This is a genomic window from Methanothermobacter sp. THM-1 (assembly GCF_009914355.1).
GTDB lineage: Archaea > Methanobacteriota > Methanobacteria > Methanobacteriales > Methanothermobacteraceae > Methanothermobacter > Methanothermobacter wolfei.
This window is the reverse complement of the sequence record NZ_CP044013.1, coordinates 57,672-115,124: the sequence shown is the minus strand read 5'-3', so window position 1 is coordinate 115,124 and position 57,453 is coordinate 57,672. Positions and strand designations below refer to the sequence as shown.

58 protein-coding genes, 1 tRNA gene and 1 pseudogene (2 of these 60 running past the window's edge) are annotated in these 57,453 nt (G+C 48.7%); 18 read left to right on the top strand and 42 right to left on the bottom strand.

The window, feature by feature from the left end:
• From glmM to thiC (FZP57_RS00515), 8 genes are all read right to left on the bottom strand, one after another.
• Nucleotides 1–907, bottom strand: partial view of a phosphoglucosamine mutase gene (gene glmM, locus FZP57_RS00550; RefSeq protein WP_370518352.1) — the 5' portion only. 485 nt of this gene lie to the left of the window's left edge; only the first 907 of its 1,392 coding nucleotides appear in the window; its start codon is at nucleotides 905–907; its stop codon lies off the left edge, out of view.
• A 28-nt stretch (nucleotides 908–935) separates the two neighbouring features.
• Nucleotides 936–2,036 carry a hypothetical protein gene (locus FZP57_RS00545; protein WP_238337928.1) on the bottom strand — a complete coding sequence of 367 codons (1,101 nt, stop codon included), beginning with the start codon at nucleotides 2,034–2,036 and terminating at the stop codon, nucleotides 936–938.
• Between the two features lie 743 nt (nucleotides 2,037–2,779).
• Nucleotides 2,780–3,181: an exodeoxyribonuclease VII large subunit gene (locus tag FZP57_RS00540; RefSeq protein ID WP_074358301.1), complete on the bottom strand. Its 402-nt coding sequence runs from the start codon at nucleotides 3,179–3,181 to the stop codon at nucleotides 2,780–2,782.
• 169 nt (nucleotides 3,182–3,350) lie between these two features.
• Nucleotides 3,351–5,012, bottom strand: a complete 1,662-nt coding sequence (locus FZP57_RS00535; RefSeq protein ID WP_074358300.1) for an ATP-dependent DNA ligase — start codon at nucleotides 5,010–5,012, stop codon at nucleotides 3,351–3,353.
• Nucleotides 5,013–5,765, bottom strand: coding sequence for a winged helix-turn-helix domain-containing protein (locus FZP57_RS00530; protein ID WP_074358299.1), 753 nt, complete (start codon nucleotides 5,763–5,765; stop codon nucleotides 5,013–5,015).
• A 16-nt stretch (nucleotides 5,766–5,781) separates the two neighbouring features.
• Nucleotides 5,782–6,237, bottom strand: a complete 456-nt coding sequence (locus FZP57_RS00525; RefSeq protein ID WP_074358298.1) for a ferredoxin-thioredoxin reductase catalytic domain-containing protein — start codon at nucleotides 6,235–6,237, stop codon at nucleotides 5,782–5,784.
• A gap of 9 nt (nucleotides 6,238–6,246) precedes the next feature.
• A complete protein-coding gene (locus tag FZP57_RS00520; protein WP_074358297.1) occupies nucleotides 6,247–6,525 on the bottom strand; it encodes a glutaredoxin family protein in 279 nt (92 codons plus the stop codon).
• Nucleotides 6,526–6,730: 205 nt separating this feature from the next.
• Nucleotides 6,731–8,008, bottom strand: coding sequence for a phosphomethylpyrimidine synthase (thiC, locus tag FZP57_RS00515; protein ID WP_191216317.1), 1,278 nt, complete (start codon nucleotides 8,006–8,008; stop codon nucleotides 6,731–6,733).
• Nucleotides 8,009–8,053: 45 nt separating this feature from the next.
• On the opposite strand from thiC (FZP57_RS00515), the gene FZP57_RS00510 reads away from it, so the two are divergent.
• Nucleotides 8,054–8,431, top strand: a complete 378-nt coding sequence (locus FZP57_RS00510; protein WP_074359678.1) for an HPP family protein — start codon at nucleotides 8,054–8,056, stop codon at nucleotides 8,429–8,431.
• On the opposite strand, the gene FZP57_RS00505 is transcribed toward FZP57_RS00510, so the two are convergent.
• Entirely contained in the window at nucleotides 8,428–9,252 is an 825-nt protein-coding gene (locus tag FZP57_RS00505; protein ID WP_074358295.1) for a methanogenesis marker 8 protein, read from the bottom strand. The two genes, FZP57_RS00510 and FZP57_RS00505, sit on opposite strands and share 4 nt — an antisense overlap.
• A 17-nt stretch (nucleotides 9,253–9,269) precedes the next feature.
• A complete protein-coding gene (locus FZP57_RS00500) occupies nucleotides 9,270–10,262 on the bottom strand; it encodes a hypothetical protein (RefSeq protein ID WP_074358294.1) in 993 nt (330 codons plus the stop codon).
• Between the two features lie 115 nt (nucleotides 10,263–10,377).
• Between FZP57_RS00500 and FZP57_RS00495 the strand changes: the two genes are divergently transcribed.
• The 5 genes from FZP57_RS00495 (at nucleotide 10,378) to FZP57_RS00475 (ending at nucleotide 15,055) form a co-directional block, all read left to right on the top strand.
• Nucleotides 10,378–10,486, top strand: a tRNA-Met gene (locus FZP57_RS00495).
• Between the two features lie 134 nt (nucleotides 10,487–10,620).
• The gene (locus FZP57_RS00490; RefSeq protein WP_074358293.1) at nucleotides 10,621–11,391 is read left to right on the top strand and encodes a HesA/MoeB/ThiF family protein; all 771 of its coding nucleotides are present in this window, start codon (nucleotides 10,621–10,623) and stop codon (nucleotides 11,389–11,391) included.
• Nucleotides 11,392–11,453: 62 nt separating this feature from the next.
• Nucleotides 11,454–12,782 (top strand): type I glutamate--ammonia ligase, encoded by a 1,329-nt coding sequence (gene glnA / locus FZP57_RS00485; protein WP_191216316.1) that lies wholly within the window; start codon nucleotides 11,454–11,456, stop codon nucleotides 12,780–12,782.
• A 64-nt stretch (nucleotides 12,783–12,846) separates the two neighbouring features.
• On the top strand, nucleotides 12,847–14,529 hold the full coding sequence (locus FZP57_RS00480) for a DUF128 domain-containing protein (protein ID WP_074358291.1): 1,683 nt from the start codon (nucleotides 12,847–12,849) through the stop codon (nucleotides 14,527–14,529).
• Nucleotides 14,530–14,770: 241 nt separating this feature from the next.
• On the top strand, nucleotides 14,771–15,055 hold the full coding sequence (locus FZP57_RS00475) for a DUF2097 domain-containing protein (protein WP_238337927.1): 285 nt from the start codon (nucleotides 14,771–14,773) through the stop codon (nucleotides 15,053–15,055).
• Nucleotides 15,056–15,188: 133 nt separating this feature from the next.
• Here FZP57_RS00475 and FZP57_RS00470 read toward each other — a convergent pair whose 3' ends face one another.
• The 21 genes and pseudogenes from FZP57_RS00470 to FZP57_RS00395 all read right to left on the bottom strand — a co-directional run bounded on the left by FZP57_RS00470 (nucleotide 15,189) and on the right by FZP57_RS00395 (nucleotide 30,706).
• Nucleotides 15,189–16,904: a molybdopterin-dependent oxidoreductase gene (locus FZP57_RS00470; protein ID WP_238337926.1), complete on the bottom strand. Its 1,716-nt coding sequence runs from the start codon at nucleotides 16,902–16,904 to the stop codon at nucleotides 15,189–15,191.
• On the bottom strand, nucleotides 16,832–17,131 hold the full coding sequence (locus FZP57_RS09240) for a hypothetical protein (protein WP_238337925.1): 300 nt from the start codon (nucleotides 17,129–17,131) through the stop codon (nucleotides 16,832–16,834). The genes FZP57_RS00470 and FZP57_RS09240 overlap by 73 nt, the downstream gene beginning before the upstream one ends.
• Nucleotides 17,131–17,259, bottom strand: a complete 129-nt coding sequence (locus FZP57_RS09575; protein ID WP_255477820.1) for a hypothetical protein — start codon at nucleotides 17,257–17,259, stop codon at nucleotides 17,131–17,133. Before FZP57_RS09575 ends, FZP57_RS09240 begins: the two co-directional genes overlap by 1 nt.
• A gap of 61 nt (nucleotides 17,260–17,320) precedes the next feature.
• Entirely contained in the window at nucleotides 17,321–17,455 is a 135-nt protein-coding gene (locus FZP57_RS00465; RefSeq protein WP_191216315.1) for a NifB/NifX family molybdenum-iron cluster-binding protein, read from the bottom strand.
• A gap of 1 nt (nucleotide 17,456) precedes the next feature.
• Entirely contained in the window at nucleotides 17,457–18,422 is a 966-nt protein-coding gene (locus FZP57_RS00460) for a nitrogenase component 1 (RefSeq protein WP_255477819.1), read from the bottom strand.
• Between the two features lie 41 nt (nucleotides 18,423–18,463).
• Nucleotides 18,464–18,778 (bottom strand): nitrogenase component 1, encoded by a 315-nt coding sequence (locus FZP57_RS09570; RefSeq protein ID WP_255477818.1) that lies wholly within the window; start codon nucleotides 18,776–18,778, stop codon nucleotides 18,464–18,466.
• 4 nt (nucleotides 18,779–18,782) lie between these two features.
• Nucleotides 18,783–19,931, bottom strand: a complete 1,149-nt coding sequence (nifE, locus tag FZP57_RS00455; protein WP_238337924.1) for a nitrogenase iron-molybdenum cofactor biosynthesis protein NifE — start codon at nucleotides 19,929–19,931, stop codon at nucleotides 18,783–18,785.
• Nucleotides 19,901–20,143: a hypothetical protein gene (locus FZP57_RS09235; protein ID WP_238337923.1), complete on the bottom strand. Its 243-nt coding sequence runs from the start codon at nucleotides 20,141–20,143 to the stop codon at nucleotides 19,901–19,903. Before FZP57_RS09235 ends, nifE begins: the two co-directional genes overlap by 31 nt.
• Nucleotides 20,144–20,166: 23 nt before the next feature.
• The gene (locus FZP57_RS09230) at nucleotides 20,167–20,265 is read right to left on the bottom strand and encodes a hypothetical protein (RefSeq protein ID WP_238338030.1); all 99 of its coding nucleotides are present in this window, start codon (nucleotides 20,263–20,265) and stop codon (nucleotides 20,167–20,169) included.
• Nucleotides 20,259–21,545 (bottom strand): nitrogenase component 1, encoded by a 1,287-nt coding sequence (locus tag FZP57_RS00450; protein ID WP_238337922.1) that lies wholly within the window; start codon nucleotides 21,543–21,545, stop codon nucleotides 20,259–20,261. Before FZP57_RS00450 ends, FZP57_RS09230 begins: the two co-directional genes overlap by 7 nt.
• Nucleotides 21,545–22,954 carry a nitrogenase subunit alpha gene (locus FZP57_RS00445; protein WP_191216314.1) on the bottom strand — a complete coding sequence of 470 codons (1,410 nt, stop codon included), beginning with the start codon at nucleotides 22,952–22,954 and terminating at the stop codon, nucleotides 21,545–21,547. Before FZP57_RS00445 ends, FZP57_RS00450 begins: the two co-directional genes overlap by 1 nt.
• A gap of 38 nt (nucleotides 22,955–22,992) precedes the next feature.
• Nucleotides 22,993–23,358 (bottom strand): P-II family nitrogen regulator, encoded by a 366-nt coding sequence (locus FZP57_RS00440; RefSeq protein ID WP_074358288.1) that lies wholly within the window; start codon nucleotides 23,356–23,358, stop codon nucleotides 22,993–22,995.
• Between the two features lie 8 nt (nucleotides 23,359–23,366).
• Nucleotides 23,367–23,684, bottom strand: a complete 318-nt coding sequence (locus tag FZP57_RS00435; RefSeq protein WP_074359677.1) for a P-II family nitrogen regulator — start codon at nucleotides 23,682–23,684, stop codon at nucleotides 23,367–23,369.
• Between the two features lie 11 nt (nucleotides 23,685–23,695).
• Nucleotides 23,696–24,522 (bottom strand): annotated as a pseudogene (gene nifH, locus FZP57_RS00430) (nitrogenase iron protein).
• Between the two features lie 164 nt (nucleotides 24,523–24,686).
• Entirely contained in the window at nucleotides 24,687–25,988 is a 1,302-nt protein-coding gene (locus tag FZP57_RS00425) for a formylmethanofuran dehydrogenase subunit B (RefSeq protein ID WP_255477836.1), read from the bottom strand.
• An 18-nt stretch (nucleotides 25,989–26,006) separates the two neighbouring features.
• Nucleotides 26,007–26,819 (bottom strand): tungsten-dependent formylmethanofuran dehydrogenase subunit FwdC, encoded by an 813-nt coding sequence (fwdC, locus tag FZP57_RS00420; protein ID WP_191216312.1) that lies wholly within the window; start codon nucleotides 26,817–26,819, stop codon nucleotides 26,007–26,009.
• On the bottom strand, nucleotides 26,816–28,525 hold the full coding sequence (fwdA, locus tag FZP57_RS00415) for a tungsten-dependent formylmethanofuran dehydrogenase subunit FwdA (RefSeq protein WP_191216311.1): 1,710 nt from the start codon (nucleotides 28,523–28,525) through the stop codon (nucleotides 26,816–26,818). The genes fwdC and fwdA overlap by 4 nt, the downstream gene beginning before the upstream one ends.
• Before the next feature lie 25 nt (nucleotides 28,526–28,550).
• The gene (gene fwdD, locus FZP57_RS00410; protein ID WP_074358283.1) at nucleotides 28,551–28,943 is read right to left on the bottom strand and encodes a tungsten-dependent formylmethanofuran dehydrogenase subunit FwdD; all 393 of its coding nucleotides are present in this window, start codon (nucleotides 28,941–28,943) and stop codon (nucleotides 28,551–28,553) included.
• Nucleotides 28,940–29,188, bottom strand: coding sequence for a 4Fe-4S binding protein (locus FZP57_RS00405; protein WP_010877164.1), 249 nt, complete (start codon nucleotides 29,186–29,188; stop codon nucleotides 28,940–28,942). The genes fwdD and FZP57_RS00405 overlap by 4 nt, the downstream gene beginning before the upstream one ends.
• Nucleotides 29,189–29,202: 14 nt before the next feature.
• Nucleotides 29,203–30,252 (bottom strand): tungsten-dependent formylmethanofuran dehydrogenase subunit FwdF, encoded by a 1,050-nt coding sequence (fwdF, locus tag FZP57_RS00400; protein ID WP_074358282.1) that lies wholly within the window; start codon nucleotides 30,250–30,252, stop codon nucleotides 29,203–29,205.
• Complete coding sequence (locus FZP57_RS00395) at nucleotides 30,230–30,706, bottom strand: helix-turn-helix transcriptional regulator (protein WP_074358281.1); 477 nt, start codon at nucleotides 30,704–30,706, stop codon at nucleotides 30,230–30,232. The genes fwdF and FZP57_RS00395 overlap by 23 nt, the downstream gene beginning before the upstream one ends.
• Before the next feature lie 342 nt (nucleotides 30,707–31,048).
• Here FZP57_RS00395 and mobB point away from each other — a divergent pair, with 342 nt between their 5' ends.
• The 3 genes from mobB (at nucleotide 31,049) to fdhD (ending at nucleotide 33,755) form a co-directional block, all read left to right on the top strand.
• Nucleotides 31,049–31,738 (top strand): molybdopterin-guanine dinucleotide biosynthesis protein B, encoded by a 690-nt coding sequence (gene mobB / locus FZP57_RS00390; RefSeq protein WP_191216310.1) that lies wholly within the window; start codon nucleotides 31,049–31,051, stop codon nucleotides 31,736–31,738.
• A 5-nt stretch (nucleotides 31,739–31,743) separates the two neighbouring features.
• Entirely contained in the window at nucleotides 31,744–32,670 is a 927-nt protein-coding gene (gene moaA, locus FZP57_RS00385) for a GTP 3',8-cyclase MoaA (RefSeq protein WP_191216309.1), read from the top strand.
• Between the two features lie 335 nt (nucleotides 32,671–33,005).
• The gene (gene fdhD, locus FZP57_RS00380) at nucleotides 33,006–33,755 is read left to right on the top strand and encodes a formate dehydrogenase accessory sulfurtransferase FdhD (protein WP_191216308.1); all 750 of its coding nucleotides are present in this window, start codon (nucleotides 33,006–33,008) and stop codon (nucleotides 33,753–33,755) included.
• A 199-nt stretch (nucleotides 33,756–33,954) separates the two neighbouring features.
• On the opposite strand, the gene hxlB is transcribed toward fdhD, so the two are convergent.
• Nucleotides 33,955–34,539, bottom strand: coding sequence for a 6-phospho-3-hexuloisomerase (gene hxlB, locus FZP57_RS00375; protein ID WP_074358277.1), 585 nt, complete (start codon nucleotides 34,537–34,539; stop codon nucleotides 33,955–33,957).
• 128 nt (nucleotides 34,540–34,667) lie between these two features.
• On the opposite strand from hxlB, the gene FZP57_RS00370 reads away from it, so the two are divergent.
• The 6 genes from FZP57_RS00370 (at nucleotide 34,668) to FZP57_RS00345 (ending at nucleotide 41,417) form a co-directional block, all read left to right on the top strand.
• The gene (locus FZP57_RS00370; protein ID WP_074358276.1) at nucleotides 34,668–35,516 is read left to right on the top strand and encodes a LysR family transcriptional regulator; all 849 of its coding nucleotides are present in this window, start codon (nucleotides 34,668–34,670) and stop codon (nucleotides 35,514–35,516) included.
• A gap of 183 nt (nucleotides 35,517–35,699) precedes the next feature.
• The gene (locus FZP57_RS00365; protein WP_074358275.1) at nucleotides 35,700–36,629 is read left to right on the top strand and encodes a carbohydrate kinase family protein; all 930 of its coding nucleotides are present in this window, start codon (nucleotides 35,700–35,702) and stop codon (nucleotides 36,627–36,629) included.
• A gap of 206 nt (nucleotides 36,630–36,835) precedes the next feature.
• Nucleotides 36,836–38,137, top strand: coding sequence for a phosphomethylpyrimidine synthase (gene thiC, locus FZP57_RS00360; RefSeq protein WP_191216559.1), 1,302 nt, complete (start codon nucleotides 36,836–36,838; stop codon nucleotides 38,135–38,137).
• A 73-nt stretch (nucleotides 38,138–38,210) separates the two neighbouring features.
• The gene (gene lysS, locus FZP57_RS00355) at nucleotides 38,211–39,785 is read left to right on the top strand and encodes a lysine--tRNA ligase (RefSeq protein WP_191216307.1); all 1,575 of its coding nucleotides are present in this window, start codon (nucleotides 38,211–38,213) and stop codon (nucleotides 39,783–39,785) included.
• A gap of 13 nt (nucleotides 39,786–39,798) precedes the next feature.
• Nucleotides 39,799–40,308, top strand: coding sequence for a UGSC family (seleno)protein (locus tag FZP57_RS00350; RefSeq protein ID WP_191216306.1), 510 nt, complete (start codon nucleotides 39,799–39,801; stop codon nucleotides 40,306–40,308).
• Nucleotides 40,309–40,313: 5 nt separating this feature from the next.
• A complete protein-coding gene (locus FZP57_RS00345; protein ID WP_191216305.1) occupies nucleotides 40,314–41,417 on the top strand; it encodes a hypothetical protein in 1,104 nt (367 codons plus the stop codon).
• Nucleotides 41,418–41,579: 162 nt separating this feature from the next.
• Here FZP57_RS00345 and nrdD read toward each other — a convergent pair whose 3' ends face one another.
• The 4 genes from nrdD to FZP57_RS00325 all read right to left on the bottom strand — a co-directional run bounded on the left by nrdD (nucleotide 41,580) and on the right by FZP57_RS00325 (nucleotide 46,669).
• Nucleotides 41,580–43,895, bottom strand: a complete 2,316-nt coding sequence (gene nrdD, locus FZP57_RS00340) for an anaerobic ribonucleoside-triphosphate reductase (protein WP_370518324.1) — start codon at nucleotides 43,893–43,895, stop codon at nucleotides 41,580–41,582.
• Between the two features lie 230 nt (nucleotides 43,896–44,125).
• Nucleotides 44,126–45,028, bottom strand: coding sequence for a hypothetical protein (locus tag FZP57_RS00335; RefSeq protein ID WP_191216304.1), 903 nt, complete (start codon nucleotides 45,026–45,028; stop codon nucleotides 44,126–44,128).
• A 97-nt stretch (nucleotides 45,029–45,125) separates the two neighbouring features.
• Nucleotides 45,126–46,496: an adenylosuccinate lyase gene (gene purB / locus FZP57_RS00330; protein ID WP_074358271.1), complete on the bottom strand. Its 1,371-nt coding sequence runs from the start codon at nucleotides 46,494–46,496 to the stop codon at nucleotides 45,126–45,128.
• A 14-nt stretch (nucleotides 46,497–46,510) separates the two neighbouring features.
• Nucleotides 46,511–46,669 carry a preprotein translocase subunit Sec61beta gene (locus FZP57_RS00325; protein ID WP_191216303.1) on the bottom strand — a complete coding sequence of 53 codons (159 nt, stop codon included), beginning with the start codon at nucleotides 46,667–46,669 and terminating at the stop codon, nucleotides 46,511–46,513.
• A gap of 178 nt (nucleotides 46,670–46,847) precedes the next feature.
• On the opposite strand from FZP57_RS00325, the gene polC reads away from it, so the two are divergent.
• Nucleotides 46,848–50,123, top strand: a complete 3,276-nt coding sequence (polC, locus tag FZP57_RS00320; protein ID WP_074359671.1) for a DNA polymerase II large subunit — start codon at nucleotides 46,848–46,850, stop codon at nucleotides 50,121–50,123.
• Here the strand turns inward: polC and FZP57_RS00315 are convergent.
• Together FZP57_RS00315 and FZP57_RS00310 are read right to left on the bottom strand one after the other, a co-directional pair.
• Nucleotides 50,103–52,520, bottom strand: a complete 2,418-nt coding sequence (locus FZP57_RS00315) for a heavy metal translocating P-type ATPase (protein WP_370518323.1) — start codon at nucleotides 52,518–52,520, stop codon at nucleotides 50,103–50,105. The two genes, polC and FZP57_RS00315, sit on opposite strands and share 21 nt — an antisense overlap.
• Nucleotides 52,504–53,724: an amidohydrolase family protein gene (locus FZP57_RS00310; RefSeq protein ID WP_145924501.1), complete on the bottom strand. Its 1,221-nt coding sequence runs from the start codon at nucleotides 53,722–53,724 to the stop codon at nucleotides 52,504–52,506. Before FZP57_RS00310 ends, FZP57_RS00315 begins: the two co-directional genes overlap by 17 nt.
• A 68-nt stretch (nucleotides 53,725–53,792) precedes the next feature.
• On the opposite strand from FZP57_RS00310, the gene FZP57_RS00305 reads away from it, so the two are divergent.
• Nucleotides 53,793–54,026 (top strand): class III signal peptide-containing protein, encoded by a 234-nt coding sequence (locus FZP57_RS00305; protein WP_315901938.1) that lies wholly within the window; start codon nucleotides 53,793–53,795, stop codon nucleotides 54,024–54,026.
• 42 nt (nucleotides 54,027–54,068) lie between these two features.
• On the opposite strand, the gene FZP57_RS00300 is transcribed toward FZP57_RS00305, so the two are convergent.
• Nucleotides 54,069–54,632 carry a hypothetical protein gene (locus tag FZP57_RS00300; RefSeq protein WP_074358270.1) on the bottom strand — a complete coding sequence of 188 codons (564 nt, stop codon included), beginning with the start codon at nucleotides 54,630–54,632 and terminating at the stop codon, nucleotides 54,069–54,071.
• A gap of 149 nt (nucleotides 54,633–54,781) precedes the next feature.
• Between FZP57_RS00300 and FZP57_RS00295 the strand changes: the two genes are divergently transcribed.
• A complete protein-coding gene (locus FZP57_RS00295; RefSeq protein WP_074359667.1) occupies nucleotides 54,782–55,153 on the top strand; it encodes a DUF5518 domain-containing protein in 372 nt (123 codons plus the stop codon).
• Here FZP57_RS00295 and FZP57_RS00290 read toward each other — a convergent pair.
• The 3 genes from FZP57_RS00290 to ftsA all read right to left on the bottom strand — a co-directional run.
• Nucleotides 55,148–55,570 (bottom strand): DUF126 domain-containing protein, encoded by a 423-nt coding sequence (locus tag FZP57_RS00290; RefSeq protein WP_370518322.1) that lies wholly within the window; start codon nucleotides 55,568–55,570, stop codon nucleotides 55,148–55,150. The two genes, FZP57_RS00295 and FZP57_RS00290, sit on opposite strands and share 6 nt — an antisense overlap.
• A gap of 4 nt (nucleotides 55,571–55,574) precedes the next feature.
• On the bottom strand, nucleotides 55,575–56,822 hold the full coding sequence (truD, locus tag FZP57_RS00285) for a tRNA pseudouridine(13) synthase TruD (protein WP_191216302.1): 1,248 nt from the start codon (nucleotides 56,820–56,822) through the stop codon (nucleotides 55,575–55,577).
• Nucleotides 56,823–56,896: 74 nt separating this feature from the next.
• Nucleotides 56,897–57,453, bottom strand: the final stretch of a protein-coding gene (ftsA, locus tag FZP57_RS00280; protein ID WP_074358268.1) for a coenzyme F390 synthetase. Its footprint extends 793 nt past the window's final position; 557 of the gene's 1,350 nt are visible here — the last part of the coding sequence; its start codon lies off the right edge, out of view; its stop codon occupies nucleotides 56,897–56,899.

Genomic DNA, 57,453 nt, shown 5'->3' with positions numbered 1-57,453 from the left:
CACCATTGTTCAGGGAGGCCACGTCGTATATTGCAGATGATGTTGCGACTGTTGTGACGATTATTCCTCCACCCTTCTCCTGAAGCATCCTCTTCTCAACGAGGGCGAAGGTTTTATCTCCAAGAACGAAGTCTCCATTTTCATCTATGCAGATTGTCCTGTCAGCGTCGCCGTCATGGGCGATTCCAAGATCTGCCCCTGTGGATTTAACAGTCTCCATGAGCTCAGAGAGGTTCTCAGGGACCGGTTCAGGGTCACGACCTGGGAAGAACCCGTCAGGCTGGGAGTTAAGGGTTATGATACTGCAGCCAAGTTTTCTGAGGATGTATGGCATGGTGTATGACGCGGCCCCGCATCCGCAGTCAACAACCACCCTGAATTTTCTTTTCCTTATTGCCTCTGCATCAACCCTTTTTATGACCTCCTCCTGGTATTCATCCACTACACCCTGATTTGAGGTGACTTCACCAATCCTGTTCCATGCAACCCTCTTGAAGCCTTCAGTGAAGAAGATGTCCTCTATCTTCTCCTCCATGTTTTCAGGGATTCCTATGCCATCGGCGTCAACAAATTTTATCCCGTTGTATTCAGGTGGATTGTGGGATGCTGTTACAATAACTCCGCCGTCATAGTAATTCCTGACCGCATACTGGACTGCCGGTGTCGGGAGTATTCCAAGGTCCACCACGTCACAGCCAGTGGACAGAAGTCCTGAGATAACCGCGTTTTTTATCATAACCGTGGATGTCCTTGTATCCCCCCCAACAGCAATCTGTCCATCGACAAGTGAACCATAGGCAGCTGCAAGTTTTGATGCAAATTCCGGTGTGAGAACCTCATTTGCAAGTCTTCTAACTCCAAATGTGCCGAAGAGTCTCTTCATCTTTATCAACCTCATCTGCGTAATCCTGACCTTTTTAGGATTTAAATGAGAATCATGTACCTGAGATCAATACACGGTAAACCACAAAATCCCTGTTCCTGTACACCATCCGTGAGTAGGGTGGCGTTCGGGTGTCATGGGCAAGGATTATGTATCCAACCCTGTCCCTCTTTATATCTTCCCCTGTGTAATTAAATGTGCCGATGTACTTGTTCACATTTATAGTTCTCCCCGATCCTGGGGCGTATCCTCCTGCAGATACTGGTTGACGTGAAACTGCAACTATGGCCGGCTGTATATGGTAATCGGAGGCAACGACGGTGACATGATCCCCATTGTATTTGAACCATCTGGAAACATCCAGTTCAGTTTCAGAAACCATTGGTTTTGCTGAAGCAGCGACTTTATATCCACCGGATAAAAAGAAAAATGTGAGTAGGAAGACCATCAGATAAACAAGCCACCTCTTATTCCTTATTTTCATTGAATTGAAGACTGTACCCGCCATGGTGGCTACAGGGAACAGTGCAAAGTACAGTATCCTGTTTGAAAGAACCTTCAGACCCAGCAGATATCCGAAGCTCAGAAGAAGTACAAATAGGGCCCATACCAGCATTATGATATCCCTCTTATCCCTTCTTGTAATGGCAAATGCAAATCCAGTTGCCGCAAGGACCGTGAGCAGTGAACCGAAATACGCTGGATAATCCTTAAGGTTAAGGGGGACTGAGTCTGGTGATCTGAATATAAATCCATATTTGATTATAAGGGGCAGATACCATGCTGCAGAGAGAAGGAATCCGGTTCCCATGATAATAATTACGTTTCTGCCATTTATTCCGCGCCCAGAAACCCATAGCACTCCTGTTGAGATCAGAATAACCGCAAGGGTGATGCTTGCAGATAATGGATGTGTGAGCATCATAAGACCGAGGAAAAATCCTGTTATGATGGGGAAAGCGCCTGAATCAGGGTCCATGGATCTACAGTACCCGTATACTGTGAGGGGTAAGATTATAACGGCAAGTGATTCAGGAATGGGGTAGAGCATCCTTAAAAAGAAGAGGCTTGAAATTGAAAACACTCCTGTTAAGAATCCTGTCAGGCCCCCATAAAGCCTTTCCGCGACATATGAAAAGGATAGTATTATCATGAAGGCCATCACGGGCTGTATGAACCTTGAAACTGTAAATAAACTGATCCCTGTTATCTTAACAATGAGGAGGAGCAGCATGTGGAATAATGGAGGGTAATAGATTGGCCTCCATGGGGGGCGCAGGTAATTGGATCCCAGAATACAGTGCCATGGTCCATGTAAATCATTGCATTGTGAATATGGTAATAAATGTCCCATGGTAATGGGATACTGTATTTCAGTGAGGGTACGAGTGCAAAAAGAAATGCGAATACCGCCGGTAGAACTACTAAAAGCCTTTCATAATTCCTTTCCATGATGGATCCTATCCCTTTTATCTTCAAGAGGTCCATGAACTCAGCACCTTCACTAATTGGTCAGGATTAACTCCCTCGGGCAGCAATAATATTTTTACAGATTGCAAAGGTTAGTTAAGTTTTATTTTTTATCAGTATAAATTTACACCGCATGGTTTTCTGAAATAATGGATATCCTTCAAAGTTAAGTTAGGGATTCTTAAAAAAGGTAAGATGGATTCAGAACCATTCCAGACTATTCAGATAGTTGCCTGTATGAGCTGATGGTCTTTCCTGAGGAATAATACAGGTGAGGTTTTGGATAATTTCCAGAATCCAGAACATTTCACCTCCAGATGCTGATACAAATCCCTGAAAAGTGAAGGATTCCGTGAAGGAGATAATTATGCTCTGCTGACAGCGGACATTCCTGAAGGATGGTCAAGGACTATAAACCAGCTATTCTCATGCAGGATTCTGCAGAACCTTTATCCCTGAAGGTTCATCAATCACTATTTCAGGAGCCCCCCGGTAATATGTCACCCTACCCGTAATCCTCACCCTGTTTCCCACAAGTATGGAGAGGTTCAGACCATTTTTTCTGATCTCATTTGCTGCTGACTCAAATATAACCGCGTTTATGGTCCCGGTTCCATCGCTTATCTTTAAAAAAAATGTTTCCGAGTTCTCTGATCTCCTGACCTCAAGGAGAATCCCATCCAGAGTAACCTCCCTGTCCATCATGCCACGGTCTATCATGGATACCTTAACCTTAGATGGCATCACCGTCCCTGCAGAGATTATCATCCCTGTGAAACCTGCAAGTCCCATGATGAGTGATAGTATCATGAGCTTCCGGTCATCCATTAAAACCACATGATAATTATATCACCAAAACCATTTAAATATTACTATCTGGTTTGAAAGTACTACCACGTTATGGTGGGTTCCCTGTCCTCCGAGAAGGTGGAATACTCATTCAGACAGAGATGGCACTAAAAATAACTACCCCTCCAGCAGATAGAAGATGAAATACTCATTCAGACTCCCCAAAAATTGACCTGATACGGGAGACCGTATCAACGTCCTCAGGGCTCAGATCATCCCTTATACGCTTCACTACAGGGAACCTCAGTGAATATCCGCTCTCATATTCAGGGCTCTTTACGATCTCACTGTAGGCAACCTCCAGTACTATCTCCGGTTTAACCCACAGCTTCCGGCCCTTCCTCTCAATTATCAGCTCCTCCATCCTGTCTGAAAGCTCCTGAAGGGTCTGATCATCAAGGCCGGTTGCAACATGTGCCACGGTCATTAGCTCCCCGGTATCCTCATCCCTTGCTGCCAGGAGATACGAACCCACAAGGTGAGCCCTTTTACCGCGCCCATAGGTGCCTCCAACCACAACAAGGTCCAGGGTCTCGGGTTCCGCCTTAAATTTCAGCATTTTTTTGCCGCGTATACCCGGTATGTAGGGTGCCATAACGTCCTTTATCATTATACCCTCATGGCCCTCCCTTATTGACTCATTGAAGAGATTAACCGCGTCTTCAACATTATCAGGCCCCACATCAACCATGTGGCTTGCCTCAACCTTTCCGGGGATTTCAGAGATAACAGACTCCAGTATACTCCTCCTCTTTATCAGGGGCTCATCGATGAGGGGTCTTTCATGGTATAGGACGTCAAATACGTACAGTGAGAGTGGAACCTCAACCTTCAGCCTGTCTATATCATACTTACGGCGGACCCTCTGAAGTATGTACTGGAAGGATGCAGGTCTGCCGTCAATTTTCACTATTATCTCACCCTCAAAGATGTAATCAGTGTCTGGCAGTGCCTCCTCAACCATCTCAACAATGTCAGGGACCGCCAGGGTGATATTCTCAAGTCTCCTTGTGAATATAAGTATTTCGCCTGATTTTCTGTGTATCTGTACCCTCACACCATCATATTTTGTTTCACAGAAGGCCCTTCCAAGTTCCTGGACCGCTGATTCAATGCTATCTGCAAGCTGTGCAAGCATGGGTTTAACAGGTCTCCCTGGCTCCAGGTTAAGTTTCTTAAGGCCCTCCTCTCCTTCATCCCTTGCAACCAGGGCAACCATTCCAAGGTCATTGGTGAGCATATGGGCCCTTTCCACCAGGGCAGGGTCAACACCGAAAGCCCCTGATATGGCATCCCTTATTATTCCCTCTGCAACTCCAACCCTCAGTTCCTCAAGAACAGTCCTTGTAATGTACTTTGCCTCAAGGGGCTTTGCCTGTGAGAGTATCTCAAGGAGTATGTCTATCTTCCTTGACTGCGCCCTCTCACCGGATATGGATGCGAGGGCCCTCAGTTTACTGTAGACCAGTTCAACCGTTAGTGGCTTTGAAAAAAATGTTGTCTGGGCCTTTCTTGAAAAGAGTTTTTCACTTGCAAGGCCTATGTCTCCCTGTTCCCTTATTTCATCCTCGATCTCCTCAACTGAAACACCCACAACAGTGGAGATTGCCTTCATGAGGAGCTTTATGCCTACACCGAGCTCTTCAGAGCTCCATGTCGGGAAAACCCTCCCCAGCATGAGGATGGTTACTGCAGGTAAAAGTTCTCCTTCAACACTCCTGAAGAGTTCCGCGAGGATCTCTGTCTTCTCAAGGCGCTTTGTTGTTGATTCCAGGGCTTTATAAACCCTTGCAAGGTCCATGTAGAGCATTTATTCATCTCCTGTTCCTGTGAAGTGTTTGAACAGCCTCCATGCCCAGTCGATGGCATCCTCATCCTCTGAGAAGATGAACCTTCCATGGTCATAGAGGCCGTCTGACATGAAGAGGCCCAGGGCCATGGAATCATCCGTTATTATGAGGCTGAAATTTAAGTCCCTGCTGATGGCTCTGATTTTCACCGAATCAGACGCATCAGATTCCACCGAGTCAGCTATATCCTCTGATAGTATTATTTCAGCCGGTATTCCCATCTTTATGATGTCCTCATAGAAGGGGTAGCATACACCCGAGAGTATCCATACCCTTTCTGAATTCAGAACCTTCTCCCTAATCCTGTCATATGGTGCTGTGAGGTCTTCAAGCCTTGCCTTAAGCAGTGAAGCTCCGTGGATGGAGTCAATATTCCCCAGGAGGGAGTCGGGTATTGAGTGGATGTCATGATCAAGGAAGAACTCGGAGAATCTGCTGATAACAGATAACGTCCTTATAACCCCGAGTATCTTCAGTGAAACTATCCTTCCTGTTGATGATAGCTCATAGCTCCTGTTAATCCTTGATACAAGGTTTTTCTCCTCAAGCTGGTATATGGCGTGAAGTATTGTTGATGAACTTGACTTTATGATTGATCTGAGCTCTGATAACTCCATCGGTCCATTGATAAGGGCCAGTAACACCTTAAGCCTTACATCGGAGCCGAAGAGGAACTTAATGTACGTCCTGAACTCATTGTACTCATCCAGCAACCGGATACCCCTCTACCTATTTCATGAAAACCTCAAATTTTCCTCCAACACCACAGATGGGGCACTCTTCAGGTGGCAGGGCCCTTGCACACAGGTAACCGCAGACCCTGCACCTTAGAACCGGCAGACCCAGACCCTCATTCCTTATTCTGCCCCTTCTTCCCGGTTTTCTCCTCTCAGGGATGGGGTGGAATTCTTCATTTTCATCCCTGACGTAGAGTCCGCAGTAGCATGTTCCATGTTCATTGATGTCATCATCACGATAATCGCATGGACACACTATGTCCCTGTCCTCCTCAGGGTCCCCTGATGCCAGCCTGCAGGGGCAGGAGTCGTATCCATATCTTTCACGGTTAACAAGCATTCCCTCAAGGAGATCAAAAACAAATTCCCTGTCAGGATTGATCTTATAGCCCGACTTTTCTGCGGACTCTTTTATCTCCCTGTATAGCCTTTCAATATCCTCTTTCATTGTATTTCCTCATTTAAGGGCTGTTTTTATTGAAAGGGAATCGAAGCCGACCACAACATCCTTATCATCTATTACAAGTGTGGGGAATGAAAGGGATGGGTTCCACCTTTTGAGTTCATCAAGGGCCTCTGTCCTTTCATCACCCTCAAGGAGATCCACGTATATATAATCATATGCGATTCCAAGTTCTTCGAGGAGCTTCCGTGTCTTTTTACACCAGCCACATGTGCTGAGTGCAAAGAGTTTTACCGATGCCCTCCTTTCACCATCAACATGCTGGAATTCCATTTAATCACCGTATAATTATATGGAGATGGGGGCTATTAATGGTTTCACAGGAAACATTCAAGATCCTCCGCTAAGATATAAAGTAGAGGATATTAATGTTTCCCCGGGAACACTGGAACAGTCGCGGCTAAGACAGCTGGGAGTCCATGAGAAGGGTCTGTTAATAGTTTAACCGGATCAGAAACATTATGACTCCTTTTCTGTATCATTCATCACTGTCCCTCAGGATGCGGAGGGCGCAGTATTCACCGCACATTGAACACATGTCCCGGTCCTCAACAGGACACTGCATCTTGTAATCGGCAGGTTTCCTGTGGTCAAATGCCAGGCTGAACTGTTTATCCCAGTCAAAGGATTTTCTGGCGTTTGCCATTTTAATTTCAGATTTCCATACTCCAGGGATTTTCTTTGCAGCGTCAGCTGCCTGTGCAGCTATCCTTGATGCCACAACCCCCTCGATGACATCCTCAACAGATGGGATTGAGAGGTGCTCCGCTGGTGTGACATAGCAGAGGAAGTCCGCCCCGTTCATGGCGGCCACAGCCCCTCCGATGGCTGAACTTATATGGTCATAGCCAGGGGCCATGTCCGTAACTATGGGGCCCAGGACATAGAAGGGCGCTCCCCTGCAGACGGATTTCTGTATCTTCATGTTGGCTGCTATCTGATCCAGCGGCATGTGCCCCGGACCCTCAACCATGCACTGGACATCCATTTCCCTTGCCCTCTCCACAAGCTCCGCCAGTGTCAGGAGCTCCTGTAGCTGGGGTATGTCAGATGCGTCTGCAAGGCAACCGGGCCTTAAACCATCGCCCAGGCTGAGGGTGACATCGTATTCATAGGCTATCTCCAGAAGGTATTCGTAGTTGCTGTGGAGGGGGTTTTCCTGCTGGTTGTGCATCATCCACGAGGCCAGGAACGCTCCTCCCCTGCTGACTATCCCCATGATCCTCCCTGACTTCCTGACCTTTTCAATGACATCAAGGGTTATTCCCGAGTGGATGGTCATGAAGTCAACGCCTTCCCTTGCCTGTTTCTCTATGGCCCTGAACATGTCATCCTCATCCATGTCCACAACCGAACCTGTGGATGCGAAGGATCCTACCCCTGCCTCATATATGGGTACGGTGCCCACTGGGACGTCAACTGCCCTGAGGATTTCCTTCCTGACTTCGGCAAGGAGTGGACCTGTGCTCAGATCCATAACCGCATCTGCACCGTACTCAACAGCAGCCATTGCCTTCTCAACTTCCTGTTCTATGTCCTCCATCCTTGATGATGAACCCACATTCGCGTTTATCTTTGTTGAAAGGTTCTCACCGATACCGCATGGGGATGATTTTCTGTTAACGTTGGATGGTATCACAATTCTCCCATCTGCAACGCACCTTATGAGCATCTGAATATCCACATTTTCCCTGCGGGCAATCTCCTCCATTTCAGGGGTTATATTGCCCTTTCTTGCTTCTTCCATCTGAGTCACTTTGATCCCTCAACTTAATATATGAACAGCCATACAAATAATTTCATGATCGGAAAACTCCGTGCAAGGGACATAATGCTCCGCGATGTCATTGTTGCGGAACCAGATGACCTGGTCGCGGCAGCCAACCTTAAAATGGTCCGTGCAAATGTTGGTGGGGTCCCTGTAGTGGAGGGTGAAAGGCTTGTTGGACTCATAACCCACCGGGACATACTCCTTGCCGGTGGAGAGGCCCTGAAGCTCCGCGTAAGGGACATTATGAGCAAGGAGCTTGTTGTTGTTGATGAGGATACCCCTATAGGAAGGATCAGCAGGATAATGGCTGATACTGGTTATCAGAGGATACCCGTTGTTGAGGATGGGAAGCTTGTGGGGCTCATAACCCAGAGCTGCATCATAAAGGCCCTTGCTGACCACATCTAAATTAGGGGTCTGGGTGATGTTTTCTCCTTTTCCCCTGCTTTATCCAGGGTCCTGCCTGTTCTATTCATTCTGAGTTCAATGAACCCTTTACCCTTCTTTGTGCATGCGTATATAGGTATCGCCGAGCCCACCTTAAGGAGCGCCCTCCTGTCCGCTATCCTCCTTATGTACCTTGATGCGCAGGAGGTTACAACATCTGAAGTGTTGATTATCTTCTCAGCCCCCCTGTAGTCCAGCCCTGTCAAGTGCACAGCAAAGATGTAAATCTCGCCATCAAGTTCCCTTAATCGTTCCGCATCCTCAGGGTCGGTAACGGTAACAGCAACTCTATTGTAACCCATCTTAATTGCCTTCTGAACCCCTTCAACCTGATTTATGGTTGCCTTTTCAGGTTCAAGGACATTTTCGGGTCCAATTGATTCTATGACCCTTTCTTCAGGCGAGGTGCTTAGGAACCCTGATATCCTTCCCCCTATCCCCTGGGCAAGTTCTGGTTCGGTGACTATGACCGTCCCTGCACCGTCACATACCATGACCGCGGCGTCAACCTCACCCTCCTCAAGGAGTGTTGAGATTATCTCCGAGATGCCAAATGATAGAAAATCCCTCATTCTTAATTCACGATCCCCGGTGCACATGCCAAAATCTTTAATGCGAAATTCAATATTCTCACGAACAGCCTCGGATGTGATTTTTTCAATGCCTCGATACTTATGGAACAGTGGACAGTACTCGATTAGTGGCTGGGAAACCTCAACCACCCTTCCATCCCTGACCCTGACACGGGTCTTTCCCAGGGCCTCCATCACATGTTCACCCAAACAGAACACCTCAACACCTATGGGTACGGGAACCCCTCAGCAGGACCCGGCTTTAAAATGAGGGAAGCATCGGACCTGAGGAATGCGTTCACCGTTGCACTCAATGAGCATAGCGTCCCTATGCCACATGCAACCCTATCATCACCAGATATGATATCAACAGTTATATAATCTTCCATCCTCACGGTCTCCCTGACACCTGCACGCCCCATCCTCTCCAGTATCCTGTTTCCAAGTGCACCCATTGGCTTCTCAAGCCAGAAGTGTTTCAGGGGGCACATGTCACAGTAATTCCTGAAAAGAATGTTCCATTTCCTGCTTCCAAAACCTGCATCAATCTCTGCCCTGACAGTCGCATATGCTATGCAGCAGCCCCAGTTCCTGCCGATTACGGCCCCATCCTCAATGAGTTCTGCATGAATCCTCCTCCGCTTCCAGGACACCCTGTTTATAATCCCCCTCTCATACTTCTCCATCCCCGTGTTCCTGGATCTGCTACTGGAAATCCTCTTCCGGATTGCTGGGACCCTTGAGGCTGCTATGTTAATGGCACATACAGGACAGAACCCTGATGCCGCCGATACAATCTTATCACCCTTATCCGAGTAGAAAACAACCTTTATCCCCGGACCTTGCCTTAAAATCTCAATGAAGCCCCCCTCTGACCACAGATGTGTGATAACGGCGGAGGCTGTGTTAACCACCCTCCCGTAGCCTGACATCTCTGCAACCTTTCTCCGGTCGGTTCCTGAAGTGAGGAAGGGTCTGAGTTTATCTGCAGTATCATCATCCATAAGGCCGGCGTCAATCTGGGCGTCCAGGATCGCCGGAGCCCATGTTATATCCATACCCTCACCCATGGTCCTGCCGGACCTGTCAGATATCAGCGCCCTCACCCCTTCAGGGCACTCCATGGTTTTGGCTTCAAGGCCTGTTTCTGTGAGTTCCTTGAGGACAGCATGACATATTCCACAGGCACCCTCCGAGAAGTCCGGACCCCTGATCTTCATAAACTCACCGGATAATTATATGTTGCATCTCAATTAATAAGGTGCGCACAGGACCATGGATTTATATACAACAGAAAAGTTTAAATTTGATGAAAACTGACTTTCTATAAGTCAGGCCGGGGTGGCTCAGCTGGTTAGAGCGCACGGCTCATAGGGTATTAAGCAGTGCTCTGACTTTTTCCTGGGATACCGTGAGGCCGCGGGTTCGAATCCCGCCCCCGGCATCTTAAATCTGCTTTTAATGGAGTTTATTCTATTCAGAACTCTTTCTGATAATTTATCTTATTCTAATGCCAAGCCAGCACAGATATAAATCCGGCGCTACATAACCCCTATAAAATGATTGAAGAGGGTTTAGATGCCAAGAAGATATGAGGGTATGGCCTACTGGGAGATGGTAAGCAGACACATGGGTCTGCTTTCAAAGGTTGATCAAGTGAAACTCAGGGATTCAACCGTCACGGTTATCGGCTGCGGGGGTATAGGCGGTGCGGTTATAGAGATGCTGGCACGTATGGGTATAGGCGGCCTCAGAATAGTTGATGGCGACGTCTTCGACATATCCAACATTAACCGACAGATTATGAGCAGTTTTCATGACCTCAAACTGCCCAAATCCGAGGTGACAGCAGAAAGGATCCGTAAAATCAACCCCTTTGTTGAAGTGGAGGTTTTCAATGAAATCTTCACCTGGGATAACGCCGACGGCATAATCGGGGAATCCGACCTTGTTGTTGATGCCCTTGACAACATAACGGGGAGGGTGATTGCATCAAGAAAGTCACGTGAAAGGGGAATACCCTTCATACACGGTGCGGTCCACGGGTCCCGGGGCCAGGTAACGGTCTTCACAGTTAATTCCCCATCCTATGAGGAGATGTTCAGGCTGCCATCCGCCGGATGCAAACTTACAGATGAAGTAATCAGGAAGCTGGATGGACTTTCTTCGGACACACCCCCTGTACTTGGACCTTTACCCAATTTAACAGGATGTATACAGTCATTTGAGGCCCTTAAAATACTTACAGAGAGGGGAAGGGTGATAGAGGCCCCCAGGATGCTGAATTTTGACCTCATGGGTGAAGAACCATTCAGGGTCATCGAGGTCCCCGTGGCAAAAACTATATAAACCAATAGAAGGAAAGTTATTTCCGGTGATAGTTTAGTTTCATGCCACTGGAGGCATAACCCATGTCAGATAAGATTGGAAGAATAATAGCTAAAATGGATGAATGCGGAGTAAAATTCGTCCGCCTGCAGTTTGTAGATATACATGGAAAACCAAAGAATATGGCAATACCCCTGGTGAGGCCGGACCAGATAGAGGACATAATAAAGGACGGCCTCCTCTTTGATGGGTCATCAATTGAGGGATTCGTTGACATAAACGAAAGTGACCTTGTTCTCAAACCCGACCCAGACACCTTCTCAACACTGCCATGGAGGCCGGAAGAGAAGGGCGTGTGCAGATTCATCTGTGACGTCTACTGGCCAGAAGGAAAACCATTCGAAGGAGACCCAAGGTACGTTCTTAAAAGAGCCCTTGAAAAGTACGAGCACCTTGGCTACGAGTACAACGTCGGGCCAGAACCAGAATTCTTCATCCTTGACCAGGACGAGGAAGGAAACATAATACCCCACGACTGCGGCGCATACTTTGATGTTGAACCCGTGGACCAGGGAACCGACTTCAGGAGAAAGCTCGTCATGGACCTTGAAGCCCTCAAGTTCGACGTGGAGATCAGCCACCACGAGGTTGCGCCGGGTCAGCACGAGATAGACTTCAAATTTGATAAGGCCCTTAAAACAGCCGATGCAGTTATAACCTTCAAGCAGGCCATAAAGGCCATAGTAGACAAGATGGGCTACATGGTAACCTTCATGCCGAAACCATTCTTCGGTGAAAACGGTAGCGGTATGCACTGCCACCAGTCCCTCTTCAAGGACGGTGAAAACGTATTCTATGACCCTGACACAGAAACACAGCTCTCAGATGAGGCCATGTACTTCATCGGAGGGCTCCTGAAGCATTCACCCGCACTGTCAGCTGTGTGCGCACCAACAGTCAACTCATACAAGAGGCTGGTCCCTGGATACGAGGCTCCTGTATACATTGCCTACGGCCTCAAGAACAGGTCAACACTGATCCGAATCCCTGCATCCCGGGGTAAGGGTACCCGTGTGGAGTTAAGGATGCCTGACCCATCATGTAACCCCTACCTTGCCTTCGTAGCCATGCTGGAGGCCGGTATGGACGGTATACAGAACAAGATAGATCCGGGTGAACCAACAGAGATTGACGTGTTTGATAAATCCATGAAGGAACTACAGGAGATGGGAATCAAAACCCTTCCATCAAGCCTCTGGGAGGCATACCACGCCCTTGAAGAGGACGAGGTCGTTAAGGGCGCCCTTGGCGACCATGTCTATGAGAACTTTATGGAAATCAAACACAAGGAATGGGATGACTACCGTGTGAGGGTCTTCAAGTACGAACTTGAAAGGTACCTTGACATCTGATTCCCCCAACTATTTTCTAAAAGTTTAAATAACCCCCCCTCCTATTTTTATATGGTGTTTGCTGATGGCTGAAGAGACCAACCAGAAGATGATGGAGATTTTAAGGATTCTTGCAGAGCACGACGACGTTCTTGGAGCCAAGATCATAGCCTCAGAGCTTAAAAAGAAGGGGTACAATCTCGGTGAGAGGGCCGTCAGATACCATATGCGCATACTGGATGAGAAGGGGCTGACCGAAAGGGTTGGCTACGCCGGCAGAAGGATAACAGAGAAGGGCCTTCAGGAGATAAACAAGGGACTTGTCTATGACCAGGTTAATTTCATCTTCTCAAAGTTTGAGAGCATGATCTACAGGACCAGCTTCAACCCAGACACCCTTGAGGGGAAGGTAGTTGTCAACACCTCCCTGATATCCCCTGATTCCATCGAAACACTAAAATCCATTATGAGAAATGGTTTCTGCCTCAGCCCTTACGTCAGAATTGAAGAAAACGACGATAAATATATCATAAAGACCATCTGCGGCACAACGGTGGATGGCATACTCCTTAAAAACGGGATACCCGTCATACCCCAGTTCGGGGGGATAGTCCAGTTCGACGACCACCAGGCAACGGCCTTCACAGACCTTATAGCCTACCGGAAAACATCCATGACCCCCCTCGAGGCCTTCACATCAAAGAACATGACCTCAATCCTCGATGTCATCAGGGAAGGTTCAGGGTCCGTGCCCGCCAACTTCCGCCTGATACCAGAGAGTGCCCGGGATGATGCCATCAGGATATTCAGGAAACTTGAAAGGGCGGGTATATCAGGGTTGCTTGGTGTTGGTCGTGGCGGTGAGGACGTCTTGGGTGTGCCTGTTGATGATGGTATGGTAGGCGTGGCGATAATAGGGGGTATAACACCACTCTGCGCCATCCAGGAGGCGGGTTATGATGCTGAAATTAAACTTGCAGAGAACCTCATAGACTTCAGGGATCTGAGTCCCCTTGTGAAGCCAGAAAAGAGGCTTGTAAGTTCATCTTCAACCGGAGGTATCAGGGTCCGTTTCCTCCTCTCAAAGGCATGGAACCTCATAAATGATGTTGACTTCAACCCCGCGGATGGTTCAGGTAAGGTTATAGCAAACATCTCCTTCCTCAGGAAGGATGACCTTGATGATGCCCTTGAGATCATCGGACATGTCCTTGCAGAGAGGCCGGAGTTCTCAACACTCCCCATGATAAGGGTAATGGATGCCGGGAAGATGGCCGGTATTGCAACGGTCTGCAGCCTCACGGTGGACGGTATACTGATAAAAAATGGTGTCATGTCCACCCCCCGCTATGGAGGGCTCCTTGAAACAGGATCCAGGGAAATGCGATTTGTTGAACTAACAGCCTACAGTGGATCCTCCCTTGACCCCCATGAGATTTACGTGTCAAAGAACATGACGGCTGTCCTTGATGCGGTTCAGGGACAGGGCAGGGTACTTGCAAGTCTCCGCGAGGTCCCCTACCTTGCAAGGGGACATGCCCTTGAAGTCATGGAGAACCTCCAGGAGACGGGTTTCCAGATACTTGGCACCGGTAAGCCAGGTGAGATACTCTACAATGCACGCGTAGAGAAATACAGGGCAGGGATCGTCAACCCCGGCGGACTTAACCCCCTTGCAGCGGTGAGCGAGGCAGGTATAGAAATAGAAATGAAGGCCGTTGAAAGCCTTATGGACCTTGAAGGGTTCCTATGGGCTGATGAACTCTGAGATGATGTGCATCCACCCATGAACATTAACTAGCCCCTGCCTCGTTTGGTCGATGAACTCTAAGATGATGTGCATCCTGGACCCCAAGATTAGACTATTCATGGGCCGGTGAACGTGGGAGGAACTGTATCCCTAACCTATGAATCTTCAACTTGGTTGGAGACGCTGGCATGGCATTGGCTACCCCCATGATCTGAAGTTTTTATAAACATGAAGGACCAATTAATAACCAAAGTAGAAGGTGATTTCTTTGAAGAAAGAAAACAGATGTGCAACCTGTGAGGAACTCTGCAGGTACATCAAAGAAGAAGTTAAACCAGGGGATACCGTCAGATTATCCCTTGGCCGTGTGTACATACCTGGGAAGGTTGTCACAAATAACTCAGGGGTTATTCAGATAAAAATTGACAGTGACCTTATAAAGGGTCTTACAACCATTGATGTTGAAAAACTAAAAGACTACCTCATTGAACTCGAACATGAATGTGAAGGTGGAGTATGTATAATAGAGGCCGTTGATGAATGAGGTGATATGATTGAACCCAGCACTGCAGATTGTTTCACTCATAGTGGCGGGCTTCATAGTTGTGAGTCTGATGAGCCATTTCCTCAACAGAAGCAGCCCCCAGTAGATACATGATTTTTTTAAACTTTCATCTTTAGTGTGCAGAATGATCAGATCCCCCCGAACCTCTGATTTTCCTTAATCCTACTGCAGTCTCATTATAAGGTGTTCCATGACCTGGATAACTCTCCATGTCCTCAATAACAGCGTTTATACAGTTTCCCTTCGATAACCATCCTCCTCTGTAGGTGAAAGCGCAGTCTCTGCGAACATCATCACATGGCTTCAGGATTGCGCAGATTGTCCCGGTTTTTGATTCTACTACAGCCACTTCACCATCCTCAAATCCCATTTCTGAAATTGTTGAAGGGTTCATGTAAATCCTTAAAAGGCCCTCCATTGATTTAGGTTCCCCTGACCCTATAAATTCTGGTGGCATGACCGTCAGGAGTCGCATTGAAGTTTCAGGTGCTTCAGGGGTTATCTCTTCAGGTAACGTGAACCTCCCTGTGGGAGTGGGGAACTCCATGTTACTGAAGGGGACCTCAGGTACCGGGTTTCTGTAGGGTTTTCTCAGGAGCTCATCAATCTCTATCCCATAATAATCCAGGAGGCCCGATGCTATTAGCTCAAGCCATTCCTTCTCTGATCCATTCATTCCCTGAATCCCCATAGTAATTGAGAGTTTCTGAAAAATCCAGAACTCTGACCTTGAATTTCCAAGTGGTTTAACTGCCCTGTTAACGGGGGAGACATAGCTGTGCCCGTAGCTACCCGCGAGATCCGTTTCCTCCAGAAAGGTTGTTGCAGGCAGGAAAAGATCCGATGCATAGGATGTGTCGTTTAAAAAGTGATCAACCATAACAACAAATGGCACCCTTCGAAGGGCCTCAAGGGTCCTCATTGAATTTGGACCGATGGTGACAGGGTTACCTGCGGTTATGAAAACTAATCTAACAGGTGGTGACTCAAGAGTATCAAATTCCCTCCCTAAGAGGGGCATGGAAATTTTTCTGGTCTCCTTCTCAAGGGTTACTCCCATATCAAATGCCCCGTACTCATCAAAGCCGCTGCTCACACCGCCCCCGGGTATACCTATATTCCCTGAGACGGCTGCAAGGGCATCTATAAATCTCAGCGCCATATGGGAATCCCTGTACCTCTGGAGGCCCCAGCCGGTGATCATGCTTGCTGGTCCATCGGAACAGAGGCCTGCAAGTTCCATCATCATGGATTCAGGGACATCAGTGATTGATGAGAGGCGCTGCAGACTGAATCCCTCGATTAATTCAAGGTATGCTTCAAAGTTATCCACATGCCTTTTTATGAATTCAGTGTCATGGAGGCCCTCTTCTATGATGATCTTTGATAGTGCAAGTGCAAGGTACTGGTCAGTGCCGGGCCTTATCTGACAGTGTATATCTGAACGCTTCGCTGTCAGGGTTCTTATGGGGTCTACAGTGACAAGAGTCGAACCCTGCCTCACAGCCCTCCTTATTATCCTCCACAGGTTCCCATCAGTAACGGAGGGGTTCCTGCCCCAGAGGAAGATGCATCTGCTGTTTAAATGGTCATGGGGGTCATGGGAGATCCTGACTCCGAAATCAAGCTCCTGCCCTGCCTGTCCTGTCCCGCCACATAGAGTGCCCCTGAGTGTTGTTACACCACCAAGAAGATTAAAGAATCTCCTGTTAATCAGTCTGAGGGCTGTTCTTACTCCAAAGCCCTGATAGTAGACTATTGATTCCGATCCGTACTCATCAACACATTCAAGAAGTTTTTCTGATAGTATATCCAGGCTGTGTCCCATGATATTCTTTTCCAGGTGCCATCATCTGATTTTATAAGGGGATCAAGTATCCTTGAACCTGAATAAAGCCTTCTCCTATGATAAAGTGAAGCCTTGCTGCATGAAAAACACCTGCTGTATGGATGTAACCTGCTGCCGGTTATTGATTTCACCCTACCGTTAACAACATACACATTTAAACCGCAGGCCCCTGGACAGTCCCGTGTACATGTCGTGAAAACCTTCATTAAAAGTCCTCATCTGATGCTCCCTGCAGAGCCCTGACTATGGCGGGGCCCACCCTCTCCCCTGACCTGAACACCTTCATGTTCCTCCCTCTGGCCTCCCTCAGGGTGCATCGCCGATTTCCCTGCATATAAATATCTCACAGTCATCCAGAAGATCAAATGCTGTTAACCAGCAATCTGAATGCCTATTTATCCTTGTTTCTTTCTTCTTATCTCCAGGAACTTTATTTCAGATCCCTCTGTTTCAAATATGAGGAATACCCCCGAATCCCCGAAGTGTCTGTTAACATGGACTCCGTCATCTGATGAAACCGCTATTCTCATTTTAATCCCTCCTCTCATAACCATCCTGGTCATAGTAAAACTGGAGTATGATGTTTGTCAGGGAGTCAACAAAGTTTATGCCCCCCCTGTAACCTGCCAGGACTATTCTCTGGGCTCCTACCCTATCATAAACCGGGAATCCCATCCTGAAGAGGGGTATCCCGAATTTATGGGCTACCCTGCTGCAGTAGGAGTTCCCTATCAGCAGGTCGGCCGGTCTTTTTCTCAGATGAAGTTCAAGGTCAAAGATGTCTGCCTTATCCTTCACGGTAGCCTTAAAACCATAACGCTCCTGGAAGAGGGCCATGATCCTATGAAGATCTGGACTGCTTGCTCCTGTAAAGACTGCCGATGATACCATCCCCATCTCCAGTACCGCCGAGGCCATTGAAAGGGCATAAGCCGGGTCTGCGAATATTGCAACCCTTCTTCCATATGTGTACTGATGAGAGTCAATCATGGCATCAATAAGCCTCCCCCTCTCCCTCATCAGAGTGGGTGGTGCTTCAAGCCCTGAAATCTCAGAGATTCTATCAAGGAGTCTGTCTGTACGTTCAAGGCCAACCGGAAGGCCCGTGACAGTATCATTAACACCATACCTCCTTTCAAGGAATTTCCCGGCATCATTCTCTGAAAAGCTGATTGTGGCCATTGACCCGGCCGCATTCCTTATCTCATTAATATCTGTCCCGTTTTCAGTTATGAAGAACGTTTCTCCGGTGAAGGGTTCATCCAGTGACTCTGAATTGTCTGTAATCATCAGAGGCATGGCTCCCATCTCCTCAAAGATCCTCCGGATCTCAAATGTATCTGCAGGGCTCAGTATTCCGGGTATAACGTTGATACTTCTCCCGGGTTCACCCACTTCGGTTAGATCCCTCAGAATGGAATAAACTGCTGTGTCATAACCTTCAATGTGCGTCCCCTTAAATCCTGGTGTCTGTACCGTCACAATCTCTGATGACACCCTTTCCCTATATTTTTTGACTATAAGTTCCAGGTCATCCCCTATTGTCTCTGTAAGACACCGGATAGCACTCCAATTACATCAGGACCGTACTGATCCTCAACGGTATTCAGGGCCTTTAAAAGATTTTCTTCGCCCCCATAGACAACTGTGGATTCGTTTAAGGAACTTGAAGCAATGTTAACCGGCTCCCTGAAGTGCCTTGTTAGCTGGAACCTCATGTATGTGCTGCAGCCCTGAGACCCGTGTACCAGTGGCATGGATCCCTTTATACCCAGGAAAGCCATCACGGCACCGAATGGTGGGCACATGTTTCCCGGGTTTATAACAGCATGTTTTTCATGTTTCAAATCCAATTTATCAGCCTCCTGAACCTAAATTCCACACCGGACTGTTCAGGGCCTTCTCAACCTCCTCTGCAAAGTTCAGGAATCCCCCGAATCCAGAGAAGGGATTTAATCTATCATGGTTGAATTCACAGAAGGGTATTCCAAGTTTGTATGAAAGGTATTTCTCCTTTGCACCGGATACCACCAGATCCGGTTTATATTTTTTGAGGAGCCTTGAGAGTTCAACCGGGTTGGCGTCATCGAATACGATGGTCCTCTTCCCCGAGGCCATCCTTATTTTAAGGTAGTCCTCAGGGATGCCATTCTGGGTTCCTGTCATGATCACCTCCATCCCCAAGTCCTCAAAGGCCTTTATGAGGGACCATGCCTTGTTACCACCAACATATATCCCTACTGTTTTGCCCTTGAGCCTTTCCCTGTATCTCTCCACTCTGGAGGTTGTTTGATGGATTTTCCTTGCGAGCCACTCGTTAAACTGGTCCATGTCCAGGTGGAAGAATTCTGCGATTTTCCTGAGGGACCCAGCAGTCTTTTCTATTCCAAAGAAGTTTACCTCAATATAGGGGATTCCGTAGATCCTCTCCATCTCCCTTGCGACGTATTTAGATGACTTGCTGCACTGAACAAGGTTAAGGCTGGCTGTATGGGCCCTTGATATCTCATCTACGGTTGAATCACCTGTTATAGAGGCCACAACCCCTATGTTGAGCTCCTCCAGGAGCGACCTTATCCCCCACATATCACCTGCAACATTGAATTCACCCACAAGATTTACTGACATCGGCACCTGTTCTCCCGGGACTGTGCCAATAAGGTATTCTACAAGCACCTGGCATGCCAGCTGATGACCCAGGGACTTGTTGAAGCTTCTGAATCCCTCTGACTGGACAGGTATAATCCTGTTACCTGTGATTTCTCCGGCTTTTCTGCAAACAGCCTTTATATCATCTCCTATCACTCCAGCCACGCATGTGGAATAAACGAATATTGCTGATGGTGAGTAGATCTCGTTGAGTTCTATTATGCAGTCAAGGAGTTTCTTTTCACCTCCGAATACGATCTCTTTTTCTTCAAGGCCCGTTGAGAATCCTGTTTTATAAAGCTGTGATCCTGAACTCTTACTTCCCCTTATGTCCCATGTGCATGCTGCGCAGCCCACCGGTCCATGGACAAGTGTATGGCATCTGTTATGGGCATCAGGATTACCCTTGCACCGCCATACACGCAGGACCTCTGAGTGACCATGCCGGGGAGAGACGCCTCATTGCATCTTGGTGTTCTTCCCTCACAGTTCCTGATGAAATGTTCCTTCCTGGCTTTCAGAGTTTCTATTATTTCTTCAGGGATATCTTCAACCTTTATTTCCTTCAATTCATCACCAAAAAAAAATAAAGTTATTGCTGGAGTTTCCAGTGCTCTGGCTCATAGTATTCTCTGAGTACCGTGTTTGTTATCCTGTTAAGAAGGTTCAGACCACCCCTGTAGCCTACAATGGGAATTCTGTGGTAACCTGCCCTGTCGTATACAGGTATCCAACCCTCACAATGGGTATGTTAAGGTCCCTTGCAATTAGCCTTCCATCGGAGTTTCCTATTAGAATATCAACCGGTTCCTCCATGAGCTCCCTTTCAAGTGCTCTCAGGTCTGAGTCTGGCATTAAATTCACATGTTCCATTGACTCAGATGCAACGGTTTTCATTGCATCCCTGAAGGCAGGGCGATCCGTTCCCGTACATACATACCTTGGAACCATGCCAAGTTCACAGAGGAACCTTGATATCCCTGCCACCATATCTGGGTCTCCATATACGGCTGCTGTTCTCCCGAAAAGGTATCTGGAGCTGAGGTCTGCCATTGAATCTATCAGGAGGCCCCTTTCATCCAGAACCTCATCCTTGACATCTGCATCTGCGAGCCTCATGATGGTTCGGAGGAATTCATCTGTATTCTTAACACCCAGTGGCATGCAGTGTTCTGAAGGTACATCGAAACGTTTCTGGAGGGAATCTGCTGCATCAGCCCCGTACATGGTCATTGAAATTGTTCCAAGACTGTTTGATGAGTCCTCTATCTCGGAAACCCCTGTGCCGCCCTTAGGATAGAAGGGCATCCTTGCTGTGGCTGATGGTCTCAGGGGGGAGTCAAAAGGATCCGATGTGTCTGTCAGTATTATTGAATCAAGTCCCATCAGTTTGATGATGTGCTTTATTTCTCTTATGTCCCCGGGGTTTACTATGCCGGGGATTATGTTCAGTTTCCCGTTTTGATCCGTTTTTTCATCTGCCAGCCCATCTACAAATGCCCTTATAGCATTGCCATACCCCCTGAAGTGATTTTCCACGAAGCTGGGTGTTGATATGTATATTATTCTTGTCTCGAAGTTTTCTCCAAGTTCCTCCCTGAGCTCTGATTCGGCGACACCCATGAATCCCTCAACGTCGTCACCTATTATTTCACTTGAACATGTTGTTACGATGCCCACGAGATCCGGTTTAAACCTTTTCACAAGGTTTTTAACACCGTTTATCAGGTTGCTTCTTCCTCCAAAGACCGCGGCATCCTCATGCAGTGAGGTGACTGCAATCTCTGCTGGTTCCCTGAAGTGCCTGTTAAGGGAGTACCTGACAAATGTGCTGCAGCCCTGGGATCCGTGAACTATGGGCAGTGCCCTGTTTATTCCAAGGGTTGCGAACATGGCCCCAAAGGGTTGGCAGGTTACAAGGGGGTTGACTATGAGCTCCCTGCCCCTCTCTTTTACTTTGATTTCAGACATCAGACCACCTTCTCAAACTCAATCATGTCCCATACCGGGTTGTAGATGGATGCATGGATATCCCTTGCAAGGTTCAGGAAGCCCTCAAAGCCTATATATGGTCCGTTTTCGTATGAATGGATCAGTATACAGGGGAACCCCAGTTTATGAGCCAGATACTTCTCCTTGATACCCGAAAGGATTATGTCTGGTTTGTAGTTCTCAATTATCTCCTCCATCTCCAGGGAGTTGGGATCATCCACTATTACCGTTTCCTCCCTTACCCTCTTCTTGATCTTTTCATATCCGTCTTCATGTTCAAACATTGTTGAAACCGCCACAACCTCCATTACAAGTTCTTCTTCCAGTGGCTCTGGGAGATGCCAGTTTTTAGGGCCTCCAGAGAACACCCAGACCTTTTTACCCCTTAATTTTTCCTTGAGGTATTCAAGTTCTGGCTCTATTTTTTCAAGGCGATCATTTATCACCTTCTCAGCCCTTTCAGGGATGCCGAAGTAGTCCCCTATGGCCATGAGGTTTTCCCTACAGTATCTTATCCCAAAGAAGTCAATCTTCATGTAGGGAACATTGTACTTCTCCTCCAGAAGCCTTGCGATGTACGTGGCTGATCTCTGACATCTTACAAGACTCAGCCTGGCCCTGTGCATCCATTTTATTTCATCATGGCAGCAGTCCCCAGTAAATGTGCTCAGAACATTTATTCCCATTTCCTCGAAGTATTTTTTAAGTACCCATAGGTCTCCATCAATGTTGTATTCACCTATAAGGTTCACGTCGTACCCTGTTGTTTTGGGGGGCTCCGCTGTCCCGACGAGGGTTTCGAAGAGGGTGTGGTTGGCAACCTGGTGTCCCTTGGACTGTGTTGGTCCTGCGAATCCCGGCGCATTTATTGAGACTACGTCCTTGCCTATCTCATTTGAAACCTCCCTTGCAACGGCATCCATATCATCCCCTATCAAACCCGTAGTGCATGTTGCGTATATGTAAACCGCGTTTGCTTCAGGGAATTCCTTTACCGCCTCAATGATGCATCTTTTGAGTTTATCCATGCCCCCGAATACAACATCGGATTCCTTAAGATCCGTACCTGTTATGTACTTGAGGTTGAAGTTTTCAATGGGGAACCTGCTGCCATCGGGCATGTCCTGTGATGTTGGATATCTCTTGGTACCGTAGCCATAGGCTGTGCAGCCTACCGGTGAGTGTATCACATGAAGGGCATCCTTAATGGCCCCTGTTATCACCCCCTTTGCTCCTGCAAATGCGCATCCCCTCTCTGTCATGCATCCTGGGATTGTTTTTGTATTGCAGAGCGGTATATCCCCTTCAGGGTCGCTGGATGACTTTATGTATATGTGTTTCTCTCTATCAGGGATCTCCCTGTCCACCTCGAAAAGTTTAAATGGCATTCTCAACCACTTCTCTTTTTATGTTTATTGCATGGATTTCAGATGGCATCCTTTCCCCTTTCAGAAGTTCTTATTCTCATGGCGTCATCCACTGGAGAGACAAATATTTTACCATCACCGATGTTCCCTGTGTGATTTATTTTCATTATTGCCTCAACAACCAGGGATACGTCTTCATCGTTCACCACAATGCTCATGAGCCTTTTGGGAACGTATCTCATTGTCCCCTTACTGTTATCCTTGTCTTCAATTGAAATGCATGTTTTAAGTTCTTCCACGATGGCCTTCTGTTTTCCTCTTCCCAGAACCCTGCAGGCTGTCATGGATGGAAATCCAAGGGCTTCCAGGACGTCTTTTGTGGCTTTCATCTTATTTGGCCTTAATATAGCCATTATTTCCTTCATTGGAACACCTAAAGCCCTTTCTCACGTGTTCTTACTGTATAGGCGCTTTCAACGGGGCTTATGAAAATTTTACCGTCGCCGAAGTTTCCTGTGAAGGCCTTCTCATTTATTATGTCAACCAGTTTCTCTGTGCTCTCTTCTTCTGTCACTATGAGGAGCATTGTCTTGGGTATTTCATCATAGTAGATGTCATCGAACTGTAGCCCCTTCTGTTTCCCGCGGCCTATCACATCAATTTTAGTAAGTGCAGGGAATCCTGCTTCAGATAATGCGTCGACTACCTCTTCAGCCTTTTCAGGTCTTACTATTGCCCTTATCATTTTCATTTTCAAGCCCCCTACTCCAGGACCCCGTATTTGACAACCAGTTCCTCCATTTCATCCATGGTCATGGGTTTAGGTATGACGAAGTTTTCGTTTTCAATTATCTTTCTTGCCAGTTCCCTGTATTCCTGTGACTGGTTGCATTCCGGGTCAAATTCGATTACGGTCTTCTTGTTGAACTCCGCCTTCTGAACTATGTTGTCCCTTGGTATGAAGTGGATCATCTGAGTCCCTATCTTTTCACAGAACTCTTCAAGAAGCTCTTTCTCACCGTCCACGTTCCTGCTGTTACATATTATGCCTCCAAGTCTAACACCGCTCTGATTCGCATATTTAATCATACCCTTACAGATGTTGTTGGCGGCATAGAGGGCATCATCTCGCCTGATGCCACGATGTATATCTCCTCAGCTTTCCCGTCCCTTACAGGCATGGCGAATCCACCGCATACAACATCCCCGAGGACATCAAAGAATACAAAGTCAAGGTCTTCTTCATAGACTCCGTGTCGTTCCATGAGGGTTATTGCGGTTATAACACCCCTTCCTGCGCATCCAACACCGGGTTCTGGTCCTCCTGATTCAACACATTTTATGCCATCAAATCCTGTTTCCACCACCTTTTCAGGGGTGCATTCTCCCTCACCGAGTTCCCTGAGGGTGTCCATCATGGTTTTCTGCATTTTTCCACCGAGTATAAGACGGGTGCTGTCTGCCTTCGGGTCACATCCATGGATCATGACATTTTTGTCATGGAAATAACTCATTGCTGCTGCAGTATTCTGCTGTGTTGTAGATTTTCCAATTCCACCTTTCCCGTATATTGCAATTTTCCTTACCATTACAAACCACCTATCGGAAGAAGGAAGCATAGTTCCTACAGACATAGTTGGATTATAATATTATTTAAAGTTTTCGGTGATGATGGTTAAACTGATCAGGAAAAACAGGAATTTATGAACAGTTATGTACAGAAGTGGTTAAAATAAAAAAAATTAATAAGGGCCTACTTTGAGGCCTTGTATTCCCTCACCTTCTCAAGGAGTCTCTCAAGGATCTCCCTGTCTGAGAGGAGGTCTGAATCAACGACCTTCTTCATCCTTATTGGAACACCCTCCATACGGTAGGCTGTGCCCTCCGCCTCCATACCAACAATGGCAGGCGGGATTATGATGTCAGCCATCTCGATTGTGGGTGTCCTGTGGGGTTCAATGGCAATGACAGGGATCTCAGCCATCCTCTCAAGCGCCCTCTGGGGGAAGTGGGCGCCGGGGTCAGATGCTATGACCATCATTGCATCGGCTTCCCTGTTCTGGAGGAGGTCGTTTGCACCGGTTTCACCCGGGTTGTACCTTGGCTCCCCTCCTGAGAAGTCAACACAGTAGGGGTATCCGCTTTCCCATGTACATACCTGGTTGAAACCGGTAACGTTGTAGTGACCCCTCATGGGTATAAGGGTCCACTTGGCATAGTCGTTGAGGTCCTGGACCATCATAATGGCTGTGTCAATGTTCCTGTGCTTACCGCGGCTGTGGGTTATACCCATACCGAAGAAGAGTATACCAAACTGTGCATTCTTGAGGACCTCAACGGCTTCCTCGATCTGTTCCCTTGGAACACCTGCAACCTCATCGTAGAGTATTTCATGTCCAAGGAGGCATGCCCTCATTGCATCCAGGAGTTCATAGTCGCGGTCGAAGTCAAGCTGAAGGTGGATGTCTGCAAGTTTTGCACTGTCCGTCTTCCTTGGATCCACCACTATGAGTGTCCTGTCTGATCTTCCTCTCTCCCTAAAGAATCCCCTTGCAAAGACGTTCCTGGACATATGCCTTGGGTGGGCGTGCATCGGGTTGCATCCCCAGTAGACCACAACATCCGCCCTGTTCTTGACCTCACCGAAGGTACATATGGGGTATCCTACGTCCTGGAGTGCCAGTACTGATGGACCGTGACAGACTGAAGCAGTGTTGTCGATGACGGCCCCGGCCTCCTCTGCCAGTTCAACACCAACAGCCTGGGCCTCACATTCAGTACAGCTCCATCCATACATCAATGGCCTTTTTGATTCTGCAAGGATCTTTGCTGCCTTGTCTATGGCTTCATCGTAGCTTACCTCTACGAATTCACCGTTCTTCCTTATGAGTGGTTTCTTATACCTCATCGCACCCTCTGCGTGCACAAATTTACTGTGACCTATTCTGCATGCGTTGATGGTTCCAACGATCTCGTCACCCTCAACCTTACAGATTATATCATCACAAAGAGTTCCGCAGAAGGGACAGACCACATTCTTTACGTATTCCATGATAATTACCTCCAGAAAAATTTAGGGGGCTATGTGGCCGTTGCATCCCACAGCCGCATATACGATCCCCTTCGCTCCTTTAATCGCGTGATCTCCTTCAAACTTGTAGAACGCTCCGGGGAGTTCTTCCCCATCAACCTCTATGTCCTTTTCAACACCAAGGTATTTGAAGCCAGCCAGGAACTCCTGCATCATTCCCTTGACAACTATTGTTCCTCCTGCCATTTCACCGCCGGCCCTTGCAACAACGTTGCCCTCTATGATTATGAGGCCGTTGTTCATGTGTATGCCAGGCATTATGTTCACATCACCCTTGATGATGATTTTGCCGCCGTTCATGTATTCCCCTATCTCGTTACCGGCGTTTCCATGGACAGTTATTGTGCCTCCGCTCATACCTCTCCAGTCACCACGGTAGGATGAGCCGACGTAGTCTCCTGCGTCGCCAAGGATTTCGATTTCACCGCCCCTCATGTCCTGTCCTGCCCATGATCCGGCGTTGCCTTCTACGGTTATCTTACCGCCCTTCATGCCTGCGCCGACGTACATGTTCACGTTGCCCCTGACTATGATTTCACCGGCGGTCATCTCCTGACCTATCCTTTTTGTGTTGTAAACATCGCCGTCGATGATTATTTTGATGTCTTCCGGGGCATCTGCTGGTTCACCGCTAACCTTAAAGAAGTCTCCGAGCTTAACTACCTCGTTACCATGCATTATCTGTATGTTCTTAATTTCCTCTATTGATTTACCCGCAAAGACGTCCGGTTTGATGTTTGATGCTTCAAGAGGCACTTCAGGCTGTTCCTTTGGAGTTAATATTATTTCACTCATAACATCACCCCTTTAACTGGAGCGGATTTTGGCAGGTAGTCGTCCTGCACAGGGTAGTTTGCAAAGTTGACTGAGTAGTACTGTTTGAATTTACTCTCCACGTTGGCGAGGACCTCACTGTAGATGGACTCATCCACCTGGGTGTCAACCCAGTAGGTTCGGCCGTGCGGTGAGGCCACGACTTCTCCGTCTTTAACAACAATTTCCCCATCCTTGAGGACGCATGCTGCCCTGGAGAATGCTTCTTCGATGGCCATGTACTCTGCTGATGGGTCGACTGTTTCAGGGTTGATGTCGTAGACTGCTATGTCTGCATCTGCACCGACGCCGAGGTGTCCCTTGGTGTCGCTCAGACCGAGGACCTTTGCTGATGTTGCCCTTGTGATCTGTGCTATCTCTGAGAAGGTGTATTCCCTGTCGATTGTTGCAACCGTACTCTTCCTCTGGGCCCATTTGTGGAGTTCTCCCTCGATGAGGTTCATCCTGTACTTGTTGCTCATGAGCCATGCTATGACACGCGGGTACCTTGTGAATGGACCTGCATTTGGACTGTCCGTTGTGAGGCAGACCTTTTCAGGGTTGTCTATGAGCAGGAATAGCTCCATTCCGATTGCCCACTGGACCGCAGGGACCGGTGCCCTTGCAGAGTAGATGAACGGAACGACTCCTGAACCTGTCTCAAGTTCCACGTCACAGTTGGCCCATTTGAGGCCGTTGAGTGAGTGGAGGTCGTACTCCATTGGACCGTCGGCTGTCATGGTTGTTGTCTCATCCAGGGTTATCTGTCCCACGTCGATGACTATGTGGTCGTTTTTGTTAACGTAGTCTGCAATCTTCGGTGCCTCTGATACGAAGTCCCTCCATGTTGTTCCTCCATAGCTGTGGAACTGTACGTGGGTTGCGTAGAGTACAGTGTCCCTGCTCCCGGTTGCCGGGTTTGGTTTTATGTTCTTTGGCACGTCGAAGGATGCCAGGGTTGTCTCGTAGTTTCCAGGGTGTCCCAGGTCGTTACAGTGGAGGTGTATTGAGTGGGGTAGCTGGAGTTTCTCGTTGACCTCTGCAAGTCCCTTTATGATCTCGGCTGGGGTTATGTCAAAGTAGGGTGCCGGGTCATAGATTCCGTGGACGTTTCCACCCCATCCCCAGGCCTCTGTACCTGCAGGGTTAACTATCTTTATGGTATAACCCTTTGTGGCCCTGAGGAGCCATGAGGCGTATGCTGCGCATGCATCAACGTCCCCCTCCTTGAGGTACTCCATGACGAACCAGTTGTTACCGAAGAGGGGGTATGCTGCATGGTCTATTATGGGTGTGTCATGGAACTCCTCATGGGTGTGCCTTGCAAGGAGTGGTGGCATGGCCGCTTCCATTGCAGTGGTGTAACCCATCTGGGCGTACCTGTAACCTGTCATGAAGGTTGATGGTACTGAGAAACCGCTTCCGGCCCTTCCTCCTTTGAATTTTTCAGCGTCCCTTTTACTGTCTTCTGGCCTGTACATTCTTCCCACGTTGACCTTTGCACCTGCTATGTGGGAGTGTGGATCAACACCACCGGGCATTACAATTTTCCCGGATGCATCAATGACCTTGGCACTGTCACTGACGCTTTCAACTATTTTACCGTCCTTGACGCAGATGTCCATTTTTTCTCCATCTACACCGTTGAGGGGACAGTAAACAAATCCGTTTTTGATTATGTATTCCATTTGAATCGAATCCTCCTGGCGAATTTTAGATCTGACCTACCTTCCCATAGACCTTCATGAGGGTTGGCATGTCAAGAACTTCTTCATCAGTTGGTATGATCTCCACGGGGATGTTTTTGAAGCTTGGAGTTGCTGTTGAGTCTGTGTATGGCCTTATAACCCTGTTGGCCCATGGACCCATGGGTATGTAGACCATTCCTTCAGGGAGGGGTTCTTTTGCCTCCACTGCCTTTACAACCACGTCACCGTACTCTGAGATGACCTTTACGTTGTCTCCTTCAACGATTCCCAGCTGCTTCATCATTTCAGGGTTCATCTGAATTATTGCAGCTGCATCAACATACATCTTCAGGTCCTTGCCTGATTCTATGGCCTGGCCCTGCCAGATTGTCCTTCCTGTGTTGAGTATAACCCTCATTCTAATTCCTCCAGTCTGATTGCATCTACGGGGCAGCTTTCAACACATGTACCGCATTTTCCGCATAGATCAGGGTTTTTTATGTTAACGACTCCGTCCTCAACTATCATGATGATTTCCACGTCATCTGTTGGTCCCTTTCCACCGGCAACCTCCGGGCTTCTGAGGGCGTTTACTGGACATGCAATCACACAGTTTCCACATCCATGGCAGAGTTCAGGATATGCTTTAAGTCCAATTGCCATCTGATTACCTCCATTTATTTGAGTAGTGAGTCAAAAGCGTTTTTCCATGCCTTTGATCTGATTGGTGTTGTGTTTATCCTGTTCCTCTTGACGGTTATTGCAGTTACAGGGCAGGATCTTTCACATGCACCGCAGTATATGCAGAATCTTTCATCCTTGTGGAGCTTGGTTGTTTTCTCACCGGGTTTTTCTGGTTTTGGGAATGACAGTACGTTGCAGGGGCAGACCATCACGCAGGTTTCACATGCCTGGCATGTGTCCTGGTCGATTATGAGTTCACCTTCAAAGGGCTTTGTTACTGTTGCGGCGTCAACCGGACAGATCTCCTGGCACCATCCACAGTTGACACAGAGTTCTGGGTCGATGTAGGATGTTCCTGTGATCTCAGGGGTCTTGATCTCGTATTCACCGTATGGGCAGATCCTGCAGACCTGCATTATGGCGTCAACCGGACAGATTCTCTTACATATGCCGCAGTGTACACATTTGTCCTCATCAACGCGTATATCGGTTGCAACCACCGGGCTTGCAGAGCTTGGTGTCTGGTGGTCTATTTCAATTGCATCAACAGGGCACATCTCCTCACACATTCCACAGTATATGCAGGTGTCCTTGTCTATCTCGATTTCCCCTGTTACGAGATCCTTCCTTTCAGGGAGTTCCCTTGTGATGGTTATGGCGTCCTGTGGACATGCTGTTTCACAGGCCTTGCACTGTATACATGTTTCATCGTCTATTTCAGCTGACTTTATGATCTTTGGATACTCTGCAAGTTCTTTTATTGATGTTCCATCAATCTGAAGATCAAGGGCCTGGAAGGGGCAGATTGAACTGCACATACCACAGAGAACGCATTTATCCTCATCTATAGCTATCTTGGATTTTTCCTGTTCTGTCCTTACCATTGCACCTGTTGGATTGACTTCGATTGCACTGACAGGACATATTTCACCGCATAATCCGCATACAGCGCAGAGACAGTCCTGGAAGATCAACCTTCTGTTCTCTTCACCGCTCCGCTCAACGGTAATGTTCTTACCTTCAATTACTTCGGTTGTTTCCATCAAATTCTACCTCCTTTATTTCTATAGAGTTAGTTGGACACATCTCAACACATATAAGGCAGCCACAGCACATTTCAGATTCTATATGTGCCTTGAGGTCTCTTAAAGTTATGGCCTTCATGAGGCATGTGTCCACACATAGACCGCACCCAATACACGAGTTCCTGATAGTAGCCCTGAATTTCTTTTTCTGACAGGTTCTGATGATTGTCCTTGTAATCTCCGTGTTCTGTGTAAGTGAGTGTGTTAGAAGAAGAAAGTCCCTTGGACACATCTCGGTTATTATCTTTGCAACCTCTATTGACTTCCATGAAAGGTTTCTTCCATTGAGGTAGTGAGAAACAGTTGATCTGTTCATGTCTAGAGCTTCAGCTATCTCTTTCTGGGAATAGCCCTGTTTTGTCAGGTTTACCGCTGCTATGTATTTGAGTCCAGAAACTAGATGTTTCGGCATAGGGTCACCATGTGTGTTAATCACACCTTTGATCCCTATCTATATAATAATTTTCTAGAAAAATCAAATAGAAAGATATATATATTGGTGTGTGGAAGTCACACATCGGTTTCTGGGTCATCATACCATTAAACGTCCTGCTCAACCACGATGTGACCGCCCACTATACATCACCACCGGGAGAGTCATCATACCATTAAACGTCCTGCTCAACCCCTTACCATGGGAGCTGCAGTCTACGGCACCACATCAATTTTCAGTATCACCCGTACCTTCAGCTGATCTTTTATGGATGAAGGTTTATCTATGTTAAATAAATAATTCTAACACGGGAGGTTCCTCATGAAAATCGTGGGAGTTACAGGCACAAAAAACACGGGTAAGACAACACTCGTGGAAAAAATAGTTGAAGGACTGTCCGGTGAAGGCTACCATGTTGCAACACTCAAGCACAGCCATAAAAGTTTTGATTTTCCAGGTAGAGACACCGACAGGCATCGAAAAGCAGGGGCTGAGATCGTTGCAGGGAGCGGCAGGGAAACATTCATCCTTGTTGACAGAGAAATGGACTTTGATGAGATAATAGCCGCCATTGACATCCTTGACAGCGTGGATTTCATCGTAGTTGAGGGCTTCGAGTCAATGGAGTATGCAAACATTTCCACATCAACACCCAATGAGTTCACAGTGAAGGTGGTTGATCCCTTCAAACTTGAGGATGTTGATGAACTCATCGCTATCATCAAAAAGAGAAGTTACGGTCTCCTGCAGGGACTTGACTGTGGAAAATGCGGTTTTGAATCCTGCCGTGAATTTGCAGCTGCCAAGGTTAGGGGAGATGCGGATGAAGTTGACTGCAGGAGTCAGCCAGACAGAGCACTCCTTAAAATAAACGGGAAACCCGTGCCACTGAATCCATTCGTACAGAACTTTGTATCAAAGGCCGTTCTGGGTATGGTGGATGCACTTGATACAGAAAACCTTAAAATTGAGAAGGTTGATCTCATCATAAAGTGCCAGAGGAACAGATGATCTGAATGCATGTAGAGGATAATTACAGGAGGCCCCTTCTATCCCTTAGAATATCACTTACCACCCGCTGTAATGTGAACTGTTTTTACTGTCACAGGGATGGGATGGTTCCCTCCTCAAGGGAGATTTCAGCCATTGATGTGAAAAACATCTGCAGAGTTGCAGCGGATCTTGGTGTGAAAAAGATAAGGCTCTCGGGTGGAGAACCCCTGATACGCAGGGACATAGTTGAGATAGTTAAGGGAATAAATGATGTGGGGTTCAGGGACATATCCATCACCACCAACGGAACCCTACTCGAAGAATACAGTTATCTGCTGAAGGAAGCCGGACTTGACAGGGTCAATGTTAGTTTTGACACCCTTAAACTAGAAACATACAGGTTCATAACAAAAAAGGATTACCTTGAAAGGGTTAAGGCAGGTATAAAAAGTGCTGTTGATGCCGGTCTCCACCCCGTTAAGATAAACATGGTGGTCCTGAAGGATCTGAATCATCATGAAATATGGGACATGTTCGAGTTTTGCCGGGAAAACGGGGCTGTGCTTCAGCTGATAGAACTCCTGAAAACAGATAATTGTCCTGATATGGGTATAGAATGTTATCACTTTGATATGGCCCCTCTTGAAGAGAAACTCTCACGGATAGCAGATAAGGTCATGACCCGGAAGTTCATGCAGGACCGTAAAAAGTACTATATAGAGGATGGTGAAATCGAAGTGGTGAGGCCCATGGACAACACAAAGTTCTGTGCAAACTGTACAAGGCTCAGGGTAACCCCCGATGGAAAGCTCAAACCATGCCTCCTCAGAAATGATAACCTTGTTGACACCACCGAGGCCCTCAGAACCAATGATACCGAAATGCTTCGTCAGCTGTTTCTTGAAGCTATAAGGAGAAGAGCACCATACTATGATAACGAAAGCTGTTAGGATCAGGAAAAAGCCCCGTTAATCGTCTGGATCTGTAGATCGGGCTCAATAGGACCTCGATCGCTTCAGGGTGTGAATGATTATTTCCAGAGATCATCTTCCTAGAAGACCTTCATAGCCTTTTTAACATGTTTAAAGTATCTTGAAGTTTCTGAATCTCTGGAATGTTATGTTCTCTTACCCGCTACAGCCACATCTTCAAAGCCACAATACGCCCCCTGAAATATTTATCATGTGATTCTTAGAATTAAAAATCTACTTAATTACACCAGCATATAGATATACATAAAGATGGCTATTTAATAGCTCTTTATTGGAGATGGGGAAGTGCTGGCATGAGAATGTACAGAGAAGTTGATGCAATACGCGTGGATACCGAAAAGATGAAGGTTGCTGAAAGGGTAGTTAATGATATGGAGGTTCACCTTAAAATAAATGAAACAGTTTCACAGCGTTTCACCACGAGCCCCGATGCCCTGAGGGAATTTGCAACCGGTTACCTACTGGGGGAGGGTCTTGTTGAATCTGTTGATGATATAATCTCGGTGGAAATCCGTGAAAACATGGTTGATGTCAGGATAGACCTTGAAGACTTTGATATACGTAGCGAACTTGTAATGGGTTCTGACTGTTTCGGAGGCTGGAGGCACCGTGTTGAAATGGTTGAGCCTGTGGAATCAGATTTCCAGGTCCATAAGGATGACATATTCAGTGCCTTCCAGAGGATGGTTAAGTCTGCTGTGGTCTGGAGGACCACCGGAGGTACTCATGTGGCCGCCCTTGTAACTGAAGATGATTTCATGATATTTGAGGATGTGAGCAGACATGTTGCCGTTGATAAGGCTATAGGGTCCGGTGCAATCAATGGGGTGGACTTCTCAGAGAGTTTCATTGTTTACAGCGGGAGGATGCCCGCTGACATGCTCATAAAGGTTGCGCGTGTCGGTGTCCCAATCATAGCATCAAACGCAGCCCCCACATCCTCTGGTTACGAAGCCGCCGCCGAGACCGGCCTCACAATGCTTGGATTTGTCCGCGGGAAAAGATTCAACATCTACAGCCATCCAGAAAGGATCATAATATAGTAGGGGTCCCTGGTAGATAAAGTCCCTGTCACTCCCTTAACCTTTCTTTCTCTTTAACAAGCCCTCAAGATGATAAAGTCCCTGATGAGTGCCGCCAGGAAATATAATGATGAATCAGATGTCCTCATGCAAAGAAAAAAACCTCTATAAACCTTCGGAAAACAAAATTAGAGGACGATATATGCAAATGGATAGTTCATCATTCAAAGACGCTGTGTCTCCTGTTAAGGTCCTCCTCCCTTTTATCAAGACGATCCATGAGTTCCGCTATGAGTCCATCAAGAAACACCAGTGCCGATATCTCAAAGAGCGTCCCCAGAGGTGTTCTTGAGTGATGGTTACCCCTTATCTGCCTTGTCATGTAGTCCTTCTCACCATCAATCTTGGTCCTTCCCCTTATGGTTACCGTGAGGTTCGAAACCTTCCCGAGATCAGAGTCAGGGTATGATGTTATCGCCACCACCCTGGCACCCCTCTCTCGGGCTATACCCGCTGCATTGACGATGTAACTGGTCCTGCCCGACCCTGATATTGCGATCAGTACATCACCCTCATTTATTGCAGGGGTTATGGTTTCCCCTACAACAAAGACGTTTATCTCAAGGTGCATGAGCCTCATGGCAAAGGCCTTTGCAACCAGTCCGGACCGCCCGAAGCCCAGTACAAAGACGTTGCTGGCTGATGTCAGGGTTTCAATCAGCCTGTTAACAGTTTCCTCATCAATACTGTTCTCCATATCCCTAAGATTATTTATTATATCATTGATGGCCTCTTTTATTATCATCCGAAACACCTGAACTCACTTTAACATTAATTTGATTATTACCATCCAGACACCTGAACTCAGTTTAATATTGAAGATAAAATTAATTAATAGATGATTTGACCTCACATCTGATAAAGGTGTTCCCCATGGATATAAGGCCCCTCCCTGGTATGGAAGTAGACGGTCATGAATTTGATCACAGACTATTTGAAACCCTTAAGGCGATATCCGAGACCTTCTCCCAGAGGAGGGCGTCGAGGATGCTTGGTGTAACCCCCCAGGTCCTTAACAGGAGGGTGCTGCGGGCCGAGTCCCTCCTTAACATGAAACTCGTAAGGAGGAGCGGCGCTGGTTCGGAGCTTACACCTGAAGGCTCTGAACTGCTCAGGTTATATGAGCGTCAGATGAACCTCCTGGAACCATCAGACAGGATAATGGTCGCTGCAGGGTACACGTCATCCGTTCTTGCAGAGCTGGTCCTTGAAGCATCAGGGACAGAAGGATCACTTTTCTCATCCTCTGCCACCGACTCCTTCCATCTTGCAGGAAAGAGCCGCCTAGACATGATCTTCCTTGACGACCCCATCCATGCATACCGCAGGGATCTTGATTTCGTGCCTGTGGCCTACGACCACCTTGTACTTGTCGGGATGGATGCCGGGGACGTCACCGAACTTGATGGAGCATCCTTTGTTGAGGTTGCTGACTCACCCCAGAGGCTTGCCTGGGAGGTTCTCTCTGACACCGGGATCGACTTCAGAATCGTTAAGACCGTGAGGTCCCCGCTGCAGGCATACAGGCTTGTTGAGAGAACCCCCGGGCTTCTAACATTCCTCAGCGGAAGCCAGTTTGAGGGGTCCGGCGTACTCAGTGATGAAACAAGGCACGTTATAAGTCTTGTAAGGTGCGATGATAGGGCTGATTCCCTTGTTGATTTCATACTTGGTGATGGTCAGGAAACCGTTGCTGAAGCCGGTTTTGAGCCGCTCCAGTGAGCATGTGTTTAACGAACAATCAACGATATAAGATCCTCCTCCAGAATATAATTCCATGGCCCCGTCGTCATGATTAATAACCGACGAGCCTTAACACCATATGGTGGTCTGGAAATCCCTGATTCTCGGTTCCATGATTTCCAGTTATATTAATTCGCAATTTGCAGTTCCCGGGTGATTTCATTGAATGAGATAGACCTTCTTGCCGTTGGACATACCGCCTTTGACTATATAATACAGCTGGATGAATTTCCAGAACCAAATTCATCAACAGCCATAAAACGTATGAAGAACTTTCATGGGGGTGCCGCTGCAAACGTGGCGGTTGTCGGGTCAAAGCTTGGCCTCAGAACATCACTGGTATCTGCAGTTGGCGGTGACTTCCCGGAGTCAGAATACAGGAGATTCCTTGATTCCATGGATGTGGAAACCGGTTCAATGATCACCGTGCCCGGGGAGAGGACCCCGACAGCATTTGTCATGACAGACTCCCATCACAATCAGATCAGCTACTTCTACTGGGGCGCTGCAAGGTACTTCAGGGAATCCAAGGTTCCTGAAGGTGCCATTAGAGCTGCACGTGCAGTTCACCTTGCAACAGGCGACCCATCATTTAACTGCAGGTGCGGTGCCCTTGCAAGGAGCCTTGGAAAGGTGATCTCCTTTGACCCGGGCCAGGACCTGCACATGTACTCCAGGGACCAGCTGGAGGATGCTGTGAGGACCTGTAACATACTCTTCGGGAACCACCATGAGATCGACAGGATCACAGGTAAACTTTCCATGAAAGTTGACGAACTCAGGGAAATCGGACCCGAAATCATTGTGAAGACCTACGGTAAAAGGGGAAGTAGGATCTATGCAGATGAAACCATAAAGGTTGATGCCATCCCCAGGGACGCCGTTGATCCCACAGGGGCCGGTGACTCCTATCGTGCAGGGTTCATGAGGGCCTACCTCTCAGGGGCTGACCTTGAAACCTGTGGAAGGTTTGCATCTGCAGTTGCATCCTTCATAGTTGAGGCTGAGGGCACCCAGACAAACATACCCGACTATGATGCTGTCCTCAGGCGCTTCACTGAACACTGGGGCTACGACCCCATGCTGGAGTAGGATGCTGGGGCAGGGAATTATTAACCCGGACGGGAACACATAGTTTTTATAAATGTAGCCATTAATATATGATCCTATGATCCACAAGATACCGAGGGCCAGGGGCCTACTGTAAACTGATTCCCATGATACCCGGGACCATGAAAGGGCCGGATGTGGACCCCACAGCACCCGGGATATGGGCTGATCCAGAGAACGGTGATGATATGACTCAGATGGATGAAGCTAAAAAAGGTGTTATAACAGATGAAATGAAAGCGGTGGCAGAGGCAGAGAATGTCACCCCCGAATTTGTCAGGAGAGGGGTTGCCAGTGGTAAAATAGCCATCCCAAGCAACCTGAACAGGGAAGACGTTAAACCCGTGGGTATAGGTGAAGGTTTAAGGACCAAGGTTAACGCAACCATCGGGACCTCAACAGACATCGTGGACTTTGAAATGGAAGAAAAGAAGGCCATGGTTGCAGTTGAAAACCAGGCCGACACCCTCATGGAACTCTCAGTTGGCGGAGACCTTGATGAAATAAGGAGGCGTATACTGGACCTTTCACCAATACCTGTTGGAAGCGTACCGGTCTATCAGGCAGCCGTTGAAACCATACGGAAGGAGGGCGCCTCCATCTACATGGACGAGGATGTCATGTTCAAGGCAATTGAGAAGCAGGCGAAGGACGGTATAGACTTCATGGCAATCCACTGCAGTGTTAACAGGGAAACCCTCAGGAGGCTCAAGAGACAGGGACGTGAAGGTGGACTTGTCAGCAGGGGCGGTGCCTTTGTATCAGCCTGGATGGTTGAAAACGGACTTGAAAACCCCCTATACGAGAACTTTGATTACATCCTGGAGATTGCCAAGGAACACGACTTTGTAATGTCAATGGCCAATGCAATGCGTGCAGGTGCCATTGCAGACTCAACCGACAGGGCGCAGGTCCAGGAGCTCATAGTCCTTGGGGAACTAATAGACCGTGCAAGAGAGGCTGGAGTCCAGACAATAGTTGAGGGACCCGGACACATACCCCTGAATGAGATAAAGGCCAACGTGATACTCCAGAAGAAGCTCTGCTGCGGAGCACCATTCTACATGCTCGGACCGATAGTCACGGACATAGGCGCCGGTTATGACCATATAGTCTCATCAATAGGGGCAGCGGCATCTGCAGCCGCAGGAGCCGACTTCATATGCTATGTTACACCTGCAGAACACCTTGCACTCCCATACCCTGATGATGTGAAGGAGGGTGTCATCGCAACAAGGATAGGTGCATATGTGGGCGACATGGTCAAGGGGATCCACAGCGGTGAAAGGGACCTTGAAATGGCCAACGCCCGTAAAAAACTGGACTGGTCCGCCCAGTTCGACGCTGCCATGTGCCCCGCCGATGCCATGCGTATAAGGGATGAGAGGCCACCTGAGGATCCTGACACCTGCACCATGTGCGGTAACTACTGTGCAGTCAAAATCGTGAATGAATGGCTTGACAGTGCAGATGACAGGATATTCGACTGAAAAAACTTTCATTTTCCACAAACATAATTATATCAGATTACGCTGATTCTATTCATTTTTACAGGTGATCTGCTTGAAACACTGGATTGAAAGGATAGCTGATGAACTCAAGGAAAGGGATGTTGATGAGCACGTTGTCGCAAGCGGCACATCCATCTCAGGATCAATACATATAGGGAACTCATGCGACGTTTTCATTGCAAGTTCAATCGCCAAGACACTTCAACGTGACGGATTCCGATCAAGGACTGTCTGGGTGGCTGATGACCATGACCCCCTCCGTAAGGTGCCATACCCCCTCCCTGAAGACTATGAGAAGTACCTGGGGATGCCCTACTCCATGATACCATGCCCTGATGACTGCTGTGAGGGCTTTGTGGAACACTTCCAGAGGCCCTTCCTGGAGGCCCTTGAAAGGTTCAATATAAGTGTTGAGCACTACTCAGGGGCCAGGATGTACATGGACGGCCTCTACAACGACTACATAAGAACCTCCCTTGAAAGGGCTCATGAGATAAGGGAGATATTCAACAGGTACCGTGAAAGGCCCCTGAAGGAGGACTGGCTACCTTACAATCCCATCTGCGAGAAATGCGGAAGGGTCAACACCACCGAGGCATATGATTTCAGTGGCGACACCGTCCACTACCGCTGCAGCTGCGGATTCCAGGGTGAGATGGATATAAAGTCAGGGCGGGGTAAGCTAACCTGGAGGGTTGAGTGGGCTGCAAGGTGGAAGATCCTTGGTGTTACCTGCGAGCCCTTCGGAAAGGATCATGCAGCAAGTGGAGGATCCTATGACGTGAGCAGCGTGATATCAGAGGAGATATTCGGTTACCCCGCCCCCTACCCTGTGCCCTACGAGTGGATAACCCTCAGGGGGGAGGCCATGTCCAAGTCCCGCGGCGTATTCTTCACACCAAGCCAGTGGCTTGAAATAGCCCCCCCTGAAAGCCTCAACTATTTCATATTCAGGAGCAAGCCCATGAAACACAAGGACTTCAACCCTGAAATGCCCTTCCTTGACCTCATGGACCAGTTCGACCGTGCTGAGAGAATCTACTATGGCCTGGAGGAAGCCGCGTCAGAGAAGGAGGAGAAAAAACTGAAGATTATCTACAGGGTGTCCATGATAGAGGAATCTGATCTGCCCCTGAGGCCATCCTACAAGTTCATGACGGTTGCCTGCCAGATTGCAGACAGTGACCTTGAAAGGCTCTATGATATACTCAGGAGGAACTCCCAGCTCCCTGGAGAGTTCATGGATATGGAACCCGGGGACCTCAGTGAAGGCCAGGTCAGGCAGCTGAAGGAGAGGATCGAGAACGTGAAAAACTGGCTGGAACTCTACGCCCCTGAATTCCTGAAATTCGAGGTTCAGAAGGAGCTGCCTGATGTTCAGCTTTCAGACGCCCAGAGAAGCTTCCTATCTGAACTCGCAGATATCCTTGAGGACTGGGAGATGGGCCCCGAGGAGCTCCATGACAGAATGTACGACCTTCTCAGGGAACACGGCCTGAAGCCCCAGAAGGCATTCCAGGCCATCTACAGGGTGCTTATAGGTAAAAAGATGGGGCCAAGGGCGGCATCCTTCCTCCTCTCCCTGCAGAGAGACTTTGTGGTGAGAAGACTGAGGTTAGAGGCATAGGAAGTGGACGCCTATGAAGGTCAGGATAGTTGAAAGGGATGTTATGGATCCCCTTGCAGATACAGCCATGGAAGAAACCCCCGTGAACCCCATCAGGGATGTTGGGAAGGTTTCCCTCCTGGACAATACCAAACCTGGAGCCGATATTATACTAAGAACCGTCGAGGAAAGCCTTTCAGGGTTCAGTACAGTCTGGGCTGAGAAACCGGCAGGTGCGCCTGCAGAGGAGGATCAGATCGGGGTGGCTGCCGGGGCCGATCTCTGCATCCTTGCCCTTGGGGACTGCGGTTCATGCACAACCTGGGTGATACTTGATGCCATACGCCTGGAGGGGATGGGTGTCCCCACAATCTCCATCTGCTCTGACAGGTTCCGGGAATACGCCAAGAGACTCGCTGCAGCACACGGAATGCCCGGGCTGAGGATTGTTGAGATAAGCCACCCGATAGCTGGCATTGAACCTGAAGCTGTCCGAAAAAAGGCTGATGGAATCATTGGAGACATAATGGAGTATCTGGGGTGAATCCTGTGAAGATTGATAAATCATGCGGATGCCTTATAGACGACCTCCTTGATGACAATCGGCTTTGCGGTTCATCACCGGAGGACATGAAGGTCATGGTTGACCCTGATCCGGAGAGGATAAGCCTTGACTTCTACCAGAAGAAATTCACAGATGGACTCCCCGTGATACCCCCAACACAGGCCAGGGTGAAGAAGTTCTACCATTACAGCAGCAGGGAACCTGATGATGTGATAGCCGTGCTGCCGCCAAGGATGGGTAAGGCCACCGTTGAGAAGGTTGCCGTGAACGCGGTCATGGCCGGATGCCTGCCCGGGATGATGCCCCTCCTTGAGGCATGCATTGAGGGGATGTCAAGGGAAGAGTTCAACCTTGCAGGGATAAACGCCACAACCCACCCGGTTGCCGTTGGAGTTATTGTTAATGGACCCGCAAGGGATGAACTTGGTTTCAACTCTGCCGATGGCTGCCTGGGTCCAGGGAACCTTGCCAATGCAACCCTGGGTCGTGCCATCAGGCTCTGCCTCATTAACATTGCGGGTGCCATCCCAGGAGTGGGTGACCATGCAACCATGGGCTCCCCTGCAAAATACGCCTTCTGTCTAGCTGAAAACGAGTCCATGAGTCCATGGGAACCCCTTCATGTTGAAAGGGGTTTTGATGCCTGTGAGAGTACCGTGACGGTCCTTGGTATGGAGGCCCCACACAACGTGAATGATCACCGGAGCAGGACCCCCGAGGACCTCCTTGATACCGTGGTGCACACAGCCTCAACCGCCGGGTGCAACAACAGCCACGTCCCTGGTGAACTCCTGGTCATCATGAGCCCTGAACACGCAGAGACCGTCGCATCACATGGATGGAGCCGGGAGGACGTCAGGAACTATATACATGAAAGGGCGCTGGTACCGGCACCCCTGGGGGACCGTGGCGGCAGGAAACTTGATTACAGCCTCGTGGTGGATGATATGGTCCCAGTAACAGGAAGCCCGGATGATGTTGTCCTTGTGGTTGCAGGTGGAGCTGGAAGGCATACAATGATAGCCCATGGATTCGGGGGTTCATCAGAGTCCCAGACAGTCCCTGTGGAACTCAAAAAAATGGATTAATCCTCCACCTAACCGAATTTAATTTTATGGACCTGATTTCAGATACGGCTGATTTTAAAATTAAAGAAAGTTCAAGTCTTCTCTCTTAAGATTGAAGCAATGGGAGCAAATATTAATCCTTCTATTAAAATAAAAAGGAGTTCAGGCGGATGTGAGGTGAAATTACAGGTTTATCCTTCTCCGGTCCAGCAGCTCCTGCTGTTTACCCCTGTTCCATCCCCCGCTTGAGGACTTGGCCCTTCCAACCTGCTGAACGTATCCTGTTATACGGTCGTACCATTCAACATCATCCCTCTCACCGCATGCAGCGCAGGAATCCTGAAGACCCCTCATAAGGGTTTTGCACCGGAGGCAGAAGCTCAGGGCGTTGCTGTAGGCCCAGAATCCAATGTCACTGTTCCTGCATATCTTCCTTGTGAGGCCTTCAAGGGCTTCAGGGTCTGGTCTGGCCTCGCCGAGCCAGGCGTTGAATATGTGGCCTCCGGGTGTGAGTGGATGGTACTTCTCCTCAATCCTTATCTTCTCAATTATATCAACCTCTGCATCCACAGGGGTGTGGCTTGAGTTGGTGTAATAGTAGGCTCCCCGGGTTCCCTGCAGCACCGCCTCCTCAGGGTAATGTTCATGGTCAAGCATTGCAAATCGGTGGGCTGTGGATTCGGCCGGTGTCTGGAGCACGCTCCACCTCCACCCGGTCTCGGCTTTAAGTTCCGCTGCACGTTCGTTTATGTGCTCTATCACCCTGAGGCCCAGCCTGTTTGAATTCGGGTCCTGTATACCGCTTCCGGTATGGTACTGGAGCATCTCGTTAAGGCCTGTGAAGCCGAAGCTCATTGTTGCATTCTCAACCCTGTAGTAGCGTTCACCGTCGATTTCCTGGGAGAGGAATGGCAGGAGGTGGTAGTCGTTGAGGCAGCGAAGACCCTGCTCTCTCCTTATCCTCAGAACTTCCACAGCCATGTCAATGTACTCATCGAGGTACTCGAAGAGTTCATCATCATCCCCTGACTGGTAGGCTATCCTGGGGAGGTTCAGGGTTACATATGCAAGGTTACCTGTCCTCAGACAGTCTCGGTCCCAGTCCCCGGTCCAGTTATCAGCGAGGCTCGTCCTGCACCCCATGTAGTTGGCCATGTCTCCGCGGTAATCGGCAAGCATGTTTATGAAGTAGGCTGTCCCGTACTTGGAGGCGAGTTCATGGACCAGGCGGAGTTCCTCATCGAACTCCCCGCTGAGGGTCTCCCTCCTTATTGAGTAGATGGTGTTCGGGAAGAGGTGGGGTTTTCCATCGGCGTCGCCCTCAAGGAGGACCTCGGTGAATGCCCTTGTAAGGAGTCTCGCCTCATCAGCAAAGTCCCCGTAGACCCCTGCACGTTCACCCCTGGGGCCGTAGGCCGGTTCATCCTCAAGGAACTCCGGGACTCCGAATTCAAGGTTTATGCTGGTGAAAGGGACCTGGCTGCCCCTTGCAGCGTAGGCCATGTTGAGGTTAAATATGAACATCTGGACTGCCTGTTTGATCTTCTCATAGGGGAGTCCCGCTGCAAATGGGGCGACGAAAACGTTCCATAGGCTCATTGCCTGACCACCTGACATGTTCTGCTGGGATGCCAGCATTATCTCCCCTGCATGGTTCATGAGCGTCTCAAGGTGCTTTGGGGGTCCAGCTACTGATGTGTGGTCACCGGTTCCGTCAACTCTCAGGCCGTGCCTTATGAAAAGGCGGAGGTCATGCTGGAGGCAGTTAAGGGGCCTTGCAGCGAAGAATTCAAGGTCGTGTATGTGTATGTCGCCTGACATGTGGGCGTCTGCAAGTCCTGATGGGAGTATGTGGAGAAGAGTGTACTGTTTCAGGGCCTCATCAGCCACGTATTTGTGTACCGTTTCCGGGTTGTGGATCATGTTGGCGTTGTCCCTTGAACCGTTCTCGATGAGGTTCGCGATGTTGTATACAGGGATACCGAGACGCGTGTACCTTTTCCTGAGGGTTTCAAGGCCATGCTCTATGAGTTTGGTGTTCACAACCTCCCTTATCATTGGGGCTGTGAGGTACTCGACGTTCAGTTTCTTGAGTTCCTTCCACACCTCTGATGCTATCTCCTCTGCAACCTCCGGGGAGGCTCCCGCCTCCCTTATAAGGTTCTCCTCAATCTTTTTCTGGTCAAAGGTCTCTATTTTATCCCTTGAAGTCCTGACCCTCAGTCTGTTGGCTGCAAGGTACCTGTCTGCAAGGTCCTCATCCACCTTCCTGAGGGAGTCGTATACAAGGATCTTTATCTCCTTGGTTGTTATCCCGTTGTAAACGGACCTTGCAACCTCTGAGGCCACGTTTTCAGATGTCCAGAGGCTGGCTCCAAGGTTAAGGAGGGATTTTACCAGTTTCTCATGGCTGAACTTTTCCCTTATGCCGTTGTTCTTAAGTACACATGTCTCTGCCTTTGTAGGTATGGCAGCTAAAAGTCGTGAATCATCAATCACCCAATCACCACAAACTCCTTCTCAAAAAACTTGATATGTTATATGTTCCTCACCATATAAAAAATAAACTATGAACACTTTGGAAGACCCTTTGAGGATATAACCAGTTAATAACCCCTTTATAAATCATTCGGTAAATATTATTATATATTTTTATTAATAAAGGATTTATACTATGAAACTGTTCGTATAAAAGAATTAAGTAGAATTATATTCCACCAATCAGGGCACTATTCTAGCCTTATCTGGACGGCGCCTATCCTTGGTGCGAGGACATTGTAGAAGAGGGCTGTAACCGCATACACTATGAAGGAGTAGATGAAGAGCGCCACCGTCAGAACAACCAGTGCAATTAGCCCTGCAGTGAAGTCCCCTCCAATTGCTGAGAAGATGAGTATCACTATTCCCACTATTAAACCTATGAATGCTGCTATTGACCCTGTTATGAGTCCCAGGGGTATGGCCTCGATCCTGTCTATGCTCACAAGGCCGTCACTGATCTCCGTGAGCTTCACCTTTATGGTTGTGATCTTTGACGCGAGGAAGTTGTATAGCAGGATAACCACAGCGATCACTATGAAGGATGCTATGAACGTCATTATTGGTGCTAATATTATGTTCAGGATGGTTCCAAGTGCCGTTGCAGAGCCAAGGGCTGCCATGCTTGACATGGCTGATGGGTCAAGGGTATTTGCTATGTTAACGATTGCGTTGAGGAATACCCACTGCAGGGGGGCTACCAGAAGCTGGTATATGAATGAGAGGAGCGCTGCCACCGCAGAGAGTATCAGTGATGTGCTCACAACGTCAAACGATTCAACCTGCTCCATGTCGATGAGGCTGAGCTTGATGCCTCCAAGGCGTGGTGTAAGTCCATTGTAGATGAAAGCCCTCAGAAAGGACTCCACTATGCTCACCAGGAACACCCCGACGGGTAACACGACAAGCCCGGCAACTGATATCCCTGTAATTATCCCCTTAAGAGCCCCCAGTTCGGCTGGAAGTACCGATGATATGCCTCCTGCGAATATGAGGAACAGGATGGCGGCTATGAATCCCCATATCGCCCCTATGGAGGAGTTCATTATGGTGTAAGGAACAACCCTTACAGATTTTATCTCCTTTAACTGCATTTTTTATCACCATATTTATGTATGGAATAAAAATGCATATAACTTTTATGAAAAATTTTACTGTAAAAAAATTTTACTGTAATTTATTAATGATCCATCAGGTTCCTCCATAACCCTCCTGTAACCATTTCTCTGATTCCTCAAGAACCCTGCCAACGATCCTTAAAGCTGAGCCAATGTAGGTGGCTGGATTCATGATCTCATCAAGCTCGCCGGCTTCAAGGTACTCCATTATTTCAGGCCTCTCAAGGACGGCTTCCTTCAGGGTTTTACCTGTCCTGTTGGCCTCAATGGCACATTCACGTACCCTTGCATAGGCTGTCTGGCGCCCCATACCCCTCCTTGTGAGTTCAGCCATCAATCTCTCAGCCATTATAAGGCCCCCTGTAAGGTTAAGGTTCCTCTCAATGTTTTCAGGATAGAACACAAGGTTCTCAAGGACATCAAGGGTCAGTTTAAGAATATAATCCGTCAGTATGCATGCCTCAGGTAGTATGATCCTCTCCGATGATGAATTTGTGAGGTCCCTTTCATGCCAGAGTGGATTGTTCTCAAGGGCAGCCACGACGTAGGACCTTATAACACGTGCAACGCCACATATCCTCTCCGCAGTTATCGGGTTCATCTTATGGGGCATTGTACTGCTTCCAACCTGCTTTTCAGGGTCAAATTTCTCCCCTATTTCCATTATCTCTGTCCTCTGAAGGTTCCTTATTTCAAGGGCTATCTTGTCAAGGGTTGTGGCTATATTGGCCAGCACCATGATGAACTCTGCATGGTTATCCCTCTGGACAACCTGGTTTGATATGAGGACGGGTTCAAGTCCCAGTATCTCCGATACCCTCTCATGTACCTTAAGGCCATCCTCTCCTAGGGCCGCTGTTGTCCCGACGGCACCCGTCATCATACCCACACACACCCTCCCCCTGGCTGCGTCAAGGCGCTCGATATGCCTTCGGATCTCATCTGCCCAGAGGGCGAACTTCATACCATAGGTTGTGGGGAGCGCATGCTGCCCGTGGGTCCTGCCAATACAGACGTTCTCCTTGTTCTCACGGGCCAGTCCAAGGAGAACCTTCATGACCCTCACCAGTTTATCCCTGAGGACCTCTATTGATTCCCTGATGAGGAGGGAGTTTGATGTGTCAACGATGTCATTGGAGGTTGCACCGAAGTGTACATACTCTCCGGCTTCACCCCCACACTGCTCTGCAAGGGCCTTCACGATGGAGGCTATGTCATGACGGGTCTCCCTCTCAATCTCATTGACGCGTTCAAGTTTCACGAAATCCGTGCTTGCCCTGCTGACTATCTCAGCCGCAGCGTCCTCCGGTATAATTCCAAGTTCACCCTCTGCCCTTGCAAGGGCTGCCTCCACGTCAAGCATCTTCTGGAGTTTATTCTCTGCTTCCCATATGCTCTTCATTTCAGGGGTTCCGTACCTGAACTCAATGGGGTGTATGGCCATCCTAACACTCCTGTTTAACCTGAGAATCTAAGTACAAGACAGAAAACTGCCAGTATTAAGCTCATAACCACTACCTGTTCAGGGGTGAGTTTCGGTCCCTTGGTTTCCTCTTCAAAGTACCTTACAAGACCTGCTCCGCTTGGTGGAAGTGTCTTCTTATCCTTCTTAGCCATGAAAAATCACCATTATAATATGATAAAAATCTTATTATATCTCTGGCAACACCATATAATATAAGTTTCACCCGGATGCAGGTAAAATTAAACTCCTTAATTTACCGGATTAGAGCTGCGGTGCCATACCCCCCTAAGAGGAGGGTTAAGAGAAACCGTTTATGTGTGATGGATCATGATGGAATACTTCCAGGAACTTGAAAGGGAAACAGAACGCCTCTATGAAATTGCACGGAGGGCAAGGTCAAAGGGTCTTGATGTGAGCACCAGTCCAGAAATACCCCTTGCAAAGGACCTTGCAGAACGTGTGGAGGGTCTTGTTGGTCCAGAGGGGATAGCTGAAAGAATAAAGGAACTTGAAAATGATAAGAGCCGTGAAGAGGTCGCATTCCAGATAGCTGCCGAGATAGCATCCCAGCCCGTGGCCGATGATGATATCGGTGAAAGGGAGAGGCTGGCTGACCAGGCAATCAGAACAGCCCTAGCAATCCTGACGGAGGGTGTTGTCGCAGCCCCCCTTGAAGGTATAGCAAGGGTCAGGATAAAGGAGAACTTTGACAGGACAAGATACCTTGCAGTCTACTTCGCAGGGCCCATAAGAAGTGCAGGGGGTACGGCCGCTGCACTATCAGTTCTCGTAGCTGACTACATACGCCTTGCAATCAAACTTGACCGTTACAAACCCATCGAAAGGGAAATAGAACGCTACGTTGAGGAGGTTGAACTCTATGAATCCGAGGTCACGAACCTCCAGTACTCACCAAAACCAGACGAGGTAAGGCTTGCAGCAGGGCACATACCCGTGGAGGTGACGGGTGAACCAACAGATAAGGTTGAGGTGTCACGCCGGGACCTTGAAAGGGTTGAAACAAACAACATCCGCGGCGGAGCCCTCCTTGCCATGGTTGAAGGCGTCATACAGAAAGCACCCAAAGTCCTCAAGTACGCCAAACAGCTGAAACTTGAAGGCTGGGACTGGCTTGAAAAGTTCTCAAAGGCCCCCAGGAAGGATGAAAGTGAGGATAAGGTTGTTGTGAAGGCTGACAGTAAGTACATTGAGGATATAATCGGGGGTAGACCCGTCCTTGCATACCCCTCAGAGAAGGGTGCCTTCAGGTTGAGGTACGGGCGTTCAAGGAACACCGGCCTTGCAGCCATGGGCGTTCACCCCGCAACCATGGAGCTGCTCCAGTTCCTTGCAGTGGGGACCCAGATGAAAATTGAAAGACCTGGTAAGGGGAACTGTGTCGTTCCGGTTGACACCATCGATGGCCCCATTGTCAAACTGAAAAACGGTGACGTTTTAAGGGTTGAGGATACTGAAACCGCCAGGAAGATCCGTTCAGATGTCCAGGAGATCCTCTTCCTGGGTGATATGCTGGTGGCCTTCGGGGAGTTCCTCAGGAACAACCACGTCCTGATGCCTGCTGGCTGGTGCGAGGAGTGGTGGATACAGACGATAATGTCCTCAGAGACATACCCTGATGACGACCCCCTCAACCTCTCCTATTACAGTCATAACTGGATGGAATTCATCCCTAATGCTCCGGAGGCCTTCAAGATCTCAAGGGAGTATGATGTTCCCCTACACCCCCGTTACACATACTTCTACCATGATGTCACCGTTGAAGAACTGAACATCCTCAGGAAATGGCTTAAAACAGCCGAACTCGGAGATGAACTTGCCCTCAGCCTCGGGCCCGAGAAGAGGATACTTGAGGTCCTGGGAGTACCCCACAGGCAGAAGGGATCCAGGGTTATCATCGGATACGATGATGCATATGCACTCATAAACACCCTGGCGGGGCCCCTTGAAAAATCAGATGACAGTGTTGATGCCATCAACAGGGTTTCCCCTGTGAGGATAATGAAGAAGGCCCCCACCTACATAGGTAGCCGTGTCGGCAGGCCAGAGAAGACCAAGGAACGTAAAATGAGGCCCGCCCCCCATGTACTGTTCCCCATAGGCAAGTATGGGGGCAGCAGACGTAACATACCCGACGCCGCAAAGAAAGAATCCATCACGGTGGAGATTGGAAGAGCAACGTGCCCGTCATGCCGGGTGAGCTCGATGCAGTCAAAATGTCCCAGCTGCGGCTCAAGAACCGTGATAGGTGAGCCCGGGAAGAGAACAATCAACCTTGCAGCCCTCCTTAAAAGGGCCTCTGAAAACGTATCCGTCCGTAAACTGGATGAAGTAAAGGGGGTTGAGGGGATGATATCCAGTGACAAATTCCCTGAACCCCTTGAAAAGGGCATACTCCGTGCTAAAAACGAGGTTTACACCTTCAAGGACGCCACCATACGCCATGACTCCACGGATCTTCCCCTCACACACTTCACACCCGCGGAGGTGGGGGTTGATGTTGAAAGGCTCAGGGAGCTGGGCTATACAGAGGACTGCTACGGCCGTGAACTTGAAAGCAGTGACCAGATACTTGAACTGAAGGTCCAGGATGTTGTCATATCAGAAAACTGCGCTGACTACCTTGTTAGGGTTGCTAACTTCGTTGACGACCTCCTTGAAAGGTTCTATGGCCTTGAAAGGTTCTACAATGTTAAAAGGAGGGATGACCTTGTGGGTCACCTTATAGCAGGTCTTGCCCCTCACACATCAGCCGCTGTCCTTGGAAGGATAATAGGCTTCACAGAGGCCTCAGCATGCTACGCCCACCCATATTTCCACTCAGCCAAGAGGAGGAACTGTGACAGTGACGAGGACTCGGTGATGCTCCTGCTTGACGCCCTCCTGAACTTCTCAAAGTCCTACCTTCCAAGCACCAGGGGCGGGAGCATGGACGCCCCCCTGGTTCTCTCAACAAGGATAGACCCCGAGGAGATTGATGATGAATCACACAACATAGACACGATGGACATGATCCCCCTTGATGTCTATGAAAGGAGCTTTGAACATGCAAAACCCACAGAAGTCCTTGATAAGATAGACAACGTTGAAAAGCGCCTTGGAACACCGGAACAGTATCAGGGTCTCATGTTCTCACATAACACATCCAGCATACACGCCGGTCCCAGGGTATGCCTCTACAAGCTGATCCCGAGCATGAAGGAAAAGGTGGAGTCCCAGATAACCCTTGCAGAGATGATAAGGGCCGTGGACCAGAAGGGGGTTGTTGAGGGTGTCCTGATGTCCCACTTCCTCCCGGACATGATGGGGAACATAAGGGCCTTCTCCAGGCAGAAGGTCCGCTGTACAAGGTGCAATAAAAAGTACCGGCGGATACCCCTGACAGGGGAGTGTAAATGTGGGGGTAATCTTGTACTCACGGTCTCCAAGGGCTCAGTTATAAAGTACCTTGAAATATCAAAGGACCTTGCATCCAGATACCCCATAGACCCCTACCTCATGCAGAGGATTGAGATACTTGAATACGGGGTTAACTCCCTCTTTGAGAGTGACAGGTCAAGGCAGAGCTCACTTGATGTCTTCCTCTAACTCCAGCTTCAGCATCCGTGCATGGGGTGTGTACCTGCGCAGCATGAGGGAGAGTGACACCACGGTGACTGAACTCAGTGCCATTGCAAGGCCTGCATATTCAGGCCTGAAGACCAGGCCCAGTGGGTGGAGCAGACCCGCCGCCAGCGGGATGAGCATGGTGTTGTAGGCGAAGGCCCAGAAAAGGTTCTGTTTTATCCGTGACATGACCCTTGATGCTAGCTGAAGGGCTGCTGCGGCGTCCAGTGGATCATCACCCACAAGTACAACTTCCCCGGCCTCCCTTGCAACATCAGTGCCGCTTCCGATGGCCAGGCCCAGGTCTGCAGCTGCAAGGGCCGGAGCATCATTTATACCATCGCCAACAAAGGCCACCCCCTCCCCCTTCCTCCTGAATTCTGAAACAATATCGGCCTTATCCCCTGGAAGGACCTCCGAGATTACATTGTGGATTCCTATTTCCCCTGCAACGGCTTCAGCGGTTTTACGGTTGTCACCCGTAACCATAACAGTATCAACACCCATCCTTCCCAGTTCACGGACAGCCAGATATGAACCTGGCTTTATAGTGTCAGATACAGCTATAAGTCCCCTAAGGGCTCCGTCGGCGGCGACCATCACCACCGTCCTTCCCCCTGACTCCAGTTCATCAATTTTATCCATGAGGGGGTCCAGGGGTACGTTGAAATCCCTCATGAGGGCCCTGTTACCTGCAAGTACCAGGCATGACCCTGTCCCATCCGGTCCCGTGGATCTGACTTTACCTGTAAGGCCCATGCCTGGGATGCTCCTGAATTCCTCCACTTCAGGGACTTCCAGGCCCTCAAGGGAAGCCATCCTGGTTATGGCCTCTGCTATGGGGTGCCTTGACTTCCTTTCAAGGGCTGCGGCCAGTACAAGTGAATCCTCACCTATAATCTCAGTGACCTCTGGTTTTCCCTCTGTGAGTGTCCCTGTTTTATCAAAAAGCACCACCGATACTCTTTCGGAGACTTCAAGTGCCTCACCCTTCTTTATGAGTATGCCGAGTTCGGCTCCTCTTCCTATACCTGCGGTGACCGCCGTTGGTGTTGCAAGGCCAAGGGCGCATGGACAGGCAACCACGAGGACCGAGACAAGCACGGTCACCGAGAAGAGCAGGCCCGCGTCCATGATGAAGTACCAGAAGATTGAGGCTGATGCTGCAACCAGGAGCACTGCAGGGATGAAATATGAGACCGCCCTGTCAGCTATCCTCTGGATCTCTGGCTTTGATGCCTGGGCCTCATCAACAAGCCTTATTATCCCTGCAAGGAAGGTTTCTGAACCTGTGCGTTCAACCCTGAATTTAAGAACACCATCTGTGTTGATGGTGCCTGCTATGACCTCGGAGTCCCTCTCCTTGAGGACGGGGAGTGTTTCTCCGGTTATCATTGATTCATCAACGTATGATGTTCCCTCAAGGACCCTGCCATCTGCGGGTATCCTGTCCCCGGGTCTTACAATTACAAGATCACCTGTATTTATCTCATCGGCCCTGACCTCAACCTCCTCCCCATCCCTTATAAGGGTGGCGGTGTCTGGCTGTAACTCCATAAGCCTCCTTACAGCCTCTGATGTCTTACCCTTGGCCCTTGCCTCAAGGTATCTTCCAAGGGTGAGGAAGGATGCCAGCATCAGGGCTGTCTCATAGAACATGAACTCTGATGGGAGTATGCCTGCTGTTCCAAGGAGGCTGGATAGGAAGGCAACACCTATACCCATGGAGTACATTACATCCATGTCAAGGGTCCCTGCCCTCAGAGACCTCATGGCCCCCCTGAATATTGGTTCAGAGACATAGATGAATGGGGCCAGAGAAACAAGTAGCATGAAAATGTCCTCAGGGACCGGCAGGGGGATGTGGAGGTACATGATGGCCATCAGGGGTATTGAGACTCCGAACCCTGCTATTATCCTCCTCTTCCTTGGTGAGAGGTCCTCCTCGAGTTCGTCCTCATCAGAGTCGAGGACATGGTAACCGAGTCCCTCAATGACCTCCCTGAACCTCCCAGGGGATGTCAGGGATGGGTTGTAGCTTATGTAGGCCCTTTCAGCTGCAAGGTTAACGGTCGCGCTGCTTATCCCCTCGATCCCTTTAAGTTCTGATTCTATCTTCCGGGCGCACATGGCGCAGCTCATGCCACCGATCCTCAGGGTGATCCTGTCATTGAGGACCCTGTACCCTGCATCCTCAACTGCGGCCTCTATTTCTTTAAGTTTCACCTTTTCCGGGTCGTATTCAACCGAGACCTTCCCCTCCACAAGGTTCACCGCTGCCCCATGGACGCCCTCAATTCTCCTCAGGGCTTCCTCGATCTTTGCAGCGCATGCGGCGCAGCCCATTCCCCCGATTCTGATACTAATCTTCATCATCATCCCCCGGAGACCTGTACACCCTTCCATCCTTCACTACCCATAGTATGCTTTCACGGTCTGCAAGGCCCCCTATTTCCTCGAGGGGGTTGACGTCTGTTATGACAAGGTCAGCATATTTTCCTGCTTCTATGCTCCCTATCCTGTCATCCCATCCCATGCACTCGGCTGCGCTGATTGTACCTGCCCTTAGGGCTTCAAGGGGGTCCATCCCTATATCCACAAGGTATTCAAGTTCCCTGAGGTTTTCTCCATGTCCAATTACCCCTGAATCCGTCCCCATAACCATTTTAACACCCTCTGCGTGGGCTGTTTCCATGTTTTCCCTGTGGACCCTGGCAACCTCTATGGCGTCCCTGCGGCTGTACTCTGGCAGCTCATCCCTTTGGGCCCTCCTGCAGTTGACCCTGGTTACAAGGAATGTGGGTACAAGGTAGGTTCCCATTTCAGCCATGTGGCGGGCTGTTTTTTTATCAATGTATGTTCCATGTTCCACCGAGTGGACCCCTGCCTTGAGGGAGTTTTTTATACCCTCGAGGCCATGGGCGTGTACCATGACCCTCCTGTTCCTGAAGGATGCCTCTTCAACTATCGCTGCAAGTTCCTGGACCGTGAACTGTGTATCTGATGGGCTGTCTGTGCTGCTCATAACGCCCCCTGTTGCCATGACCTTCACCACCTCCGCACCATCCCTCAGGACCTCCCTTGTCTTCTTCCTGGCAGAGGATACTCCGTCACAGATCCCTGATGGAAGTCCAGGGTAGGTTCTTTCAAGGTTGAGTCCTGAGGGGGTGTGGAAGTCAAAGTGTCCCCCTGTAATTGAAAGGGGAGTTACGCTTATCTGGATACGGGGTGATGGGATTATACCAGCTTCCGCTGCCATTTTAACACCCCTGTCTGCCAGTCCAGCGTCCCTCACCGTTGTAACCCCTGCCTCGATTGTTGACCTCATGTTAAGGGTTGCCCTGTAGAAATAGAGGGATAGGGGGTCATCAAGTTTGCTTTCAACCCTGAAGCCGTCCTCCATCAGGTGCACGTGCAGATCCACAAAGCCCGGGAGGATGAATTTATCTGAAGCATCAATGATGTTCTTCCCATTTATATGTCTCTTCACGGCCTTTATCCTGTTATTCTCTACTAGGATGGATCTCCTGTTGTGTTCGCCTGTTTCAAGATTCAGGACTTCCCCCCTGATTATCATTTCCATGAGAACACCCTTATTACATCAATCCTTAAATATCTCTGTGAGGCATATTAATTATTTGGGTGATCTTAATGATGACCATCCTTGATGATGATTGCGGGCAGGGCTCATCGGAGTACATACTGCTTTTCGGGGCGATAATAGTTGTTGCAATACTTGCCCTTGTGATTTACAGGTCCTATTTCCAGAAAAGCAGCCTTAATTCAGCACAGGACATGGAGAAGGTCCGTTCAAATACCGAAGACAGTGGTGATTCTCCTTCAGCTCCTCCTGTTAACAACACCACACCACCATCACTCCCATGATATCAAACTGATATGAATAATGATGGATAGGACCATTAACCATCAAGGTCCGCTAGTCCCCTCATCTGCGGACTCTCTGGCGCCATGTTTCTTGTTCAGTGCCAGGATTATCACTGAAAGGGTGGCTGATCCTGCTATGTTCATGGCAAGGTCCCTCATTGTATCCGAGTAGAGGGCCGCGGTTGGTTCATAGTAAAGGAGGTAGCCGATTAGCTCATATAAAAGGCAGATAACGATGGCGAGGCATGACAGAAAAAGGAACCTTTCATTCAAGTTTAATTTTTTAAGGGTCCCCCATGAGGCCACCGATATCACCGAGGCCACAGCAGCCCCTGCAAGGAAGTGTTCAGCAATATTAACCGCTAATGGATCAATAAACCCGATGGAAGCCCTTAGCAGAACTTCAATGACAGGATAGGTTACGGCTGTAATGTTAAATGCCTTCAGGTTTACCTCATCAGAGCACCTCTCGAGGCCCAGAATGTGAATCAGGATTATTACCAGGAACCCTGCTGAAAACTTGATTTTCAGGTTATCTGCAGGTGATGAAATAATAAAACCTGAAAACCATACCATCAGGAAGATCAGGAAAGTTTTTTTATCCATTAAAAACCCCGTATCCATTATCTGCCGGGTAGATGGACCATGATACTCCACATCATCAAGATGATGTTAAAGGTGCAGGGACCATCCTAACCCATATATCCTGAAAAGATATATATGATATTAAATATTACTGTTTCAATATGATTAACATGGAGATTGGATTCAGCTGGAAGGCCGTTGCATCCGGCGTGATACTTACAGGAGCCCTTGAACCAGTATTTAGATTTATTACTCCTGAAATTTCAGGTTTGATGTCAATAGTCGTTGCATCAATTGCCGGAGGGTATATAGCGGATGGTCATTACCTTAAAGGGGTATTTAATGGTGCTCTAATCGGAGCATCCGTGGGCATGATCAATATACTCCTTGTTTATATAAGAACATGGCAGATGAACACTTTCATAATCATGATACTCATCTATGCCCTTGCAGGTGATATAAGCCTCGGAATACTTGGGGGGACCGCTGGCAGCCTCCTGAGAACCCTTAACCCGCGGCTGAATATGGGGCGCCCCTCATGAAAACCTTATTATCCCCTTTTCTGCGTCAACCTCAACCTCCATGGATTCATGGAGGACCTCCATTATATCCTCCTCAGGCCTGTCAACCATGGGTATTCCCGCCATTATGGCGCCCGTTGCAATTATTGGCTCTGCATTCAGGCATATTATGGCTGCTGGGGCGGTTTCATTCTTTGCCATCTGGAATATCACATAGGACCCCACCGTGGACCCCCTGCCTCCTGGTATTACAAGGACCCGTCCCTTCATGCTCCTCCCGTGGAGCGGGTGTTTTGGGTCGGATACCCTGCCTGTTTCAGGGTCCACGCCTCCAAGGAAGCTTATGGGTTCATCTGATATCATCACATGGCCCCTTCCTGTTCCCCTTGAAATAATCCTGCATTTAACCTCCACGAAATCATCTCCATACATCTTCATGGTGCTATGCAGCGTCCACCTTCATTATCTCCCTGAGTACAGAGGTTGCATAGCACCCCTTAGGTATTGAAAATTCCACAGTGATCCCATCAGGGCCCTCTGATGCAGAGGCATCCCAAAGTCTGAAGCGTATGGCCCTCCTCATTCCATGGCTTCCAAGGCCCCTCATCCTCCTGCATTCAAAGTCCCCGGCTGAAACACCTTCCTCCTCAAGTATCCGGCGTTCAATTTCACCGGGTCTGCCGGATGCAAGGGGTACCTTGCTGCCATAGAGGGGGGCTGTTGGATGGGCCTCGAAGTTGAGGATCATCTCCTCGAGTTCCCCGGGATCCGCATCATGTATTATGTGCTGTTCATTATCAATAACGATATCCCCTGGCACGTACCGGTTTATCCCGAGGGGAAGCCTTTCACTCACGGCCCTGTTAAAGAGGTAGGACTGGTATGCATGTACGAACATCCTCTTAAGGGGCTTGGGGAGGACCTGTATGGCCTTTATATATGATTCCTCTGTAATACCATCCCTCCTGAGGTCCCTTAAGATTGGCTGCAGCATCATCCGCTCATACCTCATTGATGGGGGCATCGCTTCAAGGGCGGCCTCAATATCACCCTCATCATAGAGCTTCCTTGCCCTGAAGACACCTTCAGGTTCCCCCTCAATGGGGTTGCCTATATATGCATCGACAGCCCCCTTCACGTCATCATTGACAAGGGCCCTTCCAACAAGGTGCGTCGTTGTCCTTGGGCTTCCGAACCTCTGCCATCCATAATAGTTTGGAACTCCCTTCTCAGAGAGTTCCTCAAGGACCCTGATGGTTGACTCAAGGGGGTCATCGGTTTCAGGGTCCCTTATCAGTATCCTGAACCTGTTACCTAGAAGCTGGCCCATCCGGAGTTTCTTTTCGTTCCTGGTAACCCTGATGAACCTCACGTTTCTTATCCTGTCCTCTATCCTCCTTACATCTTCGGGTTCTGTGTTGCTGACACATATCCACTGCCTTGTAACCGCCCTCTTATCCTTCATCCCTGCAAATCCCATCCTCCTCCTGTCAAGGTGAAGCTCCCTTGCAATGTCCAGTAGCACATCGAGGGTTGTCCTGCCCTCCTTCTCTATCCATATCCATGTGTTTGGTCCGCTTCCAGTTGGCTCCTGTAGGGGTATCTCCTCGACATAGAAGTCCCTGTTATGGACCCGTATTCTTCCACCTGTTCCTTTCACTGATGTGAGGTAAGTCTCTGCATTAAGCATTATATTTCCCCTGAATAGATTATCGGGGCCTTGTTCATGAACTGGCCCCTCAGATCAGTGCCCTGATCATGCATTCATCTTCTATCAACAATACGTTTCGGTCTTCCCTTTATCCTGTAGAATTCCAGTTCACCGGGACCTGTGAAGTTGAATATTATCTCAAAGAGGCCATCATTGTAGGCCTCCAATAGTTCCTTCTTATATTTGAAGAAGGCTCCTATAAAGTTCTCCCTTACAGTTTCACGGGCACAATTTTCAGGGTCCTCGCATTCAAGCGACACCCTCATTGTAACCTTTCCTTCGTCCTCATCACCGTAGAGGAACGCCTCATATTCACCTGTAAGGTAATCCATGTTCTCCCTCTGGAAGACAGCCGCCTCCACATCAACCCTGTTAAAGGGGTGTCCGGCCACCCAGAAGGTCTCCGCCTCCCTTTCAGGGTTCATTATCCTCATGTGGGTCCTGCCGCATCTGCACTTCTCCCTTGAGAGTACAACCGTGGTGTCCTCTGTATCATAATTCAGGAGCAGTGTGCCGGTCTTTTCACCGACAGGGAGGAGCGTTGTGAGTACTATCCTTCCGCATTCACCATCATCAACAAAGTCCCTCATTGTGGGGTCATAGACATCCA

Excerpts from the sequence above, each read along its gene's own strand:
- FZP57_RS00300 (WP_074358270.1), bottom strand. The coding sequence starts at position 54,632 with ATGGATAAAAAAACTTTCCTGATCTTCCTGATGGTATGGTTTTCAGGT.
- purB (WP_074358271.1), bottom strand. The coding sequence starts at position 46,496 with ATGGCCATACACCCCATTGAGTTCAGGTACGGAACCCCTGAAATGAAG.
- FZP57_RS09575 (WP_255477820.1), bottom strand. The coding sequence starts at position 17,259 with ATGCAGGGAAATCGGCGATGCACCCTGAGGGAGGCCAGAGGGAGGAAC.
- mobB (WP_191216310.1), top strand. The coding sequence starts at position 31,049 with ATGAAAATCGTGGGAGTTACAGGCACAAAAAACACGGGTAAGACAACA.
- FZP57_RS00335 (WP_191216304.1), bottom strand. The coding sequence starts at position 45,028 with ATGCAGTTAAAGGAGATAAAATCTGTAAGGGTTGTTCCTTACACCATA.
- glnA (WP_191216316.1), top strand. The coding sequence starts at position 11,454 with ATGTCAGATAAGATTGGAAGAATAATAGCTAAAATGGATGAATGCGGA.
- fdhD (WP_191216308.1), top strand. The coding sequence starts at position 33,006 with ATGAGAATGTACAGAGAAGTTGATGCAATACGCGTGGATACCGAAAAG.
- fwdF (WP_074358282.1), bottom strand. The coding sequence starts at position 30,252 with ATGGAAACAACCGAAGTAATTGAAGGTAAGAACATTACCGTTGAGCGG.
- FZP57_RS00405 (WP_010877164.1), bottom strand. The coding sequence starts at position 29,188 with ATGGCAATTGGACTTAAAGCATATCCTGAACTCTGCCATGGATGTGGA.
- FZP57_RS00470 (WP_238337926.1), bottom strand. The coding sequence starts at position 16,904 with ATGGGACACAGCCTGGATATACTATCAGAAAAACTTCTTGAATGTGTT.
- fwdD (WP_074358283.1), bottom strand. The coding sequence starts at position 28,943 with ATGAGGGTTATACTCAACACAGGAAGGACAATCTGGCAGGGCCAGGCC.
- FZP57_RS00395 (WP_074358281.1), bottom strand. The coding sequence starts at position 30,706 with ATGCCGAAACATCTAGTTTCTGGACTCAAATACATAGCAGCGGTAAAC.
- FZP57_RS00350 (WP_191216306.1), top strand. The coding sequence starts at position 39,799 with ATGAAGGTCAGGATAGTTGAAAGGGATGTTATGGATCCCCTTGCAGAT.
- FZP57_RS00525 (WP_074358298.1), bottom strand. The coding sequence starts at position 6,237 with ATGAAAGAGGATATTGAAAGGCTATACAGGGAGATAAAAGAGTCCGCA.
- FZP57_RS00540 (WP_074358301.1), bottom strand. The coding sequence starts at position 3,181 with ATGGATGACCGGAAGCTCATGATACTATCACTCATCATGGGACTTGCA.
- FZP57_RS00290 (WP_370518322.1), bottom strand. The coding sequence starts at position 55,570 with ATGAAGATGTATGGAGATGATTTCGTGGAGGTTAAATGCAGGATTATT.
- FZP57_RS00510 (WP_074359678.1), top strand. The coding sequence starts at position 8,054 with ATGATCGGAAAACTCCGTGCAAGGGACATAATGCTCCGCGATGTCATT.
- FZP57_RS09240 (WP_238337925.1), bottom strand. The coding sequence starts at position 17,131 with ATGAAGGTTTTCACGACATGTACACGGGACTGTCCAGGGGCCTGCGGT.
- FZP57_RS00370 (WP_074358276.1), top strand. The coding sequence starts at position 34,668 with ATGGATATAAGGCCCCTCCCTGGTATGGAAGTAGACGGTCATGAATTT.
- FZP57_RS00445 (WP_191216314.1), bottom strand. The coding sequence starts at position 22,954 with ATGCCATTTAAACTTTTCGAGGTGGACAGGGAGATCCCTGATAGAGAG.
- truD (WP_191216302.1), bottom strand. The coding sequence starts at position 56,822 with ATGCTTAATGCAGAGACTTACCTCACATCAGTGAAAGGAACAGGTGGA.
- polC (WP_074359671.1), top strand. The coding sequence starts at position 46,848 with ATGGAATACTTCCAGGAACTTGAAAGGGAAACAGAACGCCTCTATGAA.
- FZP57_RS00490 (WP_074358293.1), top strand. The coding sequence starts at position 10,621 with ATGCCAAGAAGATATGAGGGTATGGCCTACTGGGAGATGGTAAGCAGA.
- FZP57_RS00435 (WP_074359677.1), bottom strand. The coding sequence starts at position 23,684 with ATGAAAATGATAAGGGCAATAGTAAGACCTGAAAAGGCTGAAGAGGTA.
- FZP57_RS00310 (WP_145924501.1), bottom strand. The coding sequence starts at position 53,724 with ATGGAAATGATAATCAGGGGGGAAGTCCTGAATCTTGAAACAGGCGAA.
- moaA (WP_191216309.1), top strand. The coding sequence starts at position 31,744 with ATGCATGTAGAGGATAATTACAGGAGGCCCCTTCTATCCCTTAGAATA.
- FZP57_RS00315 (WP_370518323.1), bottom strand. The coding sequence starts at position 52,520 with ATGATGATGAAGATTAGTATCAGAATCGGGGGAATGGGCTGCGCCGCA.
- FZP57_RS00535 (WP_074358300.1), bottom strand. The coding sequence starts at position 5,012 with ATGCTCTACATGGACCTTGCAAGGGTTTATAAAGCCCTGGAATCAACA.
- fwdC (WP_191216312.1), bottom strand. The coding sequence starts at position 26,819 with ATGAGTGAAATAATATTAACTCCAAAGGAACAGCCTGAAGTGCCTCTT.
- FZP57_RS00520 (WP_074358297.1), bottom strand. The coding sequence starts at position 6,525 with ATGGAATTCCAGCATGTTGATGGTGAAAGGAGGGCATCGGTAAAACTC.
- FZP57_RS00295 (WP_074359667.1), top strand. The coding sequence starts at position 54,782 with ATGGAGATTGGATTCAGCTGGAAGGCCGTTGCATCCGGCGTGATACTT.
- fwdA (WP_191216311.1), bottom strand. The coding sequence starts at position 28,525 with ATGGAATACATAATCAAAAACGGATTTGTTTACTGTCCCCTCAACGGT.
- hxlB (WP_074358277.1), bottom strand. The coding sequence starts at position 34,539 with ATGATAATAAAAGAGGCCATCAATGATATAATAAATAATCTTAGGGAT.
- FZP57_RS00440 (WP_074358288.1), bottom strand. The coding sequence starts at position 23,358 with ATGAAGGAAATAATGGCTATATTAAGGCCAAATAAGATGAAAGCCACA.
- FZP57_RS00465 (WP_191216315.1), bottom strand. The coding sequence starts at position 17,455 with ATGAGAATAGCGGTTTCATCAGATGACGGAGTCCATGTTAACAGACAC.
- FZP57_RS00480 (WP_074358291.1), top strand. The coding sequence starts at position 12,847 with ATGGCTGAAGAGACCAACCAGAAGATGATGGAGATTTTAAGGATTCTT.
- FZP57_RS00450 (WP_238337922.1), bottom strand. The coding sequence starts at position 21,545 with ATGTCTGAAATCAAAGTAAAAGAGAGGGGCAGGGAGCTCATAGTCAAC.
- FZP57_RS00325 (WP_191216303.1), bottom strand. The coding sequence starts at position 46,669 with ATGGCTAAGAAGGATAAGAAGACACTTCCACCAAGCGGAGCAGGTCTT.
- FZP57_RS00500 (WP_074358294.1), bottom strand. The coding sequence starts at position 10,262 with ATGAAGATCAGGGGTCCGGACTTCTCGGAGGGTGCCTGTGGAATATGT.
- FZP57_RS00305 (WP_315901938.1), top strand. The coding sequence starts at position 53,793 with ATGATGACCATCCTTGATGATGATTGCGGGCAGGGCTCATCGGAGTAC.
- thiC (WP_191216559.1), top strand. The coding sequence starts at position 36,836 with ATGACTCAGATGGATGAAGCTAAAAAAGGTGTTATAACAGATGAAATG.
- FZP57_RS00545 (WP_238337928.1), bottom strand. The coding sequence starts at position 2,036 with ATGATAATACTATCCTTTTCATATGTCGCGGAAAGGCTTTATGGGGGC.